A 56,284-nucleotide genomic window follows, 5' to 3' on the forward strand; every position below is an offset into this window, starting at 1 on the left:
TGGCCAAGGTGCAGCTGCGGCCGGGCGACGTGCTGGTGATGTTCACCGACGGGCTGATCGAGCGGCGCGACCGCGACATCGACGAGGGCCAGGCCCAGGTGCTCGCGGCGGCCGGGTCGCTGACCGTCGCCGACCTGCCCGACGGGGTCGACGCGATGCTGAAGACCGTCGGCGGGCCCAACCCGCGCGACGACACGTGCCTGCTGGCCGTGGGGGTGCTGGGAGCATAGAGGGGTGCTGATGCTTCTCGACACCCCGTCGCTCTACTTCCGCGCCTTCTACGGCATCCCGGAGTCGATGACCGCCCCCGACGGCATGCCCGTCAACGCCGTCCGGGGCCTGATCGACATGATCGCCACGCTGGTGAAGACCCACCGCCCCACCCATCTGGTCGCGGCCATGGACGCCGACTGGCGGCCCGCGTTCCGGGTGGCGGCGATCCCGTCGTACAAGGCCCACCGGGTCGCCTCCGGCGACGAAGAAGAGATCCCCGACACGCTGGCCCCGCAGGTGCCGGTCATCGAACAGGTGCTCGCCGCCGTGGGCGTCGCGTCCTTCGGGGTCGAGGGGTACGAGGCCGACGACGTCATCGGCACCCTCACGGTGGCCGCCACGCAGCCGGTCGAGATCGTCACCGGCGACCGCGACCTGTTCCAGCTCGTCGACGACGAGAAACGACGCCGGGTCCTTTACACAGTAAGGGGGATTCGGAACCTGCAGGAGGTCGACGAGGCGTGGGTGAGCGCCAAGTACGGCATCCCCGGCCGCTCCTACGCCGACTTCGCGACCCTGCGGGGCGACCCCTCCGACGGCCTGCCCGGCGTGGCCGGGATCGGCGAGAAGACGGCGGCCTCGCTGATCACCCGCTTCGGTTCCCTGGACGCCCTGCTCGCCGCCGCCGGCGACGAGGGCTTCCCGGCGGGGGCGCGCAACAAGCTGGAGGCCGCCCGCGACTACCTGGCGGTCGCGCCCGCCGTGGTGCGGGTCGCCCACGACGTGCCGATCCCCGAGGGGTCGTTCGAGGTGCCGGCCAAGCCGCACGACCCCGAGGCGCTGATCGCGCTGGCCGACCGCTACGGGCTCGACAGCCCGCTCAACCGCCTGCTCGCGGTGCTCGGCAAGAGCTGAACCGCTACGTTGATGGACGTGCCACACCGAAAAATCCGCATACCCGAGGCCGGCACGCCGCGGTTGAGCGAGGGATTCGACCGGGTGCGCCGGGAGTTCGACCTGCCCGACGAGTTCCCCCAGGCGGTCCTCGACGAGGCCACGGCCACCGCCTCGCGGCGTTTCGTCGGCGACGACCGCACCGACCTGCCGTTCCTGACCATCGACCCGCCCGGCTCGATGGACCTCGACCAGGCCCTGTGCCTGGAGGAGCGCCAAGACGGCTACCGCGTCTGGTACGCCATCGCCGACGTCGGCGCCTTCGTCCGCCCCGGCGGCGCGATCGACCGGGAGGCCAGGAAGCGGGGCGAGACCGTCTACCTGCCCGACGGCCGGGTGCCCCTCCACCCGCCGGTGTTGTCGGAGGGCGCGGCCAGCCTGCTGCCCGGCGAGATCCGCCCGGTCGCCCTGTGGTGCGTCGACCTCGACGCCGAGGGCGAGGTCGTCGGGTTCGACGTCCGCCCGGCGCTGGTGCGCAGCCGCGAACGGCTCGACTACGACTACGTGCAGACCCTCGTCGACACCGGCCGCGCCGACGGGACCCTGCGCCTGCTGGCCGAGATCGGGCCGCTGCGCATGGAGATCGAGCGGGCCCGCGGCGGGGTGACGCTGCCGACGCCCGACCAGGAGGTCGTGCGGTCCGGCGACGGCTACCGGGTGGAGTTCCGCTCGCCGCAGCCGTGCGAGGAGTGGAACGCGCAGATCTCCCTGCTGACCGGGATGTGCGCGGCCCAGATGATGCTCGACGCCGAGGTGGGCGTGCTGCGGGTGCTGCCGGCCGCCGGGCCCGCCGACGTCGACAAGGTGCGGCGCATGGCGCTGGCGCTCGGCGTGCCCTGGCCCGAGGGGGCCGGCTACGGCGAGGTCGTGCACGGCCTCGACCCCAAGATCCCCGGCCACGCCGCGTTCCTGCACGAGTCGACGGTCCTGCTGCGCGGCGCCGCCTACGTGGCCTTCGACGGCGAACCGCCGCCCGACGCCCTGCACGCCGCCGTCGCCGCCCCCTACGCCCACGTGACCGCTCCCCTGCGCCGCCTGGTCGACCGCTACGCCACCGAGGTCTGCCTGGCGGTGGCGAGCGGCGAACCGGTCCCCGAGGAGATCACCGAGGCGCTGGCGGAGCTCCCCCGCGACATGACCGCGGCCACCCGGCGCTCCTCGGGCGTCGACCGGGCCTGCGTCGACCTGGTCGAGGCGTTCCTGCTCCGCGACCGCATCGGCGAGACGTTCGAGGCGGTGGTCGTCGACGTCGCCGACAACGGCAAGGGCGGCCAGATCCAGCTCACCGACCCGGCGGTGATCGCCCGCTGCGACGGCGCGGGCCTGCCCCTGGGCGGCCGGGTGTCGGCCCGGCTGCTGCGCGCCGACACGGCGACGCGGGAGATCCGCTTCACCTGGATGCCCGAGGCCGAATGACGACCGGGCGGGGCTATCCGGCGATCGCGGTCTGCAGCAGGGCCAGCCCCGCCAGCAGCGCCGGGCCACGCAGCAACTGCAGGATCAGCCCCACGGGCGTCGGGCCGAACAGCCCGACGTCCACGAGCGGGCCGGAGTGGTCGAGCGGCGGCCGGGTCGCCACCCGGTAGGTCACCGCCAGCGCTCCCGCCGCCGACACCGCCGCGGTGAGGAGCGACACCCCGGGCACCAGCGCCCAGGTGACGGCCGACCAGACCACCGCCCCGGCGGCCGGGACGGTCAGGAACGCGAGCGTCAGCAGCACGTCGGAGCCGCCCAGCGCCCGCCGGATCGACGGGGAACGCGCCATGACCCGCAACCCGGCCGCCAGCCTGTCGACGGCCGCGAACGCCGCCACCGTGTGCAGGGCGGGCAGGAAGGCGGGCAGCCCGGCGGCCTGGGCGCCATAGGGAACGGACATCAGCGCCGCCCAGATGAACAGCCCCGTCGGCATCCGCCGGACACGCGCCAGGTCGCTTCTCACCACCGCGGCGAACCGGCTCCCGCGGATCGCCGCCGGACGCACCCACCCCACCGACCGTGCCCGCCGTTCGAGCACGACCGACCAGAACATCGTCACGTCGAGGGACAACACCGACACGTGCGTCGCGGTGGCCAGCTCCGCGCCCGACGACAACCTCCCCCGGGTCATGCCGCCGAGGCCGCGCCGGGCCCACTCGGCCGCCGCCACCGCGGCCACGACGAACGGAACCCACCCCATCGCTCCGAGCCCGGTCAGCGGCAGATCCGGCCCCAGCACCAGCACCGCCACCAGCGCGTAGGCCGCCCCGCTCAACCACAGCTGCACGGCCGCGACCGGCCAGTCGCCGGCCTGGACCCGCACGCACAACGCGGCCAGCAGCACCCCGGCCGCCGCCCACGCCACGACCGGCGCCGGCGACCGGGTCACCACGAGGAAGCCGAACCCGACGAGCGCGCCCACCCCCGCCCCCACGGCCAGCGCCGCCGCCAGGTGCCCCCTCAGCAGGGCGCCCCGGTCGACGGGGGTGCTGAGCAACCACGTCCGCACCGGCGACCCGGCGTGCAGCGGCCCGAAACCGAGCAGCGCCTTGGCCAGGAGCACCAGGCACAACACCCCCAGCACCGCCGCCGGGACCTGGGCCACCGGATCGGGCCCGCCGTCGACGCGCGCCAGCCCGGCCCGGGCGACCTCGACCACGAGCCCGCCGAACACGCCCAGGTAGACGAGCCGCTCGACGAGCATCGAGAGCAGGAAGCCCAGGGGCCGGCGCGGCCGGCGGGCCCGCCGGCGGTGGCGGAGCTGGGCGGCCCCGGGCGGCGGCCGGACCCCGACGACGGTCATCCCGCGACCTCGACCGTCCGGTCGGCCACCGCGCCGATCAGCTCGTGGTCGTGGGAGGTGAACAACACGGCCACGCCGGCCGCCTTCTCCTTCTGGAGCCGGTCGGCCAGCCAGGCGCGCCCGGTCACGTCGAGACGCTGCTCGGGTTCGTCGAGCAGCAGCAACCGGCGCGGCCTGACCAGGCACGACGCCAGCCCGAGCCGATGGCGCTGGCCACTGGACAGGGTGACCGGAAGCTGGTCGGCGGCCCCGTCGAGGCCGAGATCGCGCAGGGTGGCCGCCACCAGGCCGCCGGGGTCGTCGGAGCCGTGCGCCCAGGCGCAGAGGGCCAGGTGGTCGACGACCGACAGGTCGGGGAAGTAGTCGGCGTCGTCGAGCAGGCAGGCCATCGCCGCCCGCACGGCCGGGTCGGACTCGCGCAGGGGCGCCCCGTCGAACTCGACCAGCCCCTCGTCGGCGTCCTCGACCCCAGCGACGCACCGCAGCAGCGTCGTCTTCCCGGAACCGTTCGCCCCGACGACCGCCACCGCCTCACCGGCCCGGAGCACGAAATCGACCCCGTTCAGCACCGGCAACCGTGAATAGGATTTCCGCAGCCCGGACACGCGCAGCAGTGCTGACATCGGGGATGACACTCCTCATTTCCCATCGGCTGAGGCCGTCTCGCCGGTGCTCGCCCGAACCACATCCTGGTAGGCGAACACCAGCCGGGCAACGGCTCCCGTGAGCAGGAGCAGCGCCGGTATCACTTCCCGCCCCGCCCGCGGACAGCAGGGACCACCAGATCCACCCGACGGCCCACGACCCTGGGCAGCGGGCGCGCGATCGGCACGATCCCCACCAGCACGAGACCGACGGCGATGAGCAGGAAAGCGTAGTGCCGCATACGATGTCGCACCCCTTCTCGCGGACCGTGTCATGAGAATGCACGAAAGGGCCGCTCCGCGTGCACACGGAGCGGCCCTTTACAAAGTCAGGTCACTTCCTGAGACTCCACGTGGTGCCGTATCCGCCCAGGTGCAGGGCCAGGAACACGGCGCCGGCGATGGTCAGCGTGGTCACGGTCAGGACCGCGCCGACGGCGTAGCCGCCGATCGCGAAGACGAGGGCGACGAGGAACAGGACAGCGGCGAGCAGAGCGAACATCCGGACCTCCGGGGGCGTGGGGTGTTACATAGCGGATTTCCGCCGGGTAACACCCGGAATCTCCCCGTGGGGATACGGTGGGCGAACGAACCACTACCCGCGCCTGACCGGCCGGTCAGTTCGCCCCCCGGCTCACGTCAGCGACGAGTAGGCCACCACCCCGCGCCGCATGGCGTCGATCGCCTTCGTCGAGGTCTCGCGCACCTTGCTGCCCTTGGGCGCGGCGTCGCGCAGCTGGCCCAGCAGGTCGAGCAGCTGCTTGATCCACCGGACGAAGTCGCCCGCCGCCAGGTCGTTGTCGGTCAGCACCGCGTCGAGGGTGTGGCCCTTGGCCCAGCGCCAGGCCGCCCACGCGAAGCTCATGTCGGGCTCGCGGGTGAACGACAGGTCGTGGTCCTGTTCGACGGCCTCCAGGTCGGCCCACAACTTCACCATCGAGGCCAGGGCCTCTTTGGCCGCCCCGGCCGGCACGCGGGGGCTGCGGTTGTCGTCGGTCTGGCGCGATTCGTACACCAGGGACGAGACGCAGGCGGCCAGTTCGGCGGCGTCGAGCTTCTCCCAGATGCCGCCGCGCAGGCACTCGGCGGTCAGCAGGTCGAGCTCGGTGTAGAGCTTGGCGAGGCGGCGGCCCTCGTCGGTGACGGTCTCGCCGTCGAGATAGCCGAGCTCGTCGAGGATGCCGCAGACCCGGTCGAAGGTGCGGGCGATGACGTGGGAGCGGCCCTCGACGCGGCGGCGCAGGCCCTCGGTCTCGCGCAGCAGCTTGTAGTAGCGCTCGGCCCAGCGGGCGTGGTCTTCGCGTTCGTCGCAACCGTGGCAGGGGTGCTGGCGCAGCTCGCGGCGCAGTCGCAGGATCTCGTCGTCTTCGGCCGCGTGGTCGCGGGCCCGCACCGGCTTGCCGAGGTCGACGTCGCCGAGCTTGGCGTGCATGGTGGCGACCAGGTTGGCCCGCTCCTTGGGGCTGCGGGCGTTGAAGTTGCGCGGCACCCGGATGTGCTCGACCGGCTCGACCGGCACCGGGAAGTCGGCCGGGGTGAGCTTCTTGACCTGCTTGCCGACGGTCAGGACCAGCAGCGACGGGCCCTCGCCGCGCACGCTGACGCCCGGGTCGAGCACGACGGCCAGCCCGGCCCGCCGCCCGCCCGGGACGCGGATGACGTCGCCGACCTTCAGCACCTCGAGGCTCTGCACCGCCTGGGCCCGCCGGGCCGCGCCGCGCTGCTTGGACAACTCGGCCTCGCGGTCGGACAGCCCCCGGCGCAACGCGGCGTATTCGGGGAAGTCGCCCAGGTGGCAGGTCATCGCCTCTTTGTAGCCCTGCAGCGCGTCTTCGTGCTTGCGCAGCTGGCGGGCCAGCCCGACGACCGCGCGGTCGGCCTGGAACTGGGCGAAGGAGTCTTCGAGCAGGGCCCGGGCCCGCTCGCGGCCGACCTGGCCCACCAGGTTCACGGCCATGTTGTAGGAGGGCCGGAAACTCGACCGCAGCGGGTAGGTGCGGGTGCTGGCCAGGCCCGCGACGCCGATCGGGTCCATGCCCGGCTGGTAGACGACCACCGCGTGGCCCTCGACGTCGATGCCGCGGCGGCCGGCCCGGCCGGTGAGCTGGGTGTACTCGCCCGGGGTCAGGTCGGCGTGGGTCTCGCCGTTCCACTTGTCGAGCTTCTCGATGACGACCGAGCGGGCCGGCATGTTGATGCCCAGCGCCAGGGTCTCGGTCGCGAAGACGGCCTTGACCAGGCCCTTGGTGAACAGCTCCTCGACGACCTCCTTGAAGGCCGGCAGCATGCCCGCGTGGTGGGCGGCCAGGCCGCGCTCCAGGCAGTCGCGGAAGTCGAGGTAACCCAGCACCGCCAGGTCTTCGTCGGGCAGGTGGGCGGTGCGCTCGTCGACCAGCTGCCGGATCTCGTGGCGCTCTTCGTCGGTGGTGAGCCGCAGGCCGGCGTAGAGGCACTGCTTGACGGCGGCGTCGCAACCCGCGCGGGAGAAGATGAACGTGATCGCGGGCAGCAGGCCCTCGGCGTCGAGGCGCTCGATGACCTGGGCGCGGTCGTGGGGCGTGCGCCGGGGGCGGTTGTAGCCGCGTTTGCCGCGCACCTGGTTGAGGCGCTGCTCGTCGCGGGAGATGCGCATCAGGTTGGCGTTGATGCGGGTCGCGCCGTCTTCGTTGGCGAACAGGTCGAAGAGGCGGTTGCCGACCAGCATGTGCTGCCACAGAGGCACCGGCCGGTGCTCGTCGACGATCACCGTCGTGTCGCCCCTGACCGCGCCCAGCCACTCGCCGAACTCCTCGGCGTTGGAGACCGTGGCCGACAGGGCGACCACGCGCACCGACTCGGGCAGGTGGATGATCACCTCTTCCCAGACCGCGCCGCGGAAGCGGTCGGCGAGGTAGTGGACCTCGTCCATGACCACGTAGCCGAGGCCGCTCAGGGTCTGGGAGCCCGCGTAGAGCATGTTGCGCAGCACCTCGGTCGTCATGATGACGATCGGGGCGTCGCCGTTGACGCTGTTGTCACCGGTCAGCAGACCCACGTCGGCCGCGCCGTAGCGGCGCACCAGGTCGTTGAACTTCTGGTTCGACAGCGCCTTGATGGGCGTCGTGTAGAAGCACTTGCGGCCCTGCTCCAGGGCCAGGTGGACGGCGAACTCGCCGACCACGGTCTTTCCCGACCCGGTCGGGGCCGCCACCAGCACGCCGTCTCCGGCCTCCAGTGCCTGGCAGGCGTCGAGCTGGAACTCGTCGAGCTCGAAGTCGTACAACCCGCGGAACGAGGTGAGCGCAGGGCCCGACTCGGTCTGCTGGTCACGGAAGGCGGCGTAGCGTTCCGCAGGCGTGCTCATGCCGTCAACCCTACCGATATTCCTGTTACGGCCGTGTCATCACCGTCAGCGCACCGGCACGGGCCGTGCAGGTCAGCGGGGTCGGTCCGGCGCGTTCGCCGTCTGCGTAGGCGATCACGCCGGGTGCCTCCAGGGTCACGGAAGCGGCACGATGGATCTCCACGGCCGGGTGTTTCGCATGAGTGCCCAGGAAGACGCGGGGGAAGGCCCGCAGGAAGGCGGCCGTGGGCAGGGCCTTGAGGATCACCACGTCGAGCAGTCCGTCGTCGGGCCGGGCGGTGGGGCAGATCTTCATGCCGTTCCCGTACGACCGGGTGTTCCCCACCGCCACCAGCATCGCCTCCAGCGTGATGGCGGGATGGTGGTCGAGGGTGACGCGGAAGGGGATCGGCCGGAACTCCCGCAGCTCCCGGAGCACGGCGGTGACGTAGCGGGCCGGGCCGGTCATCGCGTTGGCGCGTTCGTTGACGCGGGAGTCGAAGCCGCAGGCCAGCACCCCGGCGAACCACCGGTCGCCCACGGTGGCGGCGTCGATGACCCGGGGCACTCCCCCGGTGACCAGGGCGGCGGCGGCTAAGGGGTCGCGCGGGATGCCCAGGTCGGCGGCGATGTCGTTGCCGGTGCCCATGGGGATGATCGCGAGCGGCACGCCCGTGCCCGCCACCGCCTGGACCGCCAGGTGGACCAGGCCGTCACCCCCGCACGCGACCACCACCGGAGGCCGTTTCCGCACCGCGGCGCGGGCCCGTTCGAGGGTGTCGCCCGCCGACGCGCCCGAGATCACCTCGGGGTCGGGCAGCCGCGCCAGCACCGGGCCGAGGCGGCGGGCCGCCCGGCCGCCTCGGGCGGCCGGGTTAACCAGGACGACGGGCCGGTTCACTCGGACGGCGTTCCGTCGAGCTCCTCTTCGAGCTGCCGGGCCTTGAGGGCCGCGGCGGCGTCGGCGCGTTTGTCGTGGAAGTACATGAACGCCTCGGCCACGAAGAACAGGCCGATCATCGGCAGCGCGAGCGCCAGCATCGTGAACGGGTCCTGGCTCGGGGTCGCGACGGCGGCGAACACGAAGAAGCCGAAGACCACCATGCGCTGGTGCTTGGCCACGGTCTCGTAGCGCACCACGCCGATCAGGTTCAGGAAGACCAGCAGCAGCGGCAGCAGGAACGACACGCCGAAGATCAGCAGCATCATCATCAGGAACGTCAGGTAGTCGTTGACGTCGATGAGCGGCACCGCGTTCTCGGGCACGAACCCCAGCAGCAGCGACAGGCCCTTGTCCATCGTCAGGTAGGCGAGCGTCGCGCCGGCCAGGAACAGCGGGAACGCAAGCCCGAGGAAGGTGTAGCTGTAGCGCTTCTCGTTGCGGTAGAGCCCCGGCGTCACGAACGCCCAGAGCTGGTAGATCCACAACGGCGAGGCCACCACGATGCCGAAGATGAAGGCGACCTTCAGGTTGATGAACAGACCGCCGGTGACGCTGCCGACCACCAGGCTGCACTCCTTGCCGCCGCCGAGCCGGTAGGCGTCGGGGAGCCGGCAGAAGGGCCCGGTCATGAAATCCCAGATCGGGTCGAAGAAGACCAGACCCAGGATCGTCGCGAGCACCACGCCGATGATCATCTTGAACAGGCGGTTGCGCAGCTCGCGAAGGTGGTCCATGAGCGACATGCGCCCATCGGGATCGTCCGCCGCGGCCGAGGGCTTCGGCGTCGACGACCTCTTCAACAGGGCCATCCCATGATCCTGTCTCGAATGAAGGTGCGGCGGGGGTCAGTTCTTCTTGTCGGACGGCTGAGCGGCCGGCTGCGAGGTGGCGCGCAGCTTCGCGTTCTCCTCCTCCAGCTGGCGCAGCCGGTCTTCGACCGACGGCGTCGGCGTCGCGGGCGGGATCTGCGCCGGCGGCGCCGGGGCGGGCTGCGGCGTCACGGTCTCGGCCTGCGCCTGCACCACGGTGGACTTGTCGTCGTCCTCCTCGCGGAGCTTCTGCGTCTCCTTCTTGAACAGGCGCAGCGACTGGCCCAGGGCACGAGCCGTGTCGGGGAGCTTCTTGGCGCCGAACAGCAGGATGATGATGAGCCCGATGATGATGAGCTCAGTGGGTCCCAGGCTTCCCATGACACGTCCTTAAGGGGCGGGTGATGCACGTCCTTGCCCGATCGTACGCTGCGATCGCAGTGCTCATCACCCTTCAGGGGGACGAATCGGGTCCATTCGGCTCTTGGCCCGCTCGATTTCGGCCCCCAGCCCCCGGGCCGCAACGAAGACCCGAACGGCCAGAAACCCCACCAGGAGCAGCCCCGCCACCCCGAGGCCCACGAATAACCAGATCACGTCAGACGCCGACCTCGTAGTTGGCCAGGGTCTGCTTGGCGGTCTCGGCGACCCGCTCGGCCAGGCTCTCAGGCCGCACGACCCGCCCCGAGTCTCCCAGCCGCAGCGCCAGGCGCACGAGCCAGCCCTGGTCACGGGCGCGCAGGGCCACCCGCTGGCGGCCCTCGCCGAGCTCCTCGACCTCCTCGACCGGGTAGTACTCGGAGATCCACCGCCCCGACGGGGTGACCTCGAGCTCGACCAGTTCGTCGGTCTCGGAGGGGCGGAAGACGCCCTGGGTGACGTCCATCGGCTCGGCCTCGGCGGGCGGGTCGGCGGCCACGTCGAGGACGGCGACCTCCTGGATCCGGTCGACCCGGAACATGCGCATCGCCTCGGCCCGGTAGCACCAGCCTTCGAGGTAGTGGCGGCCGTCGACCAGCACCACCCGCAGCGGGTCGACCTCGCGCGGGGTGACCTCGTCGCGGCCGGGGGTGTAGTAGACGAGCGACAGGCGGCGGTTGCGGCGGGCGGCGTCGGTGACGGTCGCCAGCGCGCCCGGGGCGGCCTCGACCTCGACGGTGACCTGGGTGCTGACGGCGGCCGCGCCGTCGCCGGCGGCCTGCTCCAGCTTGGCCACCACCCGGCCCAGGACCTCTCCTCCGGCGAACTCGGGCAGCTCGCCGAGCATGCGCAGCGCCACCAGGAGCGCGCTGGCCTCGTCGACGCCCAGCTTCAGCGGCCGGGCGATCGTGTCGGCGTTGTCGATGAGGATCTCGCCGCCGTCCCAGGAGACGTCGATCAGGTCGCCGGGGGTGTGGCCGGGCAGGCCGCACATCCAGACGAGCTGGAGATCGTCGATGAGCTGCTTCTCGTTGAGCCCGAAGACCTTGGCCACCTCGGGCACCGAGGCGCCGGGGTGGGACATCAGGTAGGGCACGAGGGCGAGCAGCCGGGGCAGCCGGTCGTTCAATGGAGGGCACCCTTCAGACGGCGGAGCACGGCCTCGCGGGCGTCGGGGGGGCCGTCGACCACCGCGTCGGGCCCCAGGCTGGCCAGCCAGCCCGCGAGCCGCTCGGGGTCGGTGAAGACGATGTCGGCCTCGTCCCATTCGGCGCCGGGCCGCACCTCGCGGGCGAGGTGGCGCAGGCCCTGGCAGGTGCCGGGCCGCACGCGCACCGTGGCGGTGCGTTCGGGGCCGGGGTCGTCTCCGGCGTACGCCACCAGCGCCCGCAGGTCGGCGCCCTCGGGCACCTCGACGCTGCCCGGCCGCCCGGTGGGCGTGACGTCGCCGACGATCCGGCTGAGCCGGAAGACGCGGGTGCCGTCGCGGGTGCGGTCGTGGCCGACGACGTACCAGCGGCCGCGGCGCGAGAGCACGCCCCACGGCTCGACCACGCGCTTGAGGACCGTCTCGCTGCCCGCCGAGCGGTAGTGGAAGGTCACGGCGCGGCGGTCGCGCACCGCCTCCCAGAGCGGCGTGAAGGCCGCGTCGCGGGTGTCGACCCGCAGCTCCAGCGGCCCCTCGGCCAGGTCGGTCTCGACGCCGCCTGCCTTCAGCTTGAGCATCGCGCCGCCGGCCGCCTCGGCCAGGCTGGCCCGCTGCCAGACCTGCGCGGCCAGCCCGAGCACGGCCGCCTCGTCGGGCTCCAGCGTGATCTCGGGCAGCTCGTAGGACTGCTTGACGATGCGATAGCCCGGGTCGTCCTCCCACGGGTCCTTCTGGACCTCGATGGGGATGCCGATCTCGCGGAGCTCGTTCTTGTCCCGCTCGAACATCCGCTGGAAGGCCTCGTCGTTGACCGGGTCGTACCCGGGGACCGCGAAACGGATCTGCTCCGCACTCAGCGGACGCCGGGTCGACAGCAGGCAGATCACCAGATTCAGCAACCGTTCCGTCTTGCGCCGCGACATCGGCCCTCCTTCCTGACTCGAACGCTACCCTTTTCCGGTGATCAGATGGCGCAGGGGCGAGGTCCGTGAGATCAGGCGCGAATGGCCCGGCGCGCTCGAGATCGAGGTCGCCGTCGACGACGGCTCCCGATGCCGGGCGCTGGCCTATCCGCCGCTGGTGGGCCGCCCCGAGCCCGGCGACACGGTGCTGCTCAACACGACCGCCCTCGCCATGGGCCTCGGTACGGGAGGTTACGCCATGGTGGTGGCGATTCCTGACCGTTTGCCACAAGATCCCGCAGGGCCGGGGCATCTCGTCAAGGCCCGTTACACCCCCTTGCAGGCCACGGTTCTGGGCGCCGACGAGCAGGACTCCCCCCACCACGACGTGCTGCGCGAGGCCGACTCCCTCGACGGGATGCCCGTCGTGGTCGCCGACCTGCACTCGGCCCTGCCCGCGATCCTCTGCGGCCTCTTCCTGGAGCGCCCGGCGGCCCGGGTGGCCTACGTGATGCTCGACGGCGGCGCGCTCCCGGCGTGGTTCTCGATGGCCTGCGCGAAGCTGCGCGAGATCGGCTGGTTGACAGGCGTTGTCACGGTCGGCCAGTCGTTCGGCGGCGACCTGGAGGCGGTGACCACCCACACCGGCCTGCTGGCCGCCCGCCACATCCTGGACGCCGACCTCACGGTCGTGGCCCAGGGCCCCGGCAACCTCGGCACTGGCACGAAGTGGGGCTTCTCGGGCGTCTCGTCGGGCGAGGCGGTCAACGCCGCCGGCGTGCTGAACGGCCGCCCGGTGGCCGCCCTGCGCGTCAGCGAGGGCGACCTCCGCGAACGCCACATCGGCGTCTCCCACCACAGCCTGACCGCCTACGGCCGCGTCGCCCTGACCCGCGCCGACGTCGTCGTGCCCGAACTCGGCGGCGGGTTCGGCGCCCGCGTCGAAAGCCAGGCCGCCCCGCTGGGCGACCGCCACAACCTGGTGAAAGTCCAGATCGAGGGCCTGTACGACGCCCTCAGGGCCTCCCCCGTGGGTCTGTCGACCATGGGCCGCAAACTCGACGAAGACCTGGCCTACTTCCTCACCTCGGCGGCAGCCGGCCGCCACGCCGCCACCCTCCTGCCCGCCTGACCGGCGATCAGGGCCCCTGTTCCCGATCGTCGGCGTGGCGGGGCGGGCTGGCGATCGGTCGGCGGCTCGTGGCGCGACGGGTGCCGTGGCGAACCAGGAGGGGTCGGTCTGCGGCTGGTGGAACGATCGGCGCCCTGGCGAGCGGAGCGGGAGCGGCAGGTCTGTGGCCCGTGGCCCAGTGGATGCCGTGGCGGGGCGGACCGGGAGCGGGCGGTTGCCGCCGGTTGCGGCGGGGGCCGGAAACGGCGGTCGGTGCCCGGGTGGGCGGAGCCGTAACGGAGCGGGCGTTTGACCCCGGACGGCGCGGGAGGGATGGCCGAGCCCCCGGCTAGCCCCTAGCGCCGTTGGGTTCGTAGAACTCCTTGAAGGTGAAGGCGTCGGCCGTCGGGCCCTTCTCGCGGAGCAGGGTGAGGCGGTTCCACGCCTCCTTGAGTGACGGGATCTCGCCCTCCTCGACCCACCACATCACCGTGTAGGGCTCGGCCACACGCTGGAACCACTCGCGCCGCCGCTGGAGGACCGCCAGGTGGGGCGAGCGGTAGACGAAGTTCCACAACGTCTCGCGGGATGCCCAGATCGAGTAGTTGATCAGCAGGTGGTCGCCGAACTCGTGGGTGATGGTCTCCTCGGGGTCGTCCTCGTTGGCGATGGCGCGCCACACGAAGCCGGGGGCGGCGTCGGCGAGGGTGTTCACGGGTTCGAGGGCGGCGACGAACTCGGCCAGCAGGGGGTCGTCGACGGGCGCGCGCATGTGGGCGACGTTGAACTGGGCCAGATGCATGACCTCACCGTCGCAAAGCGGGGGCTTCTATGTCAACTTTGATTTGTTTTAGAGTTTTCTTGGGGGAAGACCACGCAGCACTCCCCCGGACGAGGGTCGAGCCGGGGCGCGCCGGGTTCGCCGCGCCCTTCGAGCAGGCCCCGGCAGAGGGAGAGGTTCATCGAGCACACCAGCAGCGGCTGCTCCTGGGCGAGCACGTGGAAGGGGCAGTTGCGCAGGCGCAGCAGGCCGTCGTCGTCGTAGGGCTCGTAGCCGCGTTCGGCGAGCAGCTCGGCGAGCGTGGCGGCGGCGCTCTCGGCGCCGAGGCGGGCGCCGATGCGGTGGGCGGCCTTCTCGGCCACCTCGTCGCCGCCCAGCAGGTCGACCACCTCGGCCAGGACCAGGGCCAGGGTGCGGTAGTCGCGCGGCGGCACGCTGACGACGTGCTCCCCCGGCGCCCGGCGGTAGACCTTCGCGGGGCGCCCGCTGCCGGGGCCCTTCTTCTCGGTCAGCCGGGCGAAATCGGCCTCCAGGAGGCCCGCCTCGACAAGCTTGTCAAGATGAAAGGCCGCCAGGGGGCGCGCGACGCCGGCCGCTTCCGCGGCCTCGTTGCGCCCGACCGGGCGGCCTTTCGAGGTGACGAACCGGTAGAGCTCACGGCGGACGGGGTCGTTGAGGGCCGCGACCGCCGCGAGCTCGTCCATCGGTCCTACAGAGCGCCGAGCACGTCGACGACGAACACCAGGGTGTCGGTGCCCTTGATGCCGGCGTCGGGCTGGCCGGCCTCGCCGTAGCCGAGCGCCGGCGGGATGGTGATCAGCACGCGGCTGCCGACGTTGACGCCGGTCAGACCCTGCTTCCAGCCGGGCACGACCTGGTTGAGCGCGAACGAGGTGGGCTGCTTGCGCTCCCACGAGCTGTCGAACTGCTTGTCGGTGCCCCAGATCTTGCCGGTGTAGTGGACCATCACCGTCTGGTTCTCGGCGACCTTCGGGCCGTCGCCCTGGATGACGGTCTTGACCGTCAGGTCCTTCGGCGGCTGCGCGGTGGTCGTGGTGGTCAGCGTCGGGGCGGTGTCGCCACCCGGGTTGACAAGCTTGACACCCTCGATGCCGGGGTCGGACGCCTTGCCCTCGGCGGCCTTGGCGGTCGCCGACACGACGTCGATGACCAGCACCTGCGAGCTGGTGGTGAAGTCGGTGCCCTGGCTCTTGGCCTGCTCGACCACGGCCGGGTCGATCGAGTCCTTGCCGACCACGACGAGCACGCGGCCGCCGGGCTTGCTGCCCAGCAGTCCGTCGTAGAGCGCCTTGGGCATCTGCTGCTGGCTGATCGGCACGAACTCGGCCTGGCCGGTGTCGTAGGCGGACCCGGTGGCCTTGTTCTCCTTGCCGTCCCAGGTCCACACGCTCACCTTGGCGACCAGCGTGTCGCCGTCGGCCGCGGCGGCGCCGCTGCCCTCGGAGATGACCCGGGTGGACGAGACCAGCGCCGGGCCCCCCTTCGGGAAGGTCACGCTGGGCTTCTTGCCCAGGTCACCGGAGACCTTGATGTCTTTCGGGTCGGCGGCGGGGCCGACCGGGGCGGCCGCGGCGGCGCCCGACGAGGCGGCCGCGCTGGGCGCGGCGCTCGTGGCGGCGGCGGAAGGGCTGGCTCCGGTGGCCGTCTTCTGTGCGGTGCCGCACGCGACGGCGGACAGCAGCAAAGGAAGTGCGGCGGCGGCGATGGCCGTGCGGCGGCGCATGTGAAAGTCCTCAGGAATATGACAGCGGGTTCGGGTCACACTACCCGAACCCGCTGTCTGCCCGTCGTAAGGAGATCACATTCCCGCGATCAGCTTGTCGACCCGTTCGTCAACACTTCGGAATGGGTCCTTGCAGAGAACGGTGCGCTGGGCCTGGTCGTTGAGCTTCAGGTGCACCCAGTCGACGGTGAAGTCGCGCCGCTTCTCCTGGGCCTTGCGGATGAACTCGCCGCGCAACCGGGCCCGCGTGGTCTGCGGCGGGACCGATTTCGCCTCGAAGATCTTGATGTCGGACGCGACCCGCTCGACCGACCCCCGCTTCTGCAGCAGATAGAACAGCCCGCGCTTGCGGTGCACGTCGTGGTAGGCCAGATCGAGCTGGGCCACCCGGGGCGAGGAGAGCGGGAGGTCGTACTTCTTTCTGTAACGTTCAATCAGCTGGTATTTGGTGACCCAGTCGATCTCCCGCGAGACCAGGTCGAGGTCGCCGGTCTCCACGGCGCGCAGGGTGCGCTCCCAGAGTTCGAGCACCCGCTTGCTGGTCTCGTCGCCGCCGCGGCGGTCGACGAAGTCCTTCGCCTTGCCGAGGTATTCCTGCTGGATCTCCAGCGAGGACGCCTCGCGGCCGTTGGCCAGCCGCACCCGCCGGCGGCCGGTCATGTCGTGGGAGACCTCGCGGATCGCCCTGATCGGGTTCTCCAGCGACAGGTCGCGCATCACCACGCCCGCCTCGATCATGCGCAGCACCAGATCGGTGGCGCCGACCTTGAGCAGCATGGTGGTCTCGCTCATGTTGGAGTCGCCCACGATGACGTGGAGCCGGCGGAAGCGCTCGGCGTCGGCGTGGGGTTCGTCGCGGGTGTTGATGATGGGACGGCTGCGCGTCGTCGCCGACGACACGCCCTCCCAGATGTGCTCGGCGCGCTGGGAGACGCAGTAGACGGCGCCGCGCGGGGTCTGCAGCACCTTGCCGGCCCCGCAGATGATCTGCCGGGTGACCAGGTAGGGGATCAGGACGTCGGCCAGGCGGCCGAACTCGCCGTGCCGGCCGACGAGGTAGTTCTCGTGGCAGCCGTAGGAGTTGCCGGCCGAGTCGGTGTTGTTCTTGAAGAGGTAGATGTCTCCCGCGATGCCCTCCTCGCGGAGGCGCTTCTCGGCGTCGACGAGCAGCCCTTCGAGAATGCGCTCGCCCGCCTTGTCATGGGTGACCAGCTCCACGACGTTGTCGCATTCAGGGGTGGCGTATTCAGGATGGCTGCCGACGTCGAGATAGAGACGGGCGCCGTTGCGGAGGAAGACGTTGCTCGATCGGCCCCAGGACACCACTCGCCGGAACAGGTAGCGGGCCACCTCGTCGGGGGACAGCCTGCGCTGGCCCCGGAACGTGCAGGTGACGCCGTACTCGTTCTCCAGCCCGAAGATGCGACGATCCATCACCTCACCCTATTCCCAGATCCGTCGTGTGCGGTAGGAAACTCATGGTCGTCTACATTCCCCGCGAACCTCAGTAATAGATCTCGACGACCTTCACGATCTGGCCACTCTTCACGGTGATCAGTGAGGTGGGCTCGCCCTGGGCGGCGAGCTCCAGCAGGCGCTCGCGCGGGCACTTCTCGGTGCCGAGGGCGGCGGAGTTGATCGTCTGGTCGTCGCCCTTGCAGCCGACCGCGCTGAGGAACACCACGTCGGAGGCGATCGGGGCGGCGTAGGTCATGCCGCCCTCGGGCCCGACGAAGTCGCCGCCGGCGTACCGGACCGGCACGTAGCGCGCCTCGTCGCCGTCGAGGGAGACGATCCGCCCACGCAGCACGCCGTCGGCGCTCGGGGACATCTGGTTGAAGTCGTGGCCCTCGTCGTACTGGAACTTGGCCGACTTGATCTTCGGGGTGCGGCCCGAGATCGGGTCCTCCTTGTCGACGTCGGCGCTCACCTGGGGCGTCTGGGTCGGCGCGGCGCTCTCCGTTGGCTCGGCCGCCGTCTCCGTCGGCTGCGGCGCCGGGGGCGTGACGGTCTCGGTGACCGTCGCGGTGACCGTGGGAGCGGGGGCCGCCGTCTCGGCCGGAGAGGAACAGGCGGCAAGCGGGAGGACGGCCAGGGCCAGCAGGGCCCGCCGGAATGTGATCGTCATAGCGGGACGAGCCTAGCGAAACCCGTGTTAAGTCCGTGCAAGTTGAGAGGTATGGGGGAATCCGAAAAATCCACCCCGCCGTTCGTGGTGAAGAGCCTCTTTCCGTTACGGCTCCGCCCGGCCGGCCACCCGACCGGGTCGGGCCACACTCGGGGGCCGGCGATCACGCCGTCACTAGGCCTGCGGCTTCACTCACCCAGCAGTCTGGCCGCAGGCCGGTGATGCGGCGAGCCCCTCGGGACCATGACCCGCCCCGGGCTCTGCGGGGCCGTGACCTGCTTCCGGCTCCGCGTGGTCGCGGCCTGCTTCGGGCTCTGCGGTGCCGTGAGCTGCTTCGGTCTTCGCGTGGTCGTTACCTGATTCGGCGAGGAGGCGGCGCAGGCGGCGGACTTCGGCTATCAGCTGGGGCACGTGCTGCCGGGCCTCGGCGATGAACCGGGCGTTCTCGTCCCAGCGTCCGTCGGCGACGTCGGCGTAGCGCGGCTGCTGGATGAGGGTGGCGGCCACGATCTCGTGGTGGCCGAACTCGGGCCGGCGTTCACCGCGCCCGGTGTCGGGGGTGGTGCTGACCGCGACCAGGGACATGGCCCAATCATCGTGGAGCAGGCGCACATGCCAGGGCCCGGGGGTCGAGGCCTCGACCAGTTCCTCGATCGCGGCGAGCTCCTCGTCGGTCATCGGGCCGGCCGCTTCCACGGGAGTGAGCTCCTCGTCTCTCTTCTCCGCCGTCTTACCGAGGGCAGCGGGTTCCGGGCGGAAAATGGGGCCGCCCCGCCGGTGTCGGCGGGGCGGCCCCATCGAGGCGTGTTCCGTTGGGCTAGAGCGGTGGTTCGGAGCCCGTGTCGATGTCGCCCTCGGGGGCCGTGGGCGGGGGCTTCGGGCCGCCTTCGGCCGCCGGGGCGGCGGGCGTCTCGGGGGCGGCGGGCGTGGCGGGGGTGAGGAGGCGCTCCAGGCGGGGGCCGCTGAGGCGCAGGAACTTGCGGTGTTCGCGGTTGCGGTCGAGGACGGCGACCTCGAGCTGGGCGGCCGAGGGGCGTTCGCCGCCCGGTTCGGTCAGCGCGCTCAGGGCGGCGTCGAGGGCCTCCGCCAGGGGCAGGCCCGGACGGTAGCGCTCCTTCAGGCGGGTCGCGACCGTGTCGGACTGGCCGCCGATGACGGCCATGCCCTGCTCGTCGAAGACCGAGCCGTCGAAGGTGAGGCGGTAGATCTGGTCTTGGTCGGAGGTCTCGCCGACCTCGGCGACGACGATCTCGACCTCGAGGGCCTTGATCGAGTCGGTGAAGATCATGCCGAGCTGGCTGGCGTAGACGTTGGCCAGCGCGCGGGCGGTGACGTCGTTGCGGTTGTAGTTGTAGCCGTTGACGTCGGCGTAGCGGATGCCGGCCTGGCGGAGGGTCTCGAACTCGTTGTAGCGGCCGACGGCGGCGAAGCCGATGCGGTCGTAGATCTCGCTGATCTTGTGCAGCGCCTTGGACGGGTTCGGGGCCACCAGCAGGATGCCGTCGGCGTACTGGACCACGACCACGCTGCGGCCTCGGGCGATGCCCTTCCGCGCGTATTCCGCGCGGTCGCGCATGATCTGCTCAGGCGACGCGTAAGGGAACGGCATGGACACCTGTGGGGTTCCTTTCTAGCGCAGCGGAGCGGTCGGCCCGTCGGGATCGATCATCCGGCCGGCCAGGAGCGTCTCGACGGCGGCGGTGACCTCCTCGTCGGGGAGACGGCGGAAGCCCTCGTCGGTGATGACCGCCACGACCGGCCAGATCTTGCGGGTCACGTCGGGACCGCCCGTCGCCGAGTCGTCGTCGGCGGCGTCGTAGAGCGCCTGCAGGACGGTCAGCACGGCCTCGTCGGGCGCGGCGTTCTCGCGGTAGAGCTTCTTCAGCGAGCCGCGCGCGAAGATCGAACCGGAGCCGATCGAGTGGTAGAGCTGGTGTTCGTAGGGGCCGCCGCCGACGTCGTAGCCGAAGATGCGGCCGCCGCCGATCCGCTCGTCGTACGCCGCGAAGATCGGGACGACGACCAGGCCCTGCATGGCGGCGCCGAGGTTGCCGCGCACCATGGTGGCCAGGCGGTTGGCCTTGCCCTCGGTCGACAACGAGCGGCCCTCGAGCTTCTCGTAGTGCTCGAGCTCGACCTGGTAGAGGCGGGCCATCTCGATGCCGGTCGAGGCGGTGCCGGCGATGCCCATGCAGGAGTACTCGTCGGTCCGGAAGACCTTCTCCATGTCCCGGTTGGAGATCATGTTGCCCGAGGTGGCGCGCCGGTCGCCGGCCATCACCACGCCGCCGGCGCAGGTGATCGCCACGATCGTGGTCGCGTGGGGGATCTGCTCGCCGACGGGGGCGGGCAGCGCGTCGCGGTTGCCCGGGAGCATGTCCGGGGCGTAGCCACGCAGGAACTCCGTGAAGGACGAGGAACCCGTATTGGTGAAGAGGTTGTTCATCCAGGCCTGCTGAGATGCCACGCGACTCCCTCCTAGGTCGTGTTGTTTACGCCGACCCTACTCATGTGACAGCGCTGGTTGCACTCTTCCCGATCAGCTGACCGCGAACCGGGTTCATGATCGGTAATTTTCGGCGGAAACGACTCGTCGCGGCCGGCGGAGGGTTCCGCGACCGCGACGAGGGACGTGGCGAGGTGGGCGTTGGCCCCTTTACTCGCCGCCCTTCTGCACGTAGGACCGGACGAACTCCTCGGCGTTCTCCTCGAGGACCTCGTCGATCTCGTCGAGGATCGAGTCGACGTCGTCGCTGAGCTTCTCGTGGCGCTCCTGGACGTCGCTTCCCGACTGCTCCTCGACCTGCTCGGTCTCGGTCTCCTGCCGGCCTGTCTGCTTCTGCCCGCCGCTGTCCCTGCTCGCCATCGGTGATACCTCCACTCGGGGGACGTGTCTGCTTCATATCTTCCCCGAACCGACCGACAACTCGCCTGAATCGCCATGCGATCTTCAAACGGGTTGACCGGATAGCCGGACTATCCAATAATCATCAGACAGTGCCGCTATCCAATCGAAACGGGGTGCGCTCGAATGTCTCCCTCCACCCTTACCACCGCCGGGATCCTCCTGATCACCGTGCCCGGCGTCGCCTTCGGTGGGGCCAGTCTGCTCGCTCACATACTCGGACGTATACCCGGATATCTAGACAATCCAGTCAGACGGGGACTGTGGCGTGCCGGACACGCCCACGCGGGGGTGCTCGTGCTCTTCTCGCTGGTCGCCCTGATCTACCTCGACCAGGCCGCTCTCTCCCCCGGATTCCGCTCGCTGGCGCAGTGGCTCATCGTGGCCGCGCCGATCCTGATGCCGCTGGGGTTCTTCCTGTCGGTCGTACGGCCGGGCGACACGCGCCCCAACCGGCTGATCTGGCTCACCGGGCTGGGCGGGGTCTCGCTGGCCGCGGGTACGATCATCCTGGGAATCGGGTTGCTCTAGATCTCCCGGATAGGGAGCGAAACCGCCGTCGGCCCACCAGAATATAGAGCGCATGGGGAGCTCGGATTCGGGTCGGACAGGTGGGGTTGGTTCAGATCGGTAAGCACACGGCGCAGGCTCACCATGGGAGCTCCACGTCGGGCACGCCCGGTCCGCCGACGAGACCCGAGCGCACCAAACAGCGCCTGCTGGGGGCCCGCTACCAGCTCACCATCCCGATCCGCCGCGACGGCTCGGGCATCATGTGGCAGGCCCACGACCTGCTGCTGAAGCGCGACGTCGCGATCAAGGAAGTCCAGCCGCCCTACCGCACCGACCGGCCCGACATGGAGCTGGCCCGGCGCAAGGCGCTCAACGAGGCCCGGTCGGCGGCCCGGCTCAGCCATCCGGCCATCATCACGGTCCACGACCTGCTGGAGGAGAACGGCCGCCTCTACATCGTGACCGAATTCCTCGAAGGGCTGACCCTCAAACAGACCATCGAGCACCTGGGCTCGCTGCCGGTCCACTGGTCGGCGTGGATCGGCTACCAGCTCCTGGCCGGCGTCCGGCACGCCCACGACGCCGGGGTCGTCCACGGCGACATCAAGCCGGCCAACGTGCTGCTGACCGGCGACCGGGTGGTGCTGACCGACTTCGGCATCGCCGCGCTCGAACACGAGGCGGCGGCGCCGACGACCGTCCCGGTCACCCGTACGGTCGACTTCATCGCGCCCGAGCGGATGAGCGGCGGCCCGGCCACCCCGGCGGCCGACCTGTGGTCGCTGGGCGCGACGATCTACACCGCCGTCGAGGGGCGGCCGCCCTTCCTCGGCACGGCCATGTCGGTGCTCGGCCTGGCCACCACCCGCGACCCCGATCCGCCCTCGAAGGCGGGCGCGCTGGTGCCGGTCCTCGACGGGCTGCTGCGCCGGCAGGCCCGCGACCGGCTGCCCGGCCGGGACGTGTCGTTGCTGCTGGCGGGCCTGTTACACCGTGAGGGCATCGCGGCGGCGACGCCGGGGCGGCGGGCCGACTACCTGCCGCCCGACGCCTTTACGATGTAGATTCCAAGTCGCCCTCGGTGTCCAGGAACGCCTGCTGGAGGGCGGCCATGATCTCGGGGTCGGGCTCGGCCCACATGCCGCGCCCGGCCGCCTCGAGCAGCCGTTCGGCGATGCCGTGCAGGGCCCAGGGGTTCGACTCACTGAGGAACTTGCGGTTCTCCTCGTCCAGGACGTAGGTGGCGGCGATCTTGTCGTACATCCAGTCGGCGACCACGCCCGTGGTGGCGTCGTAGCCGAACAGGTAGTCGACGGTGGCGGCCAGCTCGAAGGCGCCCTTGTAGCCGTGGCGGCGCATGGCGGCCAGCCAGCGCGGGTTGACCACCCGGGCGCGGAAGATGCGGCTGGTCTCCTCGGTGAGGCTGCGGGTGCGCACCGCGTCGGGGCGGGTCGAGTCGCCGATGTAGGCCTTCGGGTCGCGGCCGGTGAGGGCGCGGACGGTGGCGATCATGCCGCCGTGGTACTGGAAGTAGTCGTCGGAGTCGGCGATGTCGTGCTCGCGGGTGTCGACGTTCTTGGCCGCGATGTTGATGCGCTTGTACGCCGCCTCCATCGCCTCCCGCGCCGGCGCCCCGTCGACCCCCCGGCCGTAGGCGAAGCCGCCCCACACGGCGTAGACCTCGGCGAGGTCGCGGTCGTCGCGCCAGTTCCGGCTGTCGATCAGCGGCAGCAGCCCGGCCCCGTACGCCCCGGGGGCCGAGCCGAAGATGCGCAGCGTCGACCCGTCGGCCTCGACGTGCTCGCGCACGTAGTTGCCCTCCTCCTCGACCCCGGCGACGAGCTTGACCGCGTCGTCCATCAGGGCCACCACGTGGGGGAAGGCGTCGCGGAAGAAGCCGCTGATGCGGACGGTGACGTCCACCCGGGGGCGGCCCAGTTCGGCGGCGGGCACCAGCTCCAGGCCGGTGACGCGGCGGGAGGCGTCGTCCCAGACCGGGCGCACGCCCAGCAGGGCGAGGACCTCGGCGACGTCGTCGCCCGAGGTGCGCATGGCGCTGGTGCCCCAGATCGACAGGCCGACCGAGCGGGGCCACTCCCCCGTGTCGGCCCGGTAGCGCTCGACGAGCGACTCGGCCATGGCCTGGCCGGTCTCCCACGCCAGGCGGCTCGGCACCGCCTTGGGGTCGACGGAGTAGAAGTTGCGGCCGGTCGGCAGCACGTTCACCAGGCCGCGCAGCGGCGAGCCACTCGGGCCGGCGGGAACGTAGCCGCCGTCGAGGGCGTGCAGGACGTTGGTGATCTCGTCGGCGGTGCCGTCGAGGCGGGGCACGATCTCGGTGGCGGCGAACCGCAGGATCTCGCCGACCGCCCCTTCCTCGGTCACCGCGGCGGGGTCCCAGCCGGCCGCCTCCATGGCCGCGACCAGCTCGCGGGCCCGCGCCTCCACCTCGTCCACGTCGGCGCGGGCGTCGCCGTGCTCGGTCAGGCCCAGGGCCTCGCGCAGGCCCGGGAGCGCCTGGTCGCCGGCCCACATCTGGCGGGCGCGCAGGATCGCCAGCACCAGGTCGACGCGGGCCTCGCCGGTGGGGGCCTGGCCCAGGACGTGCAGGCCGTCGCGGATCTGGACGTCCTTGACCTCGCAGAGCCAGCCGTCGACGTGCAGCAGGAAGTCGTCGAACTCGGCGTCGTGGGGCCGGTCGTCGAGGCCGAGGTCGTGGTCGAGGCGGGCGGCCTGGATGAGCGTCCAGATCTGGGCGCGGATCGCGGGCAGCTTGGCCGGGTCCATGGCCGCGATGGAGGCGTGCTCGTCGAGGAGCTGCTCCAGGCGGGCCATGTCGCCGTAGGTGTCGGCGCGGGCCATCGGCGGCACCAGGTGGTCGACCAGGGTGGCGTGGGCGCGCCGTTTGGCCTGGGTGCCCTCGCCCGGGTCGTTCACCAGGAACGGGTAGATCAGCGGCAGGTCGCCGAGGGCGGCGTCGGGGCCGCAGGCGGCCGACAGGCCGGCCGACTTGCCGGGGAGCCATTCGAGGTTGCCGTGTTTGCCGACGTGCACGACGGCGTCGTACCGGGACGAGAGCCAGTGGTAGGCGGCCAGGAAGTGGTGGCTCGGCGGCAGGTCGGGGTCGTGGTAGATGGCGATGGGGTTCTCCCCGAAGCCGCGCGGCGGCTGGACCATGACGACCAGGTTGCCGTCCTGGAGGGCGGCCAGCACGATGTCGTCGCCGTCGACGAACAGGTCGCCGGGGGCCGGGCCCCAGTGGTGTTCCATCGCCTCGCGCAGGTCGGCGGGGAGGGTGTCGAAGTGGGCGCGGTAGTCGTCCTTGTGGATGCGGACCGGGTTCCCGGCGAGCTGCTCGTCGGTGAGCCAGTCGGGGTCCTGGCCGCCGGCCGCGATCAGGGCGTGGATGAGGGCGTCGCCGTCCTGGGCGGCCACGCCGGGGAAGTCGCCGACGGCGTAGCCGGCCTCGCCCATGGCCTTCAGCAGCCTGACCACGCTGCGCGGGGTGTCGAGCCCGACGGCGTTGCCGATGCGGGAGTGTTTGGTCGGGTAGGCCGACAACATGATCGCCACGCGGCGCTCGGCGACGGGGATGTGGCGCAGCCGGGCGTGCCGGACGGCGATCCCGGCCACGCGGGCGGCGCGTTCGGGGTCGGCGGCGTAGACGGTGAGCCCGTCGGGGTCGATCTCCTTGAACGAGAACGGGACCGTGATGATGCGGCCGTCGAACTCGGGGATGGCGATCTGGGAGGCGGCGTCGAGCGGGGACAAGCCGTCGTCGGCGTCCTCCCAGGTGGCCCGGTCGGTGGTGAGGCAGAGCCCCTGGAGGATCGGGATGTCGAGGTCGGCGAGCGCGCCGACGTCCCACGCCTCGTCCTCGCCGCCCGCCTGCGCGGTGGCGGGCCGGGTGCCGCCGGCGGCCAGGACGGTCACGATCAGGGCGTCGCACTGCCGCAGGGCGTCGATCAGGCCGGGCTCGGCGGTGCGCAGGGAGGCGCAGTAGACGGGGAGCGGGCGGCCGCCCTTGGCCACGATGGCGTCGGACAACGTCCGGATGAAGGCGGTGTTGCCGGCGACGTGGTGGGCGCGGTAGTAGAGGATCCCGACCACCGGCGTCGCATGTCCCGAAATTTCCGGACTGCGCGGAGCGCTGTCCGGATGGCCCTCGCCCGCCCCGCCGGCGCGCACGGTTTCGGGCGACTCGGGCGGTGTCTGCGTGGTCATGGCCCCTCCCACCCCTTCGCCGAGGCCCCACGATGGGAGCGCCGCCGGGGGCGCGAAGCCGTTGCCCGTCAGGAGCAGGGTGTCGCTGAGGAAGTTGTGCAGTTCGGCCAGGTTCGCCGGGCCGCCGTGGGCGAGATAGGCGTGCGCTTCGGCGCACACCCCGCCGGGCACGGTCGACAGTTCCATGAGTTCGGCGTCGGGGGCCTGCTCGCCGCCCAGCACGACCACGGGCTTTCCGCCGGCCAGGAGGGCGTCCAGGCCCTCTTCGTAGGCCCGCCGGCCGCCCAGGAGGCGGACCACGACCACGTCGGCGTCGTCGAGTAACGCGGCCGGGTCGGGGGTCCGGGAGGGGTTCGCCAGGCGGTAGGGGGCCCCGCTCGCGCGGGCGCTCAACAGGTCGGTGTCCGACGTGGACAGCAGAACGATCATGGCGAAGCCCTCCCTCGGGGTCCGCGCCCCGGGTCGTTTGTCCAGGTGACGGCCGAGTCTCCTGGCTCCCGGATCAGGGCTCACCCCGGCCTTCCCTGTGACAGTGGCCGTTGGTGGGGTTCGCTCCCCGGTGACAGTGGCGGGACCGCGCCGGATTCACACCGGCTTCCTCGTTTGTGCCGTCGCCCGATGAGACTACGGGACTCCCCCGGCTTGCAAGACCCACGGTGGGCTTTAACATCCTCGACGTGGCCATTACCGGACAATCCTCGCGCGACGCCTGCCCCGGCGCGTTGCAGGTCCACCCCGCCGCCGACGGGCCGCTGGCCCGGGTCCGGCTGCCCGGGGGCGACCTGACGGGGGCCCAGCTGGGCGTGCTCGCGGCCGCCGGTGACGGGGTGCTGGAGCTGACGTCGCGGGCGAACGTCCAGGTCAGAGGGGTCAGGGATCCGGCCGGGTTCGCGGCGGCGGTCGCCGCGGCCGGGCTGCTGCCCTCTCCGTCGCACGAGCGGGTGCGCAACGTCCTCGCCTCGCCGCTGGACGGTTCGGCCGCGTTCCGCGGGGTGGTGCGGGCGCTCGACGAGGCGATCTGCGCCGCGCCGGAGCTGGCCGGGCTCTCGGGCCGGTTCCTGTTCGCGGTCGACGACGGTTCGGGCGACGTGGCGGGCCTCGGCGCCGACGTGCTGCTGATGTCCCGCGGCGACCGCTTCGCCGTCGTCGCGGGAAACACCGACCTCCGGTTACGGCTCCCGCCCGCCGAGGCGGTCCACGAAGCGGTCAAAGTGGCACAGAACTTCCTGCGGGTCTCCGACGGCGCGTGGCGCATCCCCGAAGGCGCGTTCGAGGGCGTCCCGGCCGACCTGCCCAAGCCCCGGACCAGCGGTTACGTCGGCGACTTCGGCGAGACGACCGGCGCGCTGGTCCCCCTCGGCCGGTTGACCACGCGGCAGGCGGCGGTCCTGGCCGAGGCCGCGTGGTTGCGCGTCACCCCGTGGCGCACCGTCCTGGTCCCGAAGGGCACGCGGCTGCCCGACGGCCTGGTCACCGACCCCGGCGACCCGTGGTCGCACGTCAGCGCCTGCACCGGAAGCCCGGGCTGCGCGAAGTCGCTGAGCGACGTCCAGGCGGACGCCCACCCGATCGGCCCGCCCGTCCACTGGTCCGGCTGCGCTCGACGGTGCGGCCGGCCCCGGGGCGAGGTCGTGGACCTGATCGCCACCCCTTCCGGCTACCAGCGGAGTACGACGTGACCTACATCAGGGACGGCGCGGAGATCTACCGCCAGTCCTTCGCCACCATCCGCGCCGAGGCCGACCTGTCGGCGCTGCCGCCCGACGTGGCGCGGGTCGCGGTCCGCATGATCCACGCCTGCGGCATGGTCGACCTGCCGAGCGACCTGGCCTGGTCGGACGGGGTCGTCGCGGCGGCCAGGAAGGCCCTCGACGCGGGCGCGCCGATCCTCTGCGACGCGAACATGGTCGCGGCGGGGGTCACCCGCCGGAGGTTGCCGGCCGGAAACGAGGTGATCTGCACCCTCGCCGACCCGCGTGTCCCGGCGCTGGCGGCCGAGCTCGGCACCACCCGCAGCGCGGCGGCCCTGGAGTTGTGGCGCGAGCGGCTCGGCGGCGCGGTGGTCGCGGTCGGCAACGCGCCGACGGCCCTGTTCCGGCTGCTGGAGATGGTGGCCGAGGGCGCGCCCGCCCCGGCGGCGGTGGTCGGCATCCCCGTGGGCTTCATCGGCGCGGCCGAGTCGAAGGACGCGCTGGCCGCGTCCGACCTGGAGTTTCTGGTGGTACGCGGCCGCCGAGGCGGCAGCGCGATGACGGCGGCGGCCCTGAACGCCCTCGCCAGTGACGAGGAATGATGACCGGAACGCTCTATGGCGTGGGCCTCGGCCCCGGCGACCCCGAACTGGTGACCGTGAAGGCGGCCCGGCTGCTCGGCGAGGCGGGGGTGATCGCCTACCACAGCGCCCGGCACGGCCGCAGCATCGCCCGCTCGGTCGCCGCCCCCTACCTGCGCGAGGGCCAGATCGAGGAGGCCCTGGTCTACCCGGTGACGACGGAGACGACCGACCACCCGGGCGGCTACCAGGGCGCCCTCGACGAGTTCTACGCCTCCTGCGCCGCCCGCCTGGCCGCCCACCTCGACGCGGGCCGCGACGTGGTGGTGTTGTGCGAGGGCGACCCGCTCTTCTACGGCTCGTACATGCACCTGCACAAGCGCCTGGCGACCCACTACCCGACCGAGGTCGTGCCGGGCGTCACCTCGATCAGCGGCGCGGCGGCGGCGCTGGGCCGCCCCCTGGTCGAACGCGACGAGACGCTGACCGTGTTGCCCGGCACCCTCCCGGCCGAGGAGCTGGCCGCGCGGATCGGCGCGGGCCCGGTCGCGATCATGAAGCTGGGCCGGACGTTCACCAAGGTCCGCGCCGCCCTGGAGGAGGCCGGCCGCCTCGACGACGCCTGGTACGTCGAACGCGCCACCACCGCCGCCCAGCGCCTCGCCCCGCTGCGCGACGTCGACCCCGACTCGGTGCCCTACTTCTCCCTGGCGCTGCTGCCCTCCCCCGTCGGCGCCCCGCTCCCGCTGCCCGAGCACCCGCGCCACGACGGCCCCGGCGAGGTGGCCGTGGTCGGCCTCGGCCCCGCCGGACGCCCCTGGCTGACCCCCGAGGCCCAGGACGCCCTGGCCACCGCCGACGAACTGGTCGGCTACGGCCCCTACCTCGACCGCGTGCCGCCGAACCCGCGCCAGAAGCGGCACGCCACCGACAACCGGGTCGAGGCCGAACGCGCCGAGCACGCCCTGTCGCTGGCGTTGGCCGGATCGCGGGTCGCGGTGGTGTCGTCGGGCGACCCGGGCGTGTTCGCGATGGCCTCGGCCGTGCTGGAGGCGGCCACCCAGGAGCGGTTCGCGGGCGTGCCGGTCAGGGTGGTGCCGGGGCTGACGGCCGCCCACGCGGTGGCCGCCCAGGTCGGCGCGCCGCTCGGCCACGACTACTGCGTGATCTCGCTGTCCGACCAGCTGAAGCCGTGGGACGTGGTCGCCCGGCGGATCACCGCCGCGGCCGAGTCCGACCTGGTGCTGGCGATCTACAATCCGGCGTCCAAGACCCGGACCTGGCAGGTCGGGGTGGCCCGCGACCTGCTGCTCGAACACCGCCCGGCGCACACGCCGGTCGTCGTCGGGCGCGCGGTGGGCACCCCGCAGGAGACAATCGTGGTGACGACCCTCGGCGACCTCGACCCGGCGGAGGTGGACATGCGCTGCCTGCTGATCATCGGTTCCTCGACCACCCGCGTGGCCGGCGGCGTGGTGTTCACCCCGCGCCGCTATCCGGCATGAAACGCGTCTTCATCCTCGGGGGCACCGCCGAGGCCCGTGAGCTGGCGGCCCGGCTGCATCCGGAGAACGTCGTGGTGACCTCGCTGGCGGGCCGGGTCAGGTCGCCCCGCCTGCCGGTGGGCGCGGTCGTGATCGGGGGGTTCGGCGGCTCGCTCGGGCTGGCCCGCTGGCTCTGGGAGCACCCGGTCGACGTGGTCGTCGACGCGACCCACCCGTTCGCCGCGAAGATGTCCGAGGCGGCGGCCGAGGCGGCGGGCATGACGGGCATCCCGCTGCTCGGGCTGCGGCGGCCGGGCTGGACCCAGGAGCCCGGCGACGACTGGCGGTGGGTCTCCTCGCTGGAGGAGGCGGCCCGCTCGCTGCCCGGGAAGCGGGTGTTCCTGACCACCGGGCGGCGCAGCCTGCCCGTCTTCGACCGGGTTCCCGGGGTGTGGTTCCTGGCGCGGTCGGTCGATCCGCCCGACGAGCCGGTGTCGATGGAGGTCGTTCTGTCGCGGGGGCCGTACACGCTCGAAGGCGAGCTGGCCCTGATGCGCGAGCACCGGATCGACACCCTGGTGAGCAAGGACAGCGGCGGCGAGCTGACCCGCGCCAAACTGCGGGCCGCCCGCGAGCTGGGCGTGCCGGTCGTGATGGTGCGCCGCCCGCCGGTCCCGGCCGAGGTCCCCCACGTGGAGACGGTGGCCGAGGCGGTCGCCTGGGTGCACGCCGCCGAATGACTCTCAGCGGGCGCGGGCGACCGAGTAGAGGTGGCTGTCGGGGAACTGCGCTGCGGTCAGGACCTGGCCGACGATGATGACCGCCGTCCGCTTGATGCCCGCCGCCTGCACCTTCTCCGGGATGTCGCCCAACGTCCCCCTGATGATGACTTCATCCGCGCGGGAGGCGTAGGCGACCACGGCCACCGGGCAGTCCCGCCCATGGGTCTCGGCGAGCTCGGCGGTCACCGCCTTGATGCGCTGCACCGCCAGGTGCAGGACCATCGTCGCCCCCGATCGGCCCAGCGTGGTCAGGTCCTCTCCCTCGGGCATCGGGGTGGCGCGTTCGGAGGTGCGGGTGAGGATGATCGTCTGGGCCACCCCGGGGACCGTGAGCTCGCGTCTGAGCGACGCCGCGGCGGCGGCGAAGGCGGGGACACCCGGGACCACCTCGTAGGGCACACCGGCCGCGTCGAGCCGCCGCATCTGCTCGGCCATCGCGCTGAAGACCGACGGGTCGCCCGAGTGCAGCCGGGCCACGTCGAGGCCGCGCTCGTGGGCGCTGATCATCTCGGCGAGGATCTGGTCGAGGTTCAGGTTGGCAGTGTCGACGATCCGCGCGCCCTCGGGGCAGCGGGCCAGGAGTTCGGCGGGGACGAGCGAGCCGGCGTACAGGCAGACCGGCGACGTCTCGATCACCCGCTGCCCGCGCACGGTGATGAGGTCGGCCGCGCCCGGGCCGGCGCCGACGAAGCGGATCACGTGAGGTCCTTTCTCGCTGACCAGATCGTCACGGGCATGGCGGGCCGCCAGCCGGTGAAGCCGCCGACCGGCGCGGCGCGGCTGACCGACAGGCGGGTGAGGTCGCCGCCGTGCGCGCGGTGCCACGCCGCCAGCACCGCCTCCGACTCCACGGTCACGGCCGTGGCCACCAGTCGGCCGCCCGGCCGCAGCGCCCGCCAGCACGTCTCGGGCACGCCCTCGGCGGTGAGTCCGCCGCCGACGAAGACGGCGTCGGGCGGGTCGAGCCCTGCGAGGGCCTGCGGGGCCGCTCCGGTGACGACCCGCAGGCCCGGTACGCCCAGCCTCGCGGCGTTCCCCGCGATGCGGGCCGCCCTGACCGGGTCGCGTTCGACGCTCACCGCGCGGCACGAGCGGTCGGCGCGCATCCACTCGATCGCGATGCTGCCCGCGCCGCCGCCGATGTCCCAGAGCAGGCCGTTCGGCTGGAGGAAGGCCAGCACGACGGCTCTGACCTCGCGTTTGGTCAGCTGGCCGTCGTGGTCGTAGGCGTCGTCGGGCAGGCCGGGCACGATCGGCAGCGGGTCGGCCGAGCGGCACTCCACCGCCACCACGTTCAGCGGGTCGACGTCGTCGCGCAGCGGGCCGATCCGCTCCCCCGGCCCGCCCAGTTGTTCGAGCACGGTGAGCGCGCCCGGGTCGTACCCCCCGGCTTCGAGGGCCCTGGCCACGGCGGCGGGAGAGCCGCTCCCCTCGCTCAGCACGATGAAGCGGCGGCCGGGCGCGAAGACCGCGGCGAGCGGGCGGCCGACCATGCTGACGACCGTCACCGACTCGACGGGCCAGCCCAGCCGCGCGCACGCCAGCGACACCGACGACGGATGCGGGATCACCCGCACCCCGGGCACGCCCAGCCGGGCGATGGTCGCGCCGATGCCGTGGTGCATGGGGTCGCCGCTGGCCAGCACGCAGACGCGCCGGCCGCTGTCGAGCAGCTCCCGCAACGCCGGGAGCAGCGGGGACGGCCACGGCAGCAGCTCCCCCGGCACCTCGGGCAGCAGCGCCAGCTGGCGCGCCGACCCGGCGACGACCTCCGCCTTCACGACGGCCTCGCGGGCGGACTCGCCCAGGCCCGGCCAGCCGTCGGCCCCGATGCCGACGACCACCACGTCAGTCACGCCGCACGTTCCCCAGTTCCCGAGTGATCTTGATCTCGATGACGACCCGCAGCGGGTTGGGCTTCGGCTCGCGGTAGCGGGCCGTGTAGAGCCGCACCGCCAGCGCGACCGCCTCGGGGTCGTCGTTGATGGTCGCGACGCCCTCCAGGGTCGACCAGCGCGCGCCGTCGACCTGGCAGACCGCCACGCGGTTGCCGCCGTTGCGGACGTTGCGCACCTTCTGCGAGGTCGAATAGGTGATGACCCGGGCGATGTCGCCGTCGAGGGTCACCCCGACGGGCACCACGTGGGGCGTGCCGTCGGCCCGCAGGGTCGTGAGCGTGCACAGGTGCCGCTCGGTCCAGAACTCCTCGAAGCTCATCCGCACTCCTTGACGAAACGGGTCGCTGCCTCTGGCGTGCCCGCCCAGTGAAGGTGCAGGTAGGACGCCAGGATCCGCCCGGCAGCGTACCCGTCGGCGCCGCCGCGCCAGCGATAGACCCGCTCACCGGGGAGATCGGTGACGGTCCGGTGGAACTCGTGCCCCCGGACCCGCTCCCCGGTCCGGCCGATCACGGTGTCGGCGGTGACGACGGCGTCGCGGTAGCCGAGGGTGAGCCGGGGCGACATGTGCGACTTCGCGTCGATCAGGCCGACCATGGGGTGGCCGTCGAGCTCCCTGGCCAGGTAGAGCAGCCCGCCGCACTCGGCCAGGATCGGGCCGCCGAACGCGGCGATCTCCCGCTTGAGCGGCTCGTTGGCGGCCAGGTCGTGGACGTGCATCTCGGGGAAGCCGCCGGGGAGGATCAGGCCCCTCGTGCCCTCGGGCAGCCGTTCGTCGCGCAGCGGGTCGAAGGAGACGACCTCCGCGCCGGCCGCCTCCAGCAGTTCGGCCTGCTCGGCGTAGCCGAAGGTGAACGCGGGCCCGCCAGCGACGGCGACCCGGGTGCGCGGGGCGGGGATCTCGCCGGGCGTCCAGGGGTCGGCGGCCAGCGGCGGGGCGGTGTGGGCCAGGGCGACCAGGGCCGTCAGGTCGCAACTCGCGGTGACCAGGTCGCCCAGGCGGGCCACGGCCTCCAGGGCCTCGCGGCGGCGTTCGGCGACCGGGATCAGGCCGAGGTGGCGCGAGGGGGTCTCGACGCCGGGCGTGCGGCGGACGACGCCGAGGACCGGCACGCCGCTGTGGTCGAGCGCGGCCCGGCACACCTCCTCGTGGCGGTCGGAGCCCACCCGGTTGAGGATGACGCCGCCGATGCGCACCCGCGTGTCGAACCCGGCGAAGCCGTGCACCAGCGCCGCGACCGACTGCCCCTGCCCGGTGGCGTCCACGACCAGGACCACCGGGGCGTCGATCAGCCGGGCCACGTGGGCGGTGGAGGCGTAGCCGTCCGGCAGGCCGTCGAACAGGCCCATGACGCCCTCGACGATCGCGACGTCGGCGTCCCGCGCGCCGTGCAGGAACAGCGGCGCGACCAGGTCCTCGCTCGTCAGGAACGGGTCGAGGTTGCGGCCGGGGCGGCCGGTCGCCAGGGCGTGGTAGCCCGGGTCGATGTAGTCGGGCCCCGCCTTGTGCGGCGAGACGGCCAGGCCGGCCCGGACCAGGGCGGCCATCAGGCCGGTCGCGATCGTCGTCTTGCCCGCTCCCGACGACGGCGCCGCGATGACCAGCCGGGCTACCATTCGATGCCCCTCTGGCCCTTCTGCCCGGCGTCCATGGGATGCCGGACCTTGGTCATCTCGGTGACGAGGTCGGCGAAGGCGACCAGGTCGGGGTGGGCGTCGCGGCCGGTGATGACGACGTGCTGCGATCCCGGCCGGTCACGGAGGGTCGCGATGACGTCCTCGACGGGGATCCACCCCCATTTGATGGGGTACGTGAACTCGTCGAGCACCAGCATCCGGTACGTCTCGGCGGCGAGATCCCGCTTGATCTGCGCCCAGCCCTCACGGGCGTTGGCGGCGTGGTCGTCGTCGGACTTGCGGATCCACGACCAGCCGTCGCCCATCTTGTGCCAGGCGACCGGCGGCCCGATCTCGCCCAGCGCCGTCAGCGCGGCCTCCTCGCCCACCCGCCACTTGGCCGACTTGACGAACTGGAACACCCCGATCGGCCACCCCTGGTTCCAGGCCCGCAGCGCCAGGCCGAACGCGGCCGTCGACTTGCCCTTGCCCGGCCCGGTGTGCACGATGACCAGCGGCCGGGCCCGGCGCTGGCGGGTGGTGAGACCGTCGTTCGGCACGTTCTCCGGCTGACCCTGCGGCATCTCACGCGGCTTTCATGACGTGGGCGACATCGGACAGATCCACGACCGGCGCCGTCAACCGGACCGCCAGCCGCGCGGCCAGCCCCAGGCGGACCGGCCCCGACTCGCAGTCGACGACGACGCAGGCCGTGTCCTTGAGCAGCGCGGCGGCGCGGTCGGCGTCGCCGGAGGTGGCCCGGCCGTCGGTGACGACGACCACGAGCGGCCGCCGGGCCGGGTCCCTGAGCCGCTCGACCGCCAGCACCTCGGCGGCCTTGACGAGCCCGGCGGCGATGGGGGTGCGACCGCCCGTCTTCAGCAGGCGCATCCGCGCCGCGCCCGCCTCGACCGAGGAGGTCGGCGGGAGCACGAGTTCGGCGGAGTCCCCCCGGAAGGTGATCATGCCGATCTTGTCACGGCGCTGGTAGGCGTCCAGCAGCAGGCTCAGGACGGCGGTCTTGACCTCGCCCATGCGCTTGCGCGCGCCCATGGAACCGCTGGCGTCCACGACGAACAGGACGAGGTTGCCCTCCCTGCCTTCCCGGACCGCCTCTCTCAGGTCGGCGACCTTGACGGGGCCCTGCCGCCAGCCTCGGTGGGCGGCGGCGCGGAGGGTGGCCATCAGGTGGATCTGGGTGACCTTGGCCGTGGGGGTGCGGGAGCCGACGGTGCGGCCCTTCGCCGACCGGCCACGGGAACGACGGCCGGGGGCGCCGCCGCCGACGCCGGGGACGGAGAAGAGGCGGGCCTTGTAGGGAGCCCCGGCCACCTGGAACTGCTCGGCCGGGGTCTGTGCGCTTTGGCCGTGGGCTGACTGATTTTGTTCTGACTGGTCAGCGTCTGGGCGGCTCTGCTCCGACTGGTTGGAGTCCGAGTGGCTGGGGTCCGACTGGCGCGAGTCCGACTTGTCGTGATTCGAGTTGTTTTGGTTGGCTCGGCGTCGGTCCGGCTGCTCGTTCGATTCGGCCTGGTCGGTCTCGTTCTGTCCTGGCTCCTCAGACTGGGCGTCGGAATCGTGTTGTGGCTGCCGATCGTCGTCCGGGCCGTGGGGCGGGTCGGTGTCGTCGTCGGGGTCGTCCGGGAACTGGTCGAGCAGTTCGTCGAGTTTGTTCTCGTCGAGGCCGGGCGCGTCGAAAGGATCGCGCCGTCGGCGGTGGGGCAGGGCGAGGCGGGCCGCCTCGCGCACGTCCCGCGTGGTGACCCTGTCCCGGCCGGCCCAGGCCGCGTGGGCGACCGCCGCGTGGGCGGTGACCAGGTCGGCGCGCATGCCGTCGACCTCGAAGCCCGCGCACACGGTCGCGATCTGCTTGAGGGCGGCGTCGGGCAGACGTACCGACTCCACCCGGGTGCGCGCCTCGGCGATGCGCGCCGCGAGCTCGCCCTCCCGGGCGGCCCAGTCGGCGGCGAAGGCGTCGGGGTCGCGCTCGTAGGCCATCCGGCGGCGGATCACCTCGGCCCGCTCCCCCGGATCGCGCGAGGCCCGGACCTCGACCGTCAGCCCGAACCGGTCGAGCAGCTGCGGGCGCAGTTCGCCCTCTTCGGGGTTCATCGTCCCGGCCAGCAGGAAGCGTGCCGCGTGCCGCACCGACACGCCCTCACGCTCGACGTAGCAGGTGCCGAGCGCGGCGGCGTCAAGTAGCAGGTCGACCAAGTGGTCGTGCAGCAGGTTGACCTCGTCGACGTAGAGCACACCGCGGTGCGCGGCGGCCAGCAGCCCCGGCTCGAAGGCGGCGACCCCGTGCGCGAGGGCCTTCTCCAGGTCGAGCGACCCGGCGAGCCGATCCTCCGACGCGCCGACGGGCAACTCGACGAGCCGGGCCCGGCGCGTCTCTCTCCCGCCGTCGTGGGGTCCGTCCGGGCACTGGCTGTACGGCGCCGCGGGATCACAGGCGAACCGGCACCCCGGCACGACGTCGACGGCGGGGAGCAGCTCGGCCAGCGCCCGCACGATCGTCGACTTCGCCGTGCCCTTCTCCCCGCGCACGAGCACCCCACCCACCCGTGGCGACACGGCGTTGAGGATGAGCGCCAGTTTGAGGTCGTCCATCCCGACAACCGCGCTGAACGGATAGGTCACTCCCGACTTCCTTTCACTGCAACCGCAGATTCCACCGGCCGCCCGTCCCGGTGAGCGAGGCCCGCCCGAGCGGCGGCACGTCGACCCGCCGATAGTCCGCTCCCGTTGCCACGCAGACGGCGGCCCGCACGACGGCCGGATGCGTGACGGCGAACACCGATCCTCCGTCGAGCCCCTCAAGCCAGCCTTTTGTCCGGGCGAGGAGCTCATCGACCGACTCACCACCGTGCGGCGCGGCGGCGAGATCCCCGACCCACGCGGCCAGTTGTCCGGGCGCGATCTCGGCCAGCCGCCGCCCCGTCCAGGCCCCCATGTCGAGATCCCGCAACGCGGCCACGACCTCGGCGCCCGGAAGCAGGTCACACCGGGCCTCCGGCCCCCGCACGATCCGAGCGCCGGTGGGCGGCCCGAACGACACGGGCTCCGCCGGTTCGTCCACGAGAGGAAAGGCCCCGTCACGCTGGCTCGCGGTGAGCGGATGCGCCGTCAACGTCACCCGCACCGCCTTGACGACGCCGGCCGGGCGGGACCGGCGGCCGGTCGCGTGACCGCCGTCCCCGCTCAAGGTCAGACCCGCACCCGCTGCCGCGCCGACAGCAGCGCGAACACCGAGCCGAGCACGCCCCAGAGCACGGCCTGCAGCCCCAGCGACGACACCCGGAAGTTCCAGAGCAACACCGCCGGGAACTCCGGCGGCACCTCCTGCACGCCCGGCAGCACCGCGTAGGCGACCCCGACGATCACCAGGAACGCCGGGACGGCCGCCACCCACCCGAACCGCCGGTGGATCACCGCCGCGGCACCGAGGGCGAGCAGCCCGATGGCGAGCATCACCAGGTAGAGCACGGTCCGCTGCCCGATGGTGTCCGGGTCGCCGACGGCCGGCGGGTTGCCCGGATACTTGAGGAACGGGACGAGCACGACGGCCAGGAACCCCCCGGCCGCCAGCGTGACGGCCAGCGCCTGCTCGTTCGCCGGCCCGAAGCGCCCCCTCACGAAGGCGTAGGCGAGCGCGAACAGCCCGCCGATGACGAGCCCGTAAAGGGTGGTGGCGAGGAACAGCCCGAAGGCCTGCCCGCCGCGGCTGACCAGTTCGTCGGCGTGCGAGTGCCCCGCCCCGGCGGCGGCCTCCTCGATCGCGATGGCCTGGTCGATGAAGGGCTCCCCGACGAGGAACCCGAAGAGTCCCGCGAGCAGCCCGGCGACGGCTCCGGCGCCGAGGCCCCGGAGGAAGAAGTCTTTGATCATCAGTGGCAGGGAACGCCGAGCAGATGACGACCGTCGTGCATGAGCTCGTGCAGGAAGTCACCGGCCGAGGCGAGCACCCCCGCCGAGTCCATCGTCACCAGATAGGCGACGATCAACAGTACGGGCACCGCCGCCGACCACGGCAGCAGGGTGCGAACGGGAATGACTGGGGAGCTGGACATCTGGCTCACGCCACGATCCTCCTCCGGGATTGCGCGTCCCTGTCGTAGATCAACGTGGCGGGTGGTGACCTGACTCTCCATCGACGATGGATCACAGTGGCGCGACCGTACCGGACTCTCACCGGTTTCCCTCACGCCGCCACAATTCCCGGCGAACGTACCCCGATATGCCAAAAACCGTCAAGACGACACGATCCCGACCCCTTTACAAAGTAGATCAACGGGCTGCCGGTGAGACACCCAGGCCAAGCCTGGTCAAGCACAGCCCTCTACCTCAAGGCACCCCGGCGGTGCAGCCCGCCTCGCCCGCGCCACCCGGTCACTTCCGCACATCCACCGGACCCGACCGCGTACCCCGACCGAACGCGAAAGCCCGGAGCCAGACGGCTCCGGGCTTCGACGCGGTTGGTCGTGGCTCGGCCACGACACCCTCAGGTCACGAATCGCCCGTCAGGGCCGCGACCAGTTCGGCCGCCGTGCGGCAGCGGTCGAGGAGGTCGCCCACGTGGGCCTTGGTGCCGCGCAGCGGCTCCAGGGTCGGCACGCGCTGCAGGGACTCGCGGCCCGGGATGTCGAATATCACCGAATCCCACGACGCCGCCGCCACCGACTCGCTGTACTGCCGCAGACACCGGCCCCGGAAGTAGGCCCGGGTGTCGGTGGGCGGCGTTTCGATAGCACGCTCCACGTCGTCTTCCGTAACCAGGCGCTGCATGCGGCCCCGCTCGACCAGCCGGTTGTAGAGCCCGCGCTCGGGGCGGATGTCGGCGTACTGGAGGTCGACGAGCTGCAGCCGGGGGTGGGACCAGGGAAGCTTGTCGCGGGTGCGGTAGCCCTCGAGCAGTTCGAGCTTGGCCACCCAGTCGAGCTCCCGCGAGAGCTGCATCGGGTCTTCGGCGAGCCGGGTCAGCACCGACTCCCACCGGTTGAGCACGTCTTTGGTCATCTCGTCGGCGTTGGAGCCGTAGCGGTCCTCCACGTACTTGCGGGCCTGCTCCAGATATTCCATCTGCAGCTGGACGGCCGTCATCTTGCGGCCCGACCGCAGCGTCACGATGTGCTTGCACGACGGGTCGTGGGAGATGGCGCGCAGCGCGGCGACCGGCGACTCGACCGACAGGTCGACCGTGAGGAAGCCGTCTTCGATCATGGCGAGCACGAGCGAGGTGGTGCCGAGCTTCAGGTAGGTCGAGATCTCGGACATGTTCGCGTCGCCGATGATCACGTGGAGCCGGCGGTACTTCTCCGGGTCGGCGTGGGGCTCGTCGCGGGTGTTGATGATCGGGCGCTTGAGGGTCGTCTCGAGGCCGACCTCGACCTCGAAGAAGTCGGCCCGCTGCGAGATCTGGTAGCCGTCGCCGCGCGAGTCCTGCCCGATGCCGACCTTGCCCGCCCCCGCGAAGACCTGGCGGGAGACGAAGAACGGGGTCAGGTGGCGCACGATGTCGGCGAACGGGGTCGCCCGGCGCATCAGGTAGTTCTCGTGGCAGCCGTAGCTGGCGCCCTTGGAGTCGGTGTTGTTCTTGTAGAGCTGGATCGGCGCGTTGCCCGGCATGCCCGAAGCGCGCACCGCCGCGTCGTGCATGACCCGCTCGCCCGCCTTGTCCCAGATGACCGCGGCCCGGGGGTTGGTGCACTCGGGCGTGGAGTATTCGGGGTGGGCGTGGTCGACGTAGAGCCGGGCGCCGTTGGTGAGGATGACGTTGGCGAGGCCCAAATCTTCGTCGGTGAGCTGACTGGAGTCGGCCGCCTCACGGGCGAGGTCGAAACCCCGGGCGTCGCGGAGGGGGTTCTCCTCCTCGAAGTCCCACCGGGCGCGGCGGGCGCGCGCGGCCGAGGCCGCCAGGTATGCGTTGACGACCTGCGAGGAGGTCACCATCGCATTCGCACCTGGTTGACCGGGCACGGAAATTCCGTACTCGGTCTCGATGCCCATCACCCGCCGGACTGTCATGCGCACCCCATGGCCTGTCGTTCCGCCGTTTATATCCCGAGCCTAGCCCCTTCACTATGCCCGGCCACCAGACAGTTACGGCACCGATGCCTGGCGTTGTTCCACTGGGCTCCTGCCCATCAGACGGCGCAGCAACCGCTGACCTGGGCGATCAACAAGCCGGTATACAGCATACGACAGAAGAATCGATGCCAGCATCGTGCCCCCGGCGAGCACCCACGGATTTATAGATTCCCGGAATTCCGGGATAAGTACCGCCGAGACGTTCTGATGTACCAGGTAGAGGGGGTACGTCAGCGCCCCGACCGTCGTGAGCGCCCGCCACCGCACCCACCGCAACCACCCGAGGGCGACGGCCGCCATGAGCACGTAGATGACCGTGATCCAGGCGATGACGGCCGGCGGCGGCGCCGGGAAGTTCTTGATCCCCACGAGGTCGATGCGGCTCTGCATGCGCTCCAGGGCCGCGTACAGGGAACAGGCGTAGCCGACCAGGACGAACCCCCACCGGGTGACGGTGGAGCCCTCGCGGTGGATCAGGTAGAAGGCCATGCCGGCGATGAAGTAGGGCGCCTGCCGGGGCATGACGATCTCGGTGACGATGGGGTTCTGCAGCCACTCGGCGAAGATCGCGGCGGCCAGCCACACCCACATGAACCCCAGGGCCCGCCGCAGGTTCACGCCCATGATCACCACGATGGAGATCAGGAAGTAGAACTTCAGCTCCACCCAGAGCGACCAGAACACTCCCCCGGCCGGGATGACGCCGAACGCCTCCTGCAGCATCGTGAGGTTGATCGCGTAGCCGACCGTGTCGAGGTTGGGTTTGAAGTACTCGACGCTCGTGTACGTGTAGAGGACGTACAAAGCGATCACGGTGAACCAGTAGGCCGGATAGAGCCGCGCGAACCGGGACACGGCGAACCTGCGCAGGCTGTGCCCCCAGGCGCTCATCAGGATGACGAACCCGCTGATGAGGAAGAACAACTCGACCCCGAGGATACCGAGCGTCGCGAAGTACTTGACCGGCTCGAACAGCACCACCGGCGACTCGTCCCACAACGACCGAGAGGCCGCCATGTAGTGGAACGCCATGACCGCGAACGCGGCCAGGAACCGCAACAGGTCGAGTTCCACCAGCCGGGGTTGCCGCACGGGCGGAGCCAGCCCGGTCCGCGGCTCGGCCCCGGGCACCGCGGGCGGCGTCCCGCCCCGGCCCCGCCGGCCCCCACCCCGCCCGGCGGGCGCCTCCCGTTCGGGCGCCGCCACCGAAGAGTCCGCCCCTAACCCGAGCCACTGCCCGGTCACGGGCGCCTCCGCTCCCCCGGTCCAGGTGCCGGCCCCAGCCCGCGCTCCACCCTGATGCGGCGCAGACACGTCAGGTCCGTCCGGCCACGCAAAGCCACGCCCATCGGCATCAGCCCCGGCGGGCCACACCCGCGCATCCCCGGCCGCGGGCCCACCAGGCCAGGCCACACCCTGCGTCGACTGAGGCGCGCCCATCCCCGGAGAACCAGGCCCGGTCGGCCAGGCCACACCTTGTGGCTGCCGAGGCAGGTCCGACGCGGCGGCACCGGATCCCGCCGGCCAGGCCCCACCCTGTGTCCGCTGGGACGTGTCCGGCCCCGCAGAACCAGGCCCAGCTGGCCACGACAAGCCCTGCGTCCGCTCAGGCGTGTGCGTCCCCGCAGAACCAGGCCCGGCCGGCCAGGCCACCGGCGCATCCGGACCTGCTGAACCGGACCCAGCCGACCACGACAAGCCCTGCGTCCGCTCAGGCGTGTGCGTCCCCGCAGAATCGGCTCCAGGCCCGCCCGGCCAGGTCTGGCCCTGCGTCGGCTGCGGCGCATCCGGCCCGGTGGAAGCGGATCCGGGGTCACTCGGCCAGGCCGCACCCGGCTCCGGCGTGTTGGGGAAAGGCGGCTGCGAGCCGACAGGCCGCGCGTCAGGGGGGCCGTAGGCCCCGGGGGCGGGTGGTGGTTCGGGCGCGTGGGGCCAGACGCGGGCGTCGCCCGGTTGGGGGGTTCCCGGCCACGCGCCGCCGGGAACGGGGTCGGGTCGTCGGGGGTGGTCCCCGTTCCACGCCCCGCGCGTCACTTCAGGCCCTCGCGTTTGTTTCCGCACCAATACCGCACAACCGGCAACGCTACAACGTCCCGGCGACAATCAAGGCGTCACAAACGAAAAACGGCACGTCTCCCGTATCGGGAGAACGTGCCGTTTTCGCAATTCCCTACAGGTACTGCCCCGTGTTGGCCACCGTGTCTATTGACCTGCCGGCCTCGGTGCCCTGCTTGCCCTGCACGAGGGTGCGGATGTAGACGATCCGCTCGCCCTTCTTGCCGGAGATGCGGGCCCAGTCGTCGGGGTTGGTGGTGTTCGGGAGGTCTTCGTTCTCCCGGAACTCGTCGACGCAGGCGGCCATCAGGTGCTGGATGCGCAGGCCCTTCTGGCCCGTCTCCAGGAACTGCTTGATCGCCATCTTCTTGCCCCGGTCGACGATGTTCTGGATCATCGCGCCGGAGTTGAAGTCCTTGAAGTAGAGGACTTCCTTGTCACCGTTGGCGTAGGTCACCTCGAGGAAGCGGTTCTCCTCGATCTCGTTGTACATGCGCTCGACGACCCGCTGGATCATCTCGGCGATCGTGGACTCACGGCTGCTGCCGTGCTCCACGAGGTCGTCGGGGTGGAGCGGGAGGTCGGAGATCAGGTACTTGGAGAAGATGTCCTTCGCCGCCTCGGCGTCGGGCCGCTCGATCTTGATCTTCACGTCGAGGCGGCCGGGCCGCAGGATCGCCGGGTCGATCATGTCTTCGCGGTTGGAGGCGCCGATGACGATGACGTTCTCCAGGCCCTCGACGCCGTCGATCTCCGACAGCAGCTGAGGGACGATGGTGTTCTCGACGTCGGACGACACACCCGAGCCACGCGTGCGGAAGATCGAGTCCATCTCGTCGAAGAACACGATCACCGGGGTGCCCTCGGACGCCTTCTCGCGCGCCCGCTGGAAGACCAGGCGGATGTGCCGCTCGGTCTCGCCGACGTACTTGTTCAGGAGCTCCGGGCCCTTGATGTTGAGGAAGAAGCTCTTGCCCGACTGGCCGGTCTTCTCCGCGACCTGCTTGGCCAGGGAGTTGGCGACCGCCTTGGCGATGAGCGTCTTGCCGCAACCGGGAGGGCCGTAGAGCAGCACGCCCTTGGGCGGGCGGAGCTTGTGCTCCCGGAACAGGTCGGCGTGCAGGTAGGGAAGCTCGATGGCGTCCCTGATCTGCTCGATCTGGCCGCGCAGGCCGCCGATCTCGTCGTAAGAGATGTCGGGCACCTCTTCGAGGACGAGCTCCTCGACCTCCGACTTGGGAATGCGCTCGTAAACGTAGCCCGAACGCGGTTCCAGCAGGAGTGAGTCGCCCGACCGGATCGGCTGCTGCAGCAGCGACTCGGCGAGCTTCACGACGCGCTCTTCGTCGGCGTGCGATATCACGAGCGCGCGCTGCCCGTCTTCGAGCAGCTCCTTCAACATCACGATCTCGCCCACGTCTTCGAAGCCCAGGGCTTCGACCACGTTCAGCGCCTCGTTGAGCATGACCTCCTGGCCGCGCTTCAACGAGTCGACGTCGACGGCGGGGCTGACGTTCACCCGGAGCTTGCGCCCGCCGGTGAACACCTCGATCGTGCCGTCTTCTCTGGCCTCGAGGAAGACGCCGAAACCGGATGGCGGTTGCGCCAGCCGGTCGACCTCCTCCTTGAGGGCGACGATCTGGTCCCTGGCCTCCTTGAGGGTGGCCACGAGCCGTTCGTTCTGGCCTGTGAGGGCGACCACCTGAGCTTGAACGTCGTGGAGACGCTCCTCCAGCACCCGCGCCTGGCGGGGGGATTCCGCAAGCTTGCGGCGCAACGCGGTGATCTCCTCCTGAAGGAAGGAGACCTGTGTTGTGAGGTCGGCGACCTCCCGTTCGCGCTGCGCGGCCCGAGCCTCTGCGTCATCGCGAGCTGCCACGCCCCGTCACCTCCTTCCCAGTAGAGGAAAGACTACTCAAGTCCCTACCAATCTGACGGCCTTGAAAAACGTAGCCCACTGGTGTTCGTCTAGTTACGTGGAGTGTTTGCTAGTTAGTGCCATTTCGGTGGGTTTATCTGCGTGAGCACATGGAACACGGTGTTTGTTCCCGCTGTCACGGTTGTTTGCCGGTTTGCCGCTAAATCGTCACTGGTCTTCCGTACCCTCCCCATACGCCCCCTTTGCCGGGCGGCGACGCCTGGGCGGCGGCGTGACGCCGTCCGCCATGCGGCGGGCGGTGACGAGGAAGCCGGTGTGCCCGACCATGCGGTGATCGGGACGGACGGCGAGACCTTCGACATGCCAGTCGCGAATCAGGGTCTCCCACGCGTGGGGCTCCGTGAAACTCCCGTGATCGCGAAGTGTCTCGACGGTCCTTGACATCTGGGTCGTCGTGGCCACGTAGCAGCAGATCACGCCGCCGGGGGTCAGAGCTTTGCTCGCCGCGTCGACGCACTCCCACGGGGCGAGCATGTCGAGGATGACGCGGTCGACGTCGGTCTCGTCGAGGGCCTCGTTGAAGTCGCCGACCACCAGGCGCCACTGCTTGAGCTCGCCGCCGAAGAACTTGGTCACGTTCTTGGTGGCGACCTCGGCGAAGTCGGCGCGGCGTTCGTACGACGTCAGCGAGCCCTCCGTGCCGATGGCGCGCAGCAGGAAGCAGGACAGCGCCCCCGAGCCGACGCCGGCCTCGACGACCTTGGCGCCGGGGAAGATGTCGGCCATGGCGACGATCTGCGCCGAGTCCTTCGGGTAGATCACCGCCGCGCCGCGCGGCATCGACAGCGTGTAGTCGGACAGCAGGTGGCGGAACGCCAGGTAGTTGATGCCGCCCGACGAGCGCACGACGGACCCCTCAGGCTGCCCGATCAGGTCGGCGTGGGCGATCATGCCCTTGTGGGTGTGGAAGACGCCGTCCTCTTTGAGCGTCACGGTGTGGCGCTTGTTCTTCGGATCGGTGAGCTGAACCTGATCTCCGGCCTGGAACGGGCCGTGCCTGCGAAAACCCATGGCGGCAAGGCTAATGGCAAAACGTTTGTCCCCCGACTCGGACGACTGATAGCAAGAGGCCATGTACCCCCGCGAATCCATCTCATCCGGACCGATCATCCTCCGGCCGGCCGTCGAGGCCGACATCCCCGCCGTCGCGCGCGCCTGTTCCGACCCGCTGACCCAGCGCTTCATCCCGGCCCTGCCCAGTCCGTACACGGAAGAGGACGCCCGGTATTGGCTGATGGAGATCTGCGAGGAGCGGTGGAGGACGGGCGGGGCCGAGTTCATCATCGCCGACGCCGCGACCGGCGAGCTGAACGGGGTGATGGGGCTGCACCTGCCCGACCGGTTCGGCAACGTCGAGGCGGGCTATTGGGTGGCCCCGTGGGCGCGCGGCCGCGGCGTGGCCTCCGCGGCCCTGCGGGCCGTCACCTCGTGGGCCTTCGAGCAGGGGGCGCCCCGGGTGCACCTGGTCGCCGAGATGGAGAACGTGGGCTCGCAGAAGGTCGCGCTGGCGGCCGGGTTCCGCCACGAGGGGCTGCAGCGCGGCGGCGGCCCGGTCCGCGGCGGGGGCCGGGCCGACATGGCCCTGTTCGGCCGGCTGCCCGGCGACTCCGGGGAGCCGATCAGGCCGTTCCTGCCGTTCCTGCCCGAGGGCGGCCTGACCGACGGCGTCGTCGCGCTCACCATGCTGACGGGCGACGACGCACCGGCCTACCAGGCGCTGGCCTCGATGCCCGACGTGGTGCGCTACCGCGTGCCGCCGGAGGCGCCGCCGTTCGCCGAGACGCTCTACCGGTGCGCCGGGGCCGGATATCGCTGGCTGGCCGGCGTCCAGGCCGAGATGGCCATCCGCGACGCCGAGACGGGCGCGTTCGCCGGAGACATCCAGTTGTCGCACCTGACCCCGCCCATGCGGGAGGCCATGGTCGGCTACAGCCTGCACCCCGACTTCCGGGGCCGCGGCCTGGTCACCCGGGCGGTCGAGTTGCTCGCCGAGTGGGCGTTCACGCAGGCGGGCCTGCGGCGGCTGATCTCCGGCACCAACCCGGAGAACCTGGCCTCCCAGGCCGTGCTGGAGCGGGCCGGGTTCACCCGGCTCGGGACCCAGAAGGAATATCTGCCGGGTCCCGACGGGACGTGGACCGACAACGTCGAATGGCTCAGGCTCCGCTGAACCTCCTGGCGGTCGTGGCGAACGCCGCGTCGGTGCCCTCCAGGGCGCGGTCGATCTCGGCGTCGGTGTGGGCGGTCGACAGGAACCAGTTGTGCCAGGGGTGCAGATAGACGCCCTCGGCCAGGCAGGCGGCCGCCCAGAAGACGCCCCGCTCCAACGTGGCGTCGCCGTCGAACGAGAGCCACGGGATCTGCACCGGGCCCGTCTGGTTGATCGTGAAGCCGTGGCTCTTGGCCTGCTCATACAGTCCGGTACGCAGCCTCGCCCCCGCGCGTTCGATCAGGGCCGGGCCGCCGGACTCCCGGAGGATCTCGATCGTGGCCTTGGCGGCGCCCATGGCGGCCGAGGAGAACCAGAACGACCCGGTCGAATAGAGGGTCTGGGCCGCGTTCTTGAGCGCGTCGGCGCCGGTGACGGCCGCGACGGCGTGGCCGTTGCCCATGGCCTTCGACCAGGCCGAGAGGTCGGGACGTACACCGAAGGGCTCCCAGGTGCCCCTCAGGTCGAGCCGGAAGCCGGCGCGGACCTCGTCGATCACCAGGGCCGCGCCGAGGCGGTCGGCCAGCGCCCTGATCCCGAGAGCGAAGCCGGCCTCGGCGAGCGCCTGGTCCTCGAAGGAGTCGTGCTTGAACGGGGTCACCAGGATGGCCGCGACGTCGTCGCCGGCCTCGGCGGCGGCCCGCTCGGCGTCGGCCAGGTCGTTGTAGGCGAACTCGACGGTGTCGGCGCGCTGGTTGGGCGTGACGCCCGAGAGGCCGGGCGTGCACCACGGGTCGGCGCCGTGGTAGGCGCCGTGGGCGACCAGGACCTTCGTGCGGCCGGTGGCGGCGCGGGCGACCATGAGGGCCTGGGTGGTGGCGTCGGTGCCGTTCTTGGAGAACATGGCCCACTCGGCGGCCGGGATGAGGTCGACGAGCAGCTCGGCGAGCTCGACCATGATCGGGCCGGGCCCGTTGAGGCAGTCGCCCTGGGCCTGGAGCCGGGCGGCGGCCTCCTCCACGCGGGGGTTGCGGTGCCCGACGATCATGGGACCCCAGGAGCACATCAGGTCGACGTACTCCCGTCCGTCGGCGTCCCACTGGCGGGCGCCCTCGCCCCGGACGAAGAACTGGGGGTAGGTGTCGCCGTGGAGGGCGGCGTTGAGGTGGCCGTACATGCCGCCGGGGATGACCTTGGCGGCGCGGGCGCGCAGATCGGCGTCCAGGGACATGGGGGAAGTCTTCCTCTCAGGACAGCAGGGCGGCGGCGCCGTCCAGGTTCGCGTCGGAGCCGAGGCCGCCGGCCACGCGGGCGGCGACGGCGGTGCCCAGACGGGCCGATTCGAGCACCGGACGCCCGGTGAGCAGCCCGGCGGCGAAGCCGGCGCAGTAGGCGTCACCGCATCCGGTCGTGTCGATCACCTGGACGTCTTCCGCGGGCACCCGGGTGAGCCCGTCGGACGTGGCGACCAGGCTGCCCTCGGCGCCGAGCGTGATGATCACCGTGCTCGGGCCCTCGGCGAGGAGGCTCTTGGCGGCCTCCTCGACGGTCGGGGCGCCGGTCATCCTGAGGGCCTGCTCCTCGTTGGGCAGGAAGTGGTCGACGTGGGGCAGGAAGGTCTTCGCGGCGGGCATCAGGTCGGGCATGTTCGACAGCAGGTCGAGGGTGACCTGCGTGCCCCGGCCCCGCACCTCGTCGAGCAGGGCGTGGAAGGCGGGGTCGTGCAGGCCCCAGGTGGCGTCCATGCCGCCGAGGTGGAGGACCGTGGCGCCCCTGATCACGTCGGCGTCGACGTCGGCCGTGGAGAGCCCCAGGTTGGCGCCGGGCACGTGGAACGAGGGCCGCCCGCCGTCGGGCCTGATCGGCAGGATCGAGGCGGCGGTCTGCTCCCCCGGCTTGCGCGTCACCCGGGAGACGTCGACGCCGTGCCGGTTCATGATCATGAGCAGGAAGTCGCCGAGTTCGTCGTCGCCGACGGCCCCGAGCGAGGTGACCGGAAGGCCCAGCTTGGCCAGCACGACCGCCGTCCCGGCGGCGGCCCCGGCGGCGGTGATGCGCACCTGCTCGACCAGATGGGTGTCCTGGCCGGCCGGGATCGACTCGACGGGCCGGGCGAGCACGTCCACGATGTGGACGCCGAGCGTGACTACCGACATGGCCTGGATGATAGACGGGCGCCCGACTAAAATGTCAACATGCCGAAGATCGTGAACCATGACGAACGCAGGGAAGAGGTCGTCGCCGCGGCCCGGCGCATCATCCTGCGCGAGGGAATCGAGGCCGCGACCACGCGGGCGATCGCGAAGGAGGCCGGCTACTCCAACGGGGTGCTGACCCACTACTTCGCCGACAAGGATGAAATCCTCCTGTCGGCCCTGCGCACGAGCCACCGGCGCATCACCGAACGCCTGGCCGCGAAGCTGACCGGCCTGACGGGCCTGGCGGCGCTGCGCGAACTCCTCCTGGACAACCTGCCGATGGACGAGGAGCGCGAACGCGAGACCGGCCTGGAGATCGGCTTCTGGGCCCGCAGCCTGACCTCGCCGGCGCTGCTGCGCACCCAGCGCGAGGAGGCGGCCGACCTGTGCCTGCTGGTGCGCACCCTGCTCCAGAGCGCGGCCGACGCCGGGGAGATCGCGGATGAGGGCCTCGACGACACGGCCGAACGGCTGCTGGCCCTGGTCGACGGGCTGAGCCTGCACCGCCTGCTCTACCCCGACCGGGCGTCGAGGATCGAGGAGATCATGCTCGCCGAACTCGACCGGCTCCGCCTCCCCTGACCCGGGGGAAAAGCGGAACCCCGGCGGGCGGCCGGGGTTCCGTCGTGCTCAGGCGCTGCGGTGGGGCTCGAAGCGCATCGTGCGGGAGACGCCCACCCGGACCGTCGTGCCGGGCATGATCGTGACCGACTCGTTCGGGGGGATGTCGTAGAAGTTCGGGTCGCCCGGGGGCTGGATCTGGGTGCCGTTGACCGAGCCGAGGTCGATCAGGTTCACGTCCCAGTTCTCGAGGGTGACCCGCAGGTGGCGGCGGGAGACCGAGCCGTCGGGGCTGGTCACCCGGGCCGGGCGGGCGTCGCCCGACTGCACCTCGGGGGCGCGCTCGGGGTCGCGGCCGAGGATGTAGTCGCTGTCGAGGGTCAGCGCCATGCCGTCGTCGAGGAGCAGGACGCCGAGCGCGGGGCGCGGGCCCTTGTAGGGCACCAGGTCACGCGTCGACAGGGGCACTCCGCAGACCGCGCAGTAGGGCGCGCGCGGGTCGTTGAAGTGGTCGTTCTTGCAGTCGACGCCGTGGACCATGGGGCCGAGGCGCTCCGGGGCGGCGTCCATCTGGGTGGAGTCGCTCGGGTCGTCGGCCGGGGGCTCGGGCTGCGGCTGGGGTTCGAAGTGGCCGCTGTCGTGGCGGCGGTCGTCGTGCTGGGTCGGCAGCGGCTCGGCGACCGGGGGCTGCGGGGCGCCCATCGGCGGGGGGCCCATCGGCAGGCCGGGGGGCGGGCCGAAGGGGCCCGGGGCCGGGTGGGGCGGCGGCTGCATCGGGCCGCCCATGGGAGGCGGCTCGTAGGGGGCCGGCTCGTAGGGCGGCGGCGGGTCGTAGGACGGCTGGCCGCCGTACGGCGGCACGCCCGGCGGGGGCGGCGGCTGGTGGGGGATCATCGGCTGCTGCGGGCCCGAGGGCTGCGAGGCGTAGGGATGACCCGGCTGGGGCGGCGGGGAGGGCTGCGGGATCGGGTGGGGCCGGTGCATGGTGTGGCCGGTCGCCGTGTAGTCGATCTCGGCGCCGCCGCCCGCGACCACCCCGCCGTCGAGGCGCGAGTAAGGGCTGGACGGGCCCGAGCCGGGCAGCCGCAACTCGACCCGGCCCACCGGTCCGGCCACCAGGCGGTCGGCCCACGTGAGGGCGTCCTGCCCCGAGACCACGAAGTCGCCGTCGGGGGCGCCGAAGAGGTGGGCCGAGGCCGCGCCCGACACCAGCACCGCCACGCCGCCACCCGTCGGACCGGCGACCGCGATGGTCGGCGGCTCGTCGTTCATGGAGCGCGCCAGAACCTGGGCGACCTTACGGACCAGGGCCCGTCCGTCGCCGCCGTTCTCGGCGGTCTCCCGCACCGCGTCGAGCAACTCCTCAACCTGCGCCGAGCCCGGCCCGCACACCAGCGCCAGCCCGTTCAGGTGAGCGACCACACCGTCACCCGGAAGCGGACGGACCACCCCCGCGCCCTGCTCCGTCACAGAACTCTCCTCCGGCCATACCTAACTTCTGATCGTTTGACCAGAACATTAGTGGTGCGCGAGCCAGATGACGAGTGGGGGTGATCGCTCCCGATCTGGTCAGACGCCCGTGAAGACCCGGTTGACGTCGGCGGTGGCGAGCACGCCGTAGATTTCGCCGCCCCGTTCGACGAGCAGATATTCGCCCGCGGGGTTGTCGCGCATCGCGTCGATCAACGACTCGCCCTCGAGGTCGGCGCCCAGGACGAGGGCCGGTTCGAGGGAGCGCGCCAGCGACCCGGCGGAGATCCACGGGCGGCGCGCCTCGGGGGTCGCGTTGACGGCCGCCTCGTTGACGATCCCGGTCGGGCGGCCCTCGTGGTCGACGATCACCAGCGCCCCGGCGCCGCCCTCACGGGCCCGCCTGAGGGCCTCGGCGAGCGGCACGTCGGAGGCGACCGGCAGGGCCCTCCTGGCCAGCGCGCGGGCCCGCACCTGGGGCAGCTTCGACCGCACCTTGGCCACCCGCAGCGACTGCGTGGCGCCCATCCAGATGAACGAGGCCAGGATCATCGACCAGATGATGGAGGTGAGGTCGGGCTCCTGCCCGGCCATCAGCGGCAGGACGAGCTGGTAGAGCACCACCACGACGGCGACGCCCCGGCCGACCCACGCGGCGGCGACGGTGCCCGAGTTGGCGTTGCGGGTGAGCCGCCACACCCCGGCCCTGAGCATCCGGCCGCCGTCGAGCGGCAGGCCGGGCAGCAGGTTGAACACGCCCACGATCACGTTGGAGAACCACAGGATGTAGAGCAGGACCTTGGGGATCGTGCCCTCGTCGAGGAACTGCTCGACGCCGAAGAAGACGGCCGCCAGGCCGAGCGAGGCGACCGGGCCGGCGAAGGAGATCAGGAACTCCTTGCCGGGGGTGTCGGGCTCGCGCTCGATCTCCGAGACCCCGCCCAGCAGGTAGAGCGTGATGCGCTTGACCGGCAGACCATAGGCTTTGGCGACCACGCAGTGGGCCAGCTCGTGGACGAGCACCGACAGGTAGAGCAGCACCGCGAACAGCAGGGCGACTGAGTAGTGCACGAATGTTGAGAATTCCGGTAGTTGCCCTGCGGCGACCGGTTCGTACGTGATCGTGATGAACGCGGCGACGATCAGCCACGTCGGCGACACGTAGACCGGGATCCCGAACGGGCGGCCCATCCGCAGCCCCGGGGACGGTGTGCTCATAACGGTCTGGTTCCCCTTCCTTGGCATGGATCCTACGCGCCGTCACCGGCCCCGGCGGGCCTCGGAAGTGTCGGGGGCATGGCCTATCGTCTGGGCATGACCCTGACCGAGGAGCGCGCCGTCATCGGCGCGTTGTCCCCCTCCCGTGCCGGTGACTTCATGACCTGCCCGTTGCTCTACCGGTTCAGGGTGATCGACCAGCTCCCCGAGAAACCCTCGGCGGCGGCGGTGCGGGGCACGCTCGTCCACGCCGTGCTCGAACGCCTCTACGACCTGCCGCCCGGGGCCCGCACCGCCGCGGCCGCCCGCGAGCTGCTCGACCCGCAGTGGCGGCGGCTGCTGGAGGAGGAGCCCGCCTACGAGGGGCTGTTCGCCACCGACGCCGAGCGCGACGAGTGGCTGGAGCAGGCGCGCGGCATGGTCGACCGCTACTTCACCCTCGAAGACCCGACGGTGCTCGAACCGGCCGAGCGCGAGCTCTACGTCGAGGCGGTGCTCGACAGCGGCCTGCTGCTGCGGGGCTACGTCGACCGGCTCGACGTCGCGCCCACCGGCGAGATCCGGGTGGTCGACTACAAGACCGGCGCCGCCCCCGGTCCCCACTTCGAGGCCAAGGCGCTGTTCCAGATGAAGTTCTACGCCCTGGTGATCTGGCGGCAGCGCGGCGAGATCCCCCGGCTGCTCCAGCTGATGTATCTGAGCGGCCAGGGCGAGGTGCTGCGCTACCAGCCCGACGAGGCCGACCTGCGGGCGACCGAGCGCAAGGTGGAGGCGTTGTGGCAGGCGATCGAGCGGTCGCTGACGACCCGCGAGTGGCACCACCGGCCGTCGCGGTTGTGCGGCTGGTGCGACCACCAGGCGCTCTGCCCCGAGTTCGGCGGCACTCCCCCGCCCGTGCCGGAGGAGCGGCCCCGGCCGTCGCGGCGGCTGGCGGCCCGCGCGGCGACCGACGAGCTCTGAGCACGAGTCCTTTGAGCACCCGGCCTCTGAGCACCCGGCCTCTGAGCACCGGGCTCCTTCTTGCGGATGAGGTCTGCGGGCCGGCATGCGCCTAAATTGATTGCGTGCGCACCTCCCCCCGTCGGCAGCTGATCAGCGACTCAGTCCTCGCGGTCGTGGTGACCGCGTCCTCGCTGCTCTTCGCGTTGTCGGTCGGGCCGGGCACCGACTCGGGCTGGGAGGGCGTGCCGGTGTTCGGCCGCCCGGCCGACGCCGTGGGCCTGCTGCTGATCGCCGCGTGCACGCTGCCGCTGGCGTTCCGGCGGCGGTGGCCGTTCCTGATCCTGCTGGCGACCAGCGTGCCCGCCCTGCTGCTGACCGGGCTCGGCTACAACCCGGGGCTGGCCGACTTCGCGGCCGTCATCCTGCTCTACACCGTGGCGACGCAGCGGGGGCTGGCGCTGAGCGTGCTGGCGGCGCTGCTGGTGATGGCCGGCTACCTGGCCGGGGCGCTGCCCGCCAGCGAGGAGCTCGGGTGGGCCGACCACGCGATCGTCGTGGTCGTCACGGCGCTGGTGTGGGTGGTCGGGCGCACGATCCGGCTGCGGCGGGCCTATCTCGGCGAACTCGTCGACCGGGCCGACCGGCTGGAGCGGGCCCGCGAGGCCGACACCCGCGCGGCGCGGGCCGAGGAGCGGTCGCGGATCGCCAGGGAGCTGCACGACGTCGTGGCCCACCACGTCTCGGTGATGACGGTGCAGGCCGCGGCCGCCCGCACGATGCTGGAGAAGGACCCCTCCGTGGCGCGCGAGGCGCTGATCTCCATCGAGGAGATGGGGCGTACGGCGATGGCCGAGATGCGCAGCATCGTCGGCGTGCTGCGCACCGACGGGCCGGCCGAGCGCGGCCCCCAGCCGGGCATGGACGATCTGCCCGGCCTCGTCGACCAGATGCGGGAGGCGGGGCTGACCACGCAGCTCTGGCTCGAGGGCGAGACGCGGCAGCTGCCGCCGGGCGTCGACCTGGCCGCCTACCGGCTGGTGCAGGAGGCGCTCACCAACAGCCTGCGGCACGCGGGGCCGGCCGCCCGCGCGTGGGTGACCGTCCGCCACGAGCCGAGCGAGCTGATGGTGCACGTCGAGGACGACGGGCACGGGCTCGTGCTGAAACGCGAGAACGGCGGCAAGGGGCACGGTCTGGTGGGCATCAAGGAGCGAGTTGCCCTCTATGGTGGAGTTCTGCGGATCGGCCCGCGACCGGGGGGCGGATTCGAGGTCCGGGCCCGCTTTCCCCTCAAGGACAGATAAATGCCGATCAGGGTGCTGTTGGTCGACGACCAGCCGCTGCTGCGCACGGGGTTCAGGTTCATCCTGGAGGCCGAGACCGACGTGACCGTGGTCGGCGAGGCGGGCGACGGCTCGACCGCGATGGACCAGTCACGGGCGCTGCTGCCCGACGTGGTCCTGATGGACATCCGGATGCCCGGCATGGACGGCATCGAGGCGACCCGCCGCATCGTCCGCGACGCCCCGCCGTCGGCCCACGTGCCCCGGGTGCTGGTGCTGACCACCTTCGACCTCGACGAGTACATCGTGGAGGCGCTGCGGGCCGGGGCCAGCGGGTTCCTGCTCAAGGACGTGCCGCCCGCCGAGCTGGTGCAGGCGATCCGGGTGGTGGCGGGCGGCGACGCGATCGTGGCGCCCAGCGTGACGCGGCGGCTGCTCGACAAGTTCGCCAGCCGCCTGCCGTCGGCGCAGCAGCAGGCGTCGCCGACGCGGCTGGCCCGGCTGACCGAGCGGGAGCTGGAGGTCCTGAAGCTCATCGCCAAGGGCCTGTCGAACGCCGAGATCGCCCGCGAGCTGGTGGTCAGCGAGACGACGGTGAAGACCCACGTCGGCAACGTGCTGACGAAGCTGGGGCTGCGCGACCGGGTGCAGGCGGTCGTGCTGGCCTACGAGACCGGATTGATCACGCCCGGCGCCCACCCGTAGCGGCCGGGTCCCGCGATCCCGGGCCGGAAGACGTGCGGCGCCGGGCCCGCCGCGACCAGGCAGCTGGTCACGTGGGCCCGGATGCCGGGAACCTACTTCCGGCGCAGCTCCTTGAGCAGCAGGTCCTTCACGTCGGTCGCGTGGTAGCTGTCGCCGTCCCACGGGCCGATCAGGACCGGGCCGTCCTCGGGTGAGTCGGGGAGGCGGCCGTGGCTGCCCGACACCTGCTTGGGGTCGAGGGGGACGACCGACATCTCGTACCGGAAACCCATCTTCTTGCGCAGCAGCGCCTTGGCGGCGATGGCCTTGCTGGTCATGAACAGCTCGGCGGGGTCGTAGCCGGGCTTGCGGTGGATCTCGACCAGCTTGGCGAAGTCGGGGGCGCGGTCGTCGTCGAACCAGTAGTAGTAGGTGAACCAGGCGTCCGGCTCGGCCACGGCGACCAGTTCCCCGGCGCGTTCGTGGTCGAGGCCGTACTTCTCCTTGCCGGCCTGGTCGAGGACCTCGTCGACGCCGTCGAGGCCCGCGATCAGGTCGCGCACGCGCGGGATGTCGGCCGAGTCGCGCACGTAGACGTGCGAGATCTGGTGGTCGGACACCGCGAAGGCGCGGCTCGTCCACGGGTCGAGGTACTCCATGCCGACCTGGGTGTAGACCTCCAGGAGGCCCTCGCGGCGCAGCGCGCGGTTGATGTCGACGGCCTTGGAGGCGTTGGTGATGCCGTACTCCGACAGGATGACCGGGTTCTGGTCGAGCAGCGGCACCAGCGCCTGGTCGACGGCCTTGGCGGCGTCGATCGCCTGCTGCGAGTCGGGGCCGAAACGCTGCAGGTCGTAGTCGAGGTGCGGGATGTAGACCATGGTGAGGTCGGGCCGCTCCTCGTTGATGAGCTTGCGGGTGGCGCCCACGATCCAGTTCGACGAGGTGATGCCGGCGTTCGGGCCCCAGTAGGTGAACAGGGGGAACTCGCCCAGGTCGTTCACCAGCCGGTCGTGCCACTCCGGGGGGCGCACGTACGCGTCGGGCGACTTGGCGCCGTCGGCGTGGTAGATCGGGCGGGGCGTCACCACGAAGTCGGAGTTGGTGCCCATGGCGTACCACCAGCAGACGTTGGCGGTCTTCAGGTCACGCGTGACGTCCCAGATCTGCTCGCCCTGGATGAGGGCGTTGTGCTGGCGCCACAGGAAGACCTCGCCGAGGTCGCGGAAGTACCATCCGTTGCCGACGATGCCGTGGTCGCGGGGCATCGCGCCGGTCACGATGGACGCCTGCACCGAACAGGTCACCGCGGGCAGCACCGGCGTCAGAGCGGCGGCGTTGCCCAGTTTCGACACGTTGGGCATATGGGCGAGCAGCCGGGGGGTGAGCCCGACCACGTTGATAACGAGCATGGTTGTGTCCTCAGGAATGACGTCGCAGGAATTCGATGGACCTCTGGGCGACCGCGGGGGCGGCGTGGCTGTGCCGGGCCAGCTCGACCGCGATCATCCCGTCGAACGCGCGCAACTCCGCCATGACGGGCGCGAACTCGATCTCTCCGTCGCCGAACTCCAGATGTTCGTGGACACCTCGCCGCATGTCCTCGATCTGGACGTGCACCAGGTAGGGCGACGCCCGCCGGACGCACTCGGCGACCGGCCAGGGTTCCAGGCACCGGCAGTGCCCGATGTCGAGGGTCAGCCCGAACCGGTCGGGCTCCCCCAGCCGCTTGCGCAGCCGCTCGTAGGAGGCCAGGTCGTCGACGAGCATGCCGGGCTCGGGTTCGAACCCGAGCACCACGTCGTGCTCCTCGGCGTCGGCCAGCAGGGTCTCGCAGTGCGCGGTCAGCCGGTCCCACGCGAGGTCCTCGGGCACGTCCTCGGGGCGGATGCCGCTCCAGAAGTGCACGACCGGCGCGCCGAGGTCGGCGGCCACCTCGATGGCCCTCTTCGTGTACGCCACCCGCGCCGCCGCGTCCTCGTGCAGCAGCGTCGGGTAGTGCTTGCGGAACCGGTCGAGGGTGTAGCGCCCGCCGGTCTCCACCACGACGCTCAGCCCGAGGCGGCCGAGCTTGGTGGCGACGCGGCTGACCTCGTCGAACGTGGG

Annotated in this window: 54 protein-coding genes and 2 riboswitches (2 of these 56 cut by a window edge); of the genes, 15 read left to right on the forward strand and 39 right to left on the reverse strand. The window is 71.6% G+C overall.

Translation table 11 applies throughout. The annotated features are described in order from the left end of the window. The 3 genes in view from AW271_RS26010 to AW271_RS26020 are tightly spaced (at most 12 nt apart) and all read left to right on the forward strand, a layout consistent with a single transcriptional unit that may run on beyond the window. On the forward strand, positions 1–230 hold the final stretch of the coding sequence (locus tag AW271_RS26010; protein WP_083977231.1) for a PP2C family protein-serine/threonine phosphatase. The gene continues 703 nt to the left of window position 1, outside the view; 230 of the gene's 933 nt are visible here — the last part of the coding sequence; its start codon lies off the left edge, out of view; it ends in the stop codon at positions 228–230. Positions 231–240: 10 nt separating this feature from the next. Continuing rightward, positions 241–1,128 carry a 5'-3' exonuclease gene (locus AW271_RS26015; RefSeq protein WP_062340428.1) on the forward strand — a complete coding sequence of 296 codons (888 nt, stop codon included), beginning with the start codon at positions 241–243 and terminating at the stop codon, positions 1,126–1,128. Positions 1,129–1,140: 12 nt separating this feature from the next. Next, positions 1,141–2,583 (forward strand): RNB domain-containing ribonuclease, encoded by a 1,443-nt coding sequence (locus AW271_RS26020; RefSeq protein WP_062340231.1) that lies wholly within the window; start codon positions 1,141–1,143, stop codon positions 2,581–2,583. A gap of 13 nt (positions 2,584–2,596) precedes the next feature. Here the strand turns inward: AW271_RS26020 and AW271_RS26025 are convergent, their stop codons facing one another. The 10 genes from AW271_RS26025 to AW271_RS26060 all read right to left on the reverse strand — a co-directional run bounded on the left by AW271_RS26025 (position 2,597) and on the right by AW271_RS26060 (position 12,154). Further along, a complete protein-coding gene (locus AW271_RS26025; RefSeq protein WP_062340232.1) occupies positions 2,597–3,946 on the reverse strand; it encodes a DUF6297 family protein in 1,350 nt (449 codons plus the stop codon). After that, entirely contained in the window at positions 3,943–4,569 is a 627-nt protein-coding gene (locus tag AW271_RS26030; protein WP_062340233.1) for an ABC transporter ATP-binding protein, read from the reverse strand. The genes AW271_RS26025 and AW271_RS26030 overlap by 4 nt, the downstream gene beginning before the upstream one ends. Positions 4,570–4,691: 122 nt before the next feature. Beyond that, positions 4,692–4,832: a hypothetical protein gene (locus AW271_RS40130; protein WP_157554635.1), complete on the reverse strand. Its 141-nt coding sequence runs from the start codon at positions 4,830–4,832 to the stop codon at positions 4,692–4,694. A 92-nt stretch (positions 4,833–4,924) separates the two neighbouring features. Continuing rightward, positions 4,925–5,092: a hypothetical protein gene (locus tag AW271_RS40885; RefSeq protein ID WP_169806404.1), complete on the reverse strand. Its 168-nt coding sequence runs from the start codon at positions 5,090–5,092 to the stop codon at positions 4,925–4,927. A gap of 132 nt (positions 5,093–5,224) precedes the next feature. Further along, on the reverse strand, positions 5,225–7,933 hold the full coding sequence (locus AW271_RS26035; protein ID WP_062340234.1) for a DEAD/DEAH box helicase: 2,709 nt from the start codon (positions 7,931–7,933) through the stop codon (positions 5,225–5,227). Positions 7,934–7,958: 25 nt separating this feature from the next. Beyond that, the gene (locus tag AW271_RS26040; RefSeq protein WP_062340235.1) at positions 7,959–8,813 is read right to left on the reverse strand and encodes a diacylglycerol/lipid kinase family protein; all 855 of its coding nucleotides are present in this window, start codon (positions 8,811–8,813) and stop codon (positions 7,959–7,961) included. Continuing rightward, positions 8,810–9,664 carry a twin-arginine translocase subunit TatC gene (gene tatC / locus AW271_RS26045; protein ID WP_062340236.1) on the reverse strand — a complete coding sequence of 285 codons (855 nt, stop codon included), beginning with the start codon at positions 9,662–9,664 and terminating at the stop codon, positions 8,810–8,812. The genes AW271_RS26040 and tatC overlap by 4 nt, the downstream gene beginning before the upstream one ends. A 36-nt stretch (positions 9,665–9,700) precedes the next feature. Continuing rightward, positions 9,701–10,045 carry a Sec-independent protein translocase subunit TatA gene (gene tatA / locus AW271_RS26050; RefSeq protein WP_062340237.1) on the reverse strand — a complete coding sequence of 115 codons (345 nt, stop codon included), beginning with the start codon at positions 10,043–10,045 and terminating at the stop codon, positions 9,701–9,703. A 217-nt stretch (positions 10,046–10,262) separates the two neighbouring features. Then, positions 10,263–11,213 carry a helix-turn-helix transcriptional regulator gene (locus tag AW271_RS26055; protein WP_369408471.1) on the reverse strand — a complete coding sequence of 317 codons (951 nt, stop codon included), beginning with the start codon at positions 11,211–11,213 and terminating at the stop codon, positions 10,263–10,265. Then, positions 11,210–12,154, reverse strand: coding sequence for a helix-turn-helix transcriptional regulator (locus AW271_RS26060; RefSeq protein WP_062340238.1), 945 nt, complete (start codon positions 12,152–12,154; stop codon positions 11,210–11,212). The genes AW271_RS26055 and AW271_RS26060 overlap by 4 nt, the downstream gene beginning before the upstream one ends. Positions 12,155–12,191: 37 nt before the next feature. Here AW271_RS26060 and AW271_RS26065 point away from each other — a divergent pair, with 37 nt between their 5' ends. After that, positions 12,192–13,265 (forward strand): DUF3866 family protein, encoded by a 1,074-nt coding sequence (locus AW271_RS26065; RefSeq protein ID WP_062340239.1) that lies wholly within the window; start codon positions 12,192–12,194, stop codon positions 13,263–13,265. Between the two features lie 328 nt (positions 13,266–13,593). On the opposite strand, the gene AW271_RS26070 is transcribed toward AW271_RS26065, so the two are convergent. The 9 genes from AW271_RS26070 to AW271_RS26110 form a co-directional block, all read right to left on the reverse strand. Next, the gene (locus AW271_RS26070) at positions 13,594–14,046 is read right to left on the reverse strand and encodes a DUF3291 domain-containing protein (RefSeq protein ID WP_062340240.1); all 453 of its coding nucleotides are present in this window, start codon (positions 14,044–14,046) and stop codon (positions 13,594–13,596) included. A 32-nt stretch (positions 14,047–14,078) separates the two neighbouring features. Continuing rightward, positions 14,079–14,729 carry a helix-turn-helix transcriptional regulator gene (locus AW271_RS26075; RefSeq protein ID WP_062340241.1) on the reverse strand — a complete coding sequence of 217 codons (651 nt, stop codon included), beginning with the start codon at positions 14,727–14,729 and terminating at the stop codon, positions 14,079–14,081. A gap of 5 nt (positions 14,730–14,734) precedes the next feature. Next, positions 14,735–15,769: an FKBP-type peptidyl-prolyl cis-trans isomerase gene (locus tag AW271_RS26080; RefSeq protein ID WP_062340242.1), complete on the reverse strand. Its 1,035-nt coding sequence runs from the start codon at positions 15,767–15,769 to the stop codon at positions 14,735–14,737. 75 nt (positions 15,770–15,844) lie between these two features. Further along, on the reverse strand, positions 15,845–17,203 hold the full coding sequence (gene pafA / locus AW271_RS26085; RefSeq protein ID WP_030452402.1) for a Pup--protein ligase: 1,359 nt from the start codon (positions 17,201–17,203) through the stop codon (positions 15,845–15,847). A 70-nt stretch (positions 17,204–17,273) separates the two neighbouring features. Next, positions 17,274–17,897 (reverse strand): hypothetical protein, encoded by a 624-nt coding sequence (locus tag AW271_RS26090; protein ID WP_062340243.1) that lies wholly within the window; start codon positions 17,895–17,897, stop codon positions 17,274–17,276. 192 nt (positions 17,898–18,089) lie between these two features. Continuing rightward, complete coding sequence (locus tag AW271_RS41270) at positions 18,090–18,593, reverse strand: hypothetical protein (RefSeq protein WP_063818120.1); 504 nt, start codon at positions 18,591–18,593, stop codon at positions 18,090–18,092. Between the two features lie 121 nt (positions 18,594–18,714). Next, a complete protein-coding gene (gene prcA, locus AW271_RS26100) occupies positions 18,715–19,506 on the reverse strand; it encodes a proteasome subunit alpha (protein ID WP_062340244.1) in 792 nt (263 codons plus the stop codon). 21 nt (positions 19,507–19,527) lie between these two features. Continuing rightward, complete coding sequence (gene prcB, locus AW271_RS26105) at positions 19,528–20,343, reverse strand: proteasome subunit beta (RefSeq protein WP_062340245.1); 816 nt, start codon at positions 20,341–20,343, stop codon at positions 19,528–19,530. A 210-nt stretch (positions 20,344–20,553) separates the two neighbouring features. Then, positions 20,554–20,763: a ubiquitin-like protein Pup gene (locus AW271_RS26110; RefSeq protein ID WP_062340246.1), complete on the reverse strand. Its 210-nt coding sequence runs from the start codon at positions 20,761–20,763 to the stop codon at positions 20,554–20,556. Between the two features lie 336 nt (positions 20,764–21,099). Between AW271_RS26110 and AW271_RS42510 the strand changes: the two genes are divergently transcribed. Beyond that, the gene (locus AW271_RS42510) at positions 21,100–21,333 is read left to right on the forward strand and encodes a hypothetical protein (RefSeq protein WP_245653199.1); all 234 of its coding nucleotides are present in this window, start codon (positions 21,100–21,102) and stop codon (positions 21,331–21,333) included. A gap of 80 nt (positions 21,334–21,413) precedes the next feature. Further along, positions 21,414–22,379 carry a serine/threonine-protein kinase gene (locus tag AW271_RS26120; RefSeq protein WP_245653200.1) on the forward strand — a complete coding sequence of 322 codons (966 nt, stop codon included), beginning with the start codon at positions 21,414–21,416 and terminating at the stop codon, positions 22,377–22,379. On the opposite strand, the gene cobN is transcribed toward AW271_RS26120, so the two are convergent. Further along, positions 22,369–25,968 (reverse strand): cobaltochelatase subunit CobN, encoded by a 3,600-nt coding sequence (cobN, locus tag AW271_RS26125; RefSeq protein ID WP_062340249.1) that lies wholly within the window; start codon positions 25,966–25,968, stop codon positions 22,369–22,371. The two genes, AW271_RS26120 and cobN, sit on opposite strands and share 11 nt — an antisense overlap. 33 nt (positions 25,969–26,001) lie before the next feature. Beyond that, positions 26,002–26,167, reverse strand: a riboswitch (cobalamin riboswitch). Positions 26,168–26,216: 49 nt separating this feature from the next. On the opposite strand from cobN, the gene AW271_RS26130 reads away from it, so the two are divergent. The 4 genes from AW271_RS26130 to AW271_RS26145 are packed head-to-tail and all read left to right on the forward strand — an operon-like array spanning position 26,217 to position 30,035. Next, the gene (locus AW271_RS26130) at positions 26,217–27,218 is read left to right on the forward strand and encodes a ferredoxin-like domain-containing protein (protein WP_062340250.1); all 1,002 of its coding nucleotides are present in this window, start codon (positions 26,217–26,219) and stop codon (positions 27,216–27,218) included. Beyond that, a complete protein-coding gene (locus AW271_RS26135) occupies positions 27,215–27,832 on the forward strand; it encodes a precorrin-8X methylmutase (RefSeq protein ID WP_062340251.1) in 618 nt (205 codons plus the stop codon). The genes AW271_RS26130 and AW271_RS26135 overlap by 4 nt, the downstream gene beginning before the upstream one ends. After that, positions 27,832–29,316, forward strand: coding sequence for a precorrin-2 C(20)-methyltransferase (locus tag AW271_RS26140; protein WP_062340252.1), 1,485 nt, complete (start codon positions 27,832–27,834; stop codon positions 29,314–29,316). Before AW271_RS26135 ends, AW271_RS26140 begins: the two co-directional genes overlap by 1 nt. Next, complete coding sequence (locus tag AW271_RS26145; RefSeq protein WP_062340253.1) at positions 29,313–30,035, forward strand: cobalt-precorrin-6A reductase; 723 nt, start codon at positions 29,313–29,315, stop codon at positions 30,033–30,035. Before AW271_RS26140 ends, AW271_RS26145 begins: the two co-directional genes overlap by 4 nt. A gap of 3 nt (positions 30,036–30,038) precedes the next feature. Here the strand turns inward: AW271_RS26145 and cobM are convergent, their stop codons facing one another. The 13 genes from cobM to AW271_RS26210 all read right to left on the reverse strand — a co-directional run bounded on the left by cobM (position 30,039) and on the right by AW271_RS26210 (position 44,684). After that, positions 30,039–30,776: a precorrin-4 C(11)-methyltransferase gene (gene cobM / locus AW271_RS26150; RefSeq protein WP_062340254.1), complete on the reverse strand. Its 738-nt coding sequence runs from the start codon at positions 30,774–30,776 to the stop codon at positions 30,039–30,041. Continuing rightward, positions 30,773–31,933: a bifunctional cobalt-precorrin-7 (C(5))-methyltransferase/cobalt-precorrin-6B (C(15))-methyltransferase gene (locus tag AW271_RS26155; RefSeq protein WP_062340255.1), complete on the reverse strand. Its 1,161-nt coding sequence runs from the start codon at positions 31,931–31,933 to the stop codon at positions 30,773–30,775. The genes cobM and AW271_RS26155 overlap by 4 nt, the downstream gene beginning before the upstream one ends. Further along, complete coding sequence (locus tag AW271_RS26160) at positions 31,926–32,294, reverse strand: PPOX class F420-dependent oxidoreductase (protein WP_062340256.1); 369 nt, start codon at positions 32,292–32,294, stop codon at positions 31,926–31,928. The genes AW271_RS26155 and AW271_RS26160 overlap by 8 nt, the downstream gene beginning before the upstream one ends. Next, positions 32,291–33,592, reverse strand: coding sequence for a cobyrinic acid a,c-diamide synthase CobB (locus AW271_RS26165; protein WP_062340257.1), 1,302 nt, complete (start codon positions 33,590–33,592; stop codon positions 32,291–32,293). Before AW271_RS26165 ends, AW271_RS26160 begins: the two co-directional genes overlap by 4 nt. Continuing rightward, positions 33,586–34,176 (reverse strand): cob(I)yrinic acid a,c-diamide adenosyltransferase, encoded by a 591-nt coding sequence (cobO, locus tag AW271_RS26170; RefSeq protein WP_062340258.1) that lies wholly within the window; start codon positions 34,174–34,176, stop codon positions 33,586–33,588. Before cobO ends, AW271_RS26165 begins: the two co-directional genes overlap by 7 nt. Before the next feature lies 1 nt (position 34,177). Next, entirely contained in the window at positions 34,178–36,202 is a 2,025-nt protein-coding gene (locus AW271_RS26175; RefSeq protein ID WP_062340430.1) for a VWA domain-containing protein, read from the reverse strand. A 43-nt stretch (positions 36,203–36,245) separates the two neighbouring features. After that, positions 36,246–36,797, reverse strand: a complete 552-nt coding sequence (locus AW271_RS26180; protein WP_062340259.1) for a histidine phosphatase family protein — start codon at positions 36,795–36,797, stop codon at positions 36,246–36,248. 2 nt (positions 36,798–36,799) lie between these two features. Further along, the gene (locus tag AW271_RS26185; protein WP_062340260.1) at positions 36,800–37,480 is read right to left on the reverse strand and encodes a CbtA family protein; all 681 of its coding nucleotides are present in this window, start codon (positions 37,478–37,480) and stop codon (positions 36,800–36,802) included. Continuing rightward, on the reverse strand, positions 37,480–37,662 hold the full coding sequence (locus AW271_RS26190) for a CbtB domain-containing protein (RefSeq protein WP_062340431.1): 183 nt from the start codon (positions 37,660–37,662) through the stop codon (positions 37,480–37,482). The genes AW271_RS26185 and AW271_RS26190 overlap by 1 nt, the downstream gene beginning before the upstream one ends. A 14-nt stretch (positions 37,663–37,676) precedes the next feature. Then, a riboswitch (adenosylcobalamin (AdoCbl) riboswitch) is annotated at positions 37,677–37,819 on the reverse strand. 279 nt (positions 37,820–38,098) lie between these two features. Continuing rightward, a complete protein-coding gene (gene dop / locus AW271_RS26195) occupies positions 38,099–39,616 on the reverse strand; it encodes a depupylase/deamidase Dop (RefSeq protein WP_083977237.1) in 1,518 nt (505 codons plus the stop codon). A 75-nt stretch (positions 39,617–39,691) separates the two neighbouring features. Further along, positions 39,692–40,771: an acyltransferase family protein gene (locus AW271_RS26200; RefSeq protein WP_245653201.1), complete on the reverse strand. Its 1,080-nt coding sequence runs from the start codon at positions 40,769–40,771 to the stop codon at positions 39,692–39,694. Between the two features lie 1,078 nt (positions 40,772–41,849). Beyond that, positions 41,850–43,613, reverse strand: a complete 1,764-nt coding sequence (gene arc / locus AW271_RS26205) for a proteasome ATPase (RefSeq protein WP_062340262.1) — start codon at positions 43,611–43,613, stop codon at positions 41,850–41,852. Positions 43,614–43,820: 207 nt separating this feature from the next. Next, positions 43,821–44,684: a tRNA (adenine-N1)-methyltransferase gene (locus tag AW271_RS26210; protein WP_062340263.1), complete on the reverse strand. Its 864-nt coding sequence runs from the start codon at positions 44,682–44,684 to the stop codon at positions 43,821–43,823. Between the two features lie 61 nt (positions 44,685–44,745). Between AW271_RS26210 and AW271_RS26215 the strand changes: the two genes are divergently transcribed. Beyond that, on the forward strand, positions 44,746–45,843 hold the full coding sequence (locus AW271_RS26215) for a GNAT family N-acetyltransferase (protein ID WP_062340264.1): 1,098 nt from the start codon (positions 44,746–44,748) through the stop codon (positions 45,841–45,843). On the opposite strand, the gene AW271_RS26220 is transcribed toward AW271_RS26215, so the two are convergent. Together AW271_RS26220 and AW271_RS26225 are read right to left on the reverse strand one after the other, a co-directional pair. Then, positions 45,830–47,053, reverse strand: a complete 1,224-nt coding sequence (locus AW271_RS26220) for an aminotransferase class III-fold pyridoxal phosphate-dependent enzyme (RefSeq protein WP_062340265.1) — start codon at positions 47,051–47,053, stop codon at positions 45,830–45,832. The genes AW271_RS26215 and AW271_RS26220 overlap by 14 nt on opposite strands. 16 nt (positions 47,054–47,069) lie before the next feature. Continuing rightward, positions 47,070–47,978 (reverse strand): carbohydrate kinase family protein, encoded by a 909-nt coding sequence (locus tag AW271_RS26225; RefSeq protein WP_062340266.1) that lies wholly within the window; start codon positions 47,976–47,978, stop codon positions 47,070–47,072. 39 nt (positions 47,979–48,017) lie between these two features. Between AW271_RS26225 and AW271_RS26230 the strand changes: the two genes are divergently transcribed. Beyond that, a complete protein-coding gene (locus AW271_RS26230) occupies positions 48,018–48,602 on the forward strand; it encodes a TetR/AcrR family transcriptional regulator (RefSeq protein WP_062340267.1) in 585 nt (194 codons plus the stop codon). 48 nt (positions 48,603–48,650) lie between these two features. Here the strand turns inward: AW271_RS26230 and AW271_RS26235 are convergent, their stop codons facing one another. Both AW271_RS26235 and AW271_RS26240 read right to left on the reverse strand, forming a co-directional pair. After that, positions 48,651–50,051, reverse strand: a complete 1,401-nt coding sequence (locus AW271_RS26235; RefSeq protein ID WP_062340268.1) for an FHA domain-containing protein — start codon at positions 50,049–50,051, stop codon at positions 48,651–48,653. Between the two features lie 99 nt (positions 50,052–50,150). Beyond that, positions 50,151–51,269, reverse strand: coding sequence for a site-2 protease family protein (locus tag AW271_RS26240; protein WP_083977239.1), 1,119 nt, complete (start codon positions 51,267–51,269; stop codon positions 50,151–50,153). Positions 51,270–51,365: 96 nt separating this feature from the next. On the opposite strand from AW271_RS26240, the gene AW271_RS26245 reads away from it, so the two are divergent. From AW271_RS26245 to AW271_RS26255, 3 genes are all read left to right on the forward strand, one after another. Beyond that, positions 51,366–52,229, forward strand: coding sequence for a RecB family exonuclease (locus tag AW271_RS26245; RefSeq protein ID WP_157554639.1), 864 nt, complete (start codon positions 51,366–51,368; stop codon positions 52,227–52,229). 104 nt (positions 52,230–52,333) lie between these two features. Further along, a complete protein-coding gene (locus tag AW271_RS26250; RefSeq protein WP_245653202.1) occupies positions 52,334–53,515 on the forward strand; it encodes a sensor histidine kinase in 1,182 nt (393 codons plus the stop codon). Next, positions 53,516–54,199 (forward strand): response regulator, encoded by a 684-nt coding sequence (locus tag AW271_RS26255; protein ID WP_062340272.1) that lies wholly within the window; start codon positions 53,516–53,518, stop codon positions 54,197–54,199. A gap of 92 nt (positions 54,200–54,291) precedes the next feature. Here the strand turns inward: AW271_RS26255 and AW271_RS26260 are convergent, their stop codons facing one another. Beyond that, positions 54,292–55,590 (reverse strand): alkaline phosphatase family protein, encoded by a 1,299-nt coding sequence (locus AW271_RS26260; RefSeq protein ID WP_062340273.1) that lies wholly within the window; start codon positions 55,588–55,590, stop codon positions 54,292–54,294. A 10-nt stretch (positions 55,591–55,600) separates the two neighbouring features. Further along, positions 55,601–56,284 carry the 3' portion of a sugar phosphate isomerase/epimerase family protein gene (locus tag AW271_RS26265; protein WP_083977241.1) on the reverse strand. The gene runs 126 nt beyond the window's last position, so 684 of the gene's 810 nt are visible here — the last part of the coding sequence; its start codon lies off the right edge, out of view; the stop codon is at positions 55,601–55,603.

This window comes from Herbidospora sakaeratensis (assembly GCF_001570525.1).
Taxonomy (GTDB): domain Bacteria; phylum Actinomycetota; class Actinomycetes; order Streptosporangiales; family Streptosporangiaceae; genus Herbidospora; species Herbidospora sakaeratensis.

Coding starts and splice junctions, on each gene's coding strand:
- prcB (WP_062340245.1), bottom strand. CDS start 20,343: ATGAACAACCTCTTCACCAATACGGGTTCCTCGTCCTTCACGGAGTTC.
- AW271_RS26165 (WP_062340257.1), bottom strand. CDS start 33,592: ATGGTAGCCCGGCTGGTCATCGCGGCGCCGTCGTCGGGAGCGGGCAAG.
- AW271_RS26140 (WP_062340252.1), top strand. CDS start 27,832: ATGACCGGAACGCTCTATGGCGTGGGCCTCGGCCCCGGCGACCCCGAA.
- AW271_RS26190 (WP_062340431.1), bottom strand. CDS start 37,662: ATGTCCAGCTCCCCAGTCATTCCCGTTCGCACCCTGCTGCCGTGGTCG.
- AW271_RS26160 (WP_062340256.1), bottom strand. CDS start 32,294: ATGAGCTTCGAGGAGTTCTGGACCGAGCGGCACCTGTGCACGCTCACG.
- AW271_RS26220 (WP_062340265.1), bottom strand. CDS start 47,053: ATGTCCCTGGACGCCGATCTGCGCGCCCGCGCCGCCAAGGTCATCCCC.
- AW271_RS26025 (WP_062340232.1), bottom strand. CDS start 3,946: ATGACCGTCGTCGGGGTCCGGCCGCCGCCCGGGGCCGCCCAGCTCCGC.
- AW271_RS40885 (WP_169806404.1), bottom strand. CDS start 5,092: ATGTTCGCTCTGCTCGCCGCTGTCCTGTTCCTCGTCGCCCTCGTCTTC.
- AW271_RS26110 (WP_062340246.1), bottom strand. CDS start 20,763: ATGGCGAGCAGGGACAGCGGCGGGCAGAAGCAGACAGGCCGGCAGGAG.
- AW271_RS26060 (WP_062340238.1), bottom strand. CDS start 12,154: ATGTCGCGGCGCAAGACGGAACGGTTGCTGAATCTGGTGATCTGCCTG.
- AW271_RS26245 (WP_157554639.1), top strand. CDS start 51,366: ATGACCCTGACCGAGGAGCGCGCCGTCATCGGCGCGTTGTCCCCCTCC.
- tatA (WP_062340237.1), bottom strand. CDS start 10,045: ATGGGAAGCCTGGGACCCACTGAGCTCATCATCATCGGGCTCATCATC.
- AW271_RS26210 (WP_062340263.1), bottom strand. CDS start 44,684: ATGGGTTTTCGCAGGCACGGCCCGTTCCAGGCCGGAGATCAGGTTCAG.
- AW271_RS26090 (WP_062340243.1), bottom strand. CDS start 17,897: ATGACGATCACATTCCGGCGGGCCCTGCTGGCCCTGGCCGTCCTCCCG.
- tatC (WP_062340236.1), bottom strand. CDS start 9,664: ATGGCCCTGTTGAAGAGGTCGTCGACGCCGAAGCCCTCGGCCGCGGCG.
- AW271_RS26080 (WP_062340242.1), bottom strand. CDS start 15,769: ATGCGCCGCCGCACGGCCATCGCCGCCGCCGCACTTCCTTTGCTGCTG.
- prcA (WP_062340244.1), bottom strand. CDS start 19,506: ATGCCGTTCCCTTACGCGTCGCCTGAGCAGATCATGCGCGACCGCGCG.
- AW271_RS26030 (WP_062340233.1), bottom strand. CDS start 4,569: ATGTCAGCACTGCTGCGCGTGTCCGGGCTGCGGAAATCCTATTCACGG.
- AW271_RS26145 (WP_062340253.1), top strand. CDS start 29,313: ATGAAACGCGTCTTCATCCTCGGGGGCACCGCCGAGGCCCGTGAGCTG.
- AW271_RS26260 (WP_062340273.1), bottom strand. CDS start 55,590: ATGCTCGTTATCAACGTGGTCGGGCTCACCCCCCGGCTGCTCGCCCAT.
- AW271_RS26185 (WP_062340260.1), bottom strand. CDS start 37,480: ATGATCAAAGACTTCTTCCTCCGGGGCCTCGGCGCCGGAGCCGTCGCC.
- cobN (WP_062340249.1), bottom strand. CDS start 25,968: ATGATCGTTCTGCTGTCCACGTCGGACACCGACCTGTTGAGCGCCCGC.
- AW271_RS26215 (WP_062340264.1), top strand. CDS start 44,746: ATGTACCCCCGCGAATCCATCTCATCCGGACCGATCATCCTCCGGCCG.
- pafA (WP_030452402.1), bottom strand. CDS start 17,203: ATGGATCGTCGCATCTTCGGGCTGGAGAACGAGTACGGCGTCACCTGC.
- dop (WP_083977237.1), bottom strand. CDS start 39,616: ATGACAGTCCGGCGGGTGATGGGCATCGAGACCGAGTACGGAATTTCC.
- AW271_RS26035 (WP_062340234.1), bottom strand. CDS start 7,933: ATGAGCACGCCTGCGGAACGCTACGCCGCCTTCCGTGACCAGCAGACC.
- cobO (WP_062340258.1), bottom strand. CDS start 34,176: ATGCCGCAGGGTCAGCCGGAGAACGTGCCGAACGACGGTCTCACCACC.
- AW271_RS26075 (WP_062340241.1), bottom strand. CDS start 14,729: ATGGACGAGCTCGCGGCGGTCGCGGCCCTCAACGACCCCGTCCGCCGT.
- AW271_RS26225 (WP_062340266.1), bottom strand. CDS start 47,978: ATGTCGGTAGTCACGCTCGGCGTCCACATCGTGGACGTGCTCGCCCGG.
- AW271_RS26255 (WP_062340272.1), top strand. CDS start 53,516: ATGCCGATCAGGGTGCTGTTGGTCGACGACCAGCCGCTGCTGCGCACG.
- AW271_RS26175 (WP_062340430.1), bottom strand. CDS start 36,202: ATGGACGACCTCAAACTGGCGCTCATCCTCAACGCCGTGTCGCCACGG.
- AW271_RS26230 (WP_062340267.1), top strand. CDS start 48,018: ATGCCGAAGATCGTGAACCATGACGAACGCAGGGAAGAGGTCGTCGCC.
- AW271_RS26240 (WP_083977239.1), bottom strand. CDS start 51,269: ATGAGCACACCGTCCCCGGGGCTGCGGATGGGCCGCCCGTTCGGGATC.
- AW271_RS26070 (WP_062340240.1), bottom strand. CDS start 14,046: ATGCATCTGGCCCAGTTCAACGTCGCCCACATGCGCGCGCCCGTCGAC.
- AW271_RS26015 (WP_062340428.1), top strand. CDS start 241: ATGCTTCTCGACACCCCGTCGCTCTACTTCCGCGCCTTCTACGGCATC.
- AW271_RS40130 (WP_157554635.1), bottom strand. CDS start 4,832: ATGCGGCACTACGCTTTCCTGCTCATCGCCGTCGGTCTCGTGCTGGTG.
- AW271_RS26020 (WP_062340231.1), top strand. CDS start 1,141: ATGGACGTGCCACACCGAAAAATCCGCATACCCGAGGCCGGCACGCCG.